A 54,758-nucleotide genomic window follows, 5' to 3' on the forward strand; every position below is an offset into this window, starting at 1 on the left:
CCACCACAGGAGTATCCGTGAAGAGAACCATCGGGCTCGTCGCCCTGTCCGTCGCCGCCGCCGCCCCTCGCCGGCTGCCCGGTGGTGGTGGCAGCGCGGCGACGGGCGACGACGCGACCATCGCCGTCGCTCGCTCTACGAGCCGCAGAACCTCAGCAACACCGGCGGCGGAGGCCAGGGCGTCACGGAGGCCTTCACCGGCAACGTGTACGAAGGCCTGTACCGTCTCACGGACGACGGCGAGGTCGAGCCGGTGCTCGCCGCCGACAGCACGGTGAGCGACGACGGCCTGACGTACACCTTCACCCTCAAGGACGGCGTCACCTTCCACTCCGGCGACCCGCTCACCTCGGCGGACGTGAAGTCGAGCATCGAAGCCGTGACCGCCGAGGACTCGCAGTCGCGCGGAAGAGCAGCTTCGCGGTGATCTCCGACATCGCGACCCCGACGACAAGACGGTCGTCATCACCCTCTCGAGCGCTCCATCTCCTTCATCTACAACCTGAGCTACGTCTGGATCGTCAACGACGCGGAAGGACCTCAAGACCACCGAGACGGCACAGGTCCGTACACGCTCGGCGACTGGAAGCGCGGCAGCACCCTGAGCCTCGAGCGCTGGGACGACTACTGGGTGAGCCCGCCAAGAACGCGGAGGTGGTCTTCACCTACTTCACCGACGCGACCGCGCTCAGCAATGCGCTCGTCACGAAGCAGATCGACATCATCACGAGCGTGCAGAGCCCCGACCAGCTGAGCCAGTTCACCGACAACGCGGACTACGTCGTCTCCGACGGCGACTCCACGACGAAGGAGCTGCTCGCCCAACGACCGGGTCGCCCGTTCGACCAGGCGCTCGTCCGCAAGGCCGTGTACTCCGCGATCGACACCAAGAAGCTGCTCTCGTCCATCTGGGGCGACTACGGCACTCATCGGGTCGATGGTCCCGCCGACGGACCCCTGGTACGAGGACCTCACGCAGGTGAACCCGTACGACCCCGAGCTCGCCAAGCAGCAGCTCGCCGAAGCGGGCTTCGCCGACGGCTTCACCTTCACCCTCGACACCCCGAGCTACGACCGCACGCCGTCGCCGAGTTCCTCCAGAGTGAACTCGCGAAGGTCGGCATCACGGTCGAGATCAACACGATCAGCGCGGACGAGTGGTACTCGAAGGTGTTCAAGGAACGCGACTTCCAGGCGACCCTCCAGGAGCACGTGAACGACCGCGACGTCGTCTGGTACGGCAACCCGGACTTCTACTGGGGCTACGACAACCCCGAGGGACCCAGTGGTGTCGGAGGCCGAGCAGGCGACGACCACGAGGAGCAGACGGCGAAGCTGAAGCTCGTCAACGAGCAGATCGCCGAGGATGCGGCGAGCGTGTGGCTCTACCTCTACCCACAGATCGTCGTCGCCGCGAGCGACGTCTCGGGTACGGCGTCAACGGCCTGAACTCGCAGTTCTTCGTGGGGACATCGTCCGCAAGTAGTCGTCGCCCGGGCCGACCTGCACCGACCGGTCGGCCCGGGCCTCGCTACGCTGAGGTCCACCATGCTCGCTTACCTGCTGCGCCGATCCGCGTTCCTCGTGGTGTCGTTCCTCGTCGCCATGACCGTGCTGTTCGTGCTGCTCCGGCTGCTGGCGACCCGAACGCCCTGCTCTCGGTGAACGCCACGCAGGAGCAGATCGACGCGGCGCGCGAGCAGGTGGGAGCCGACCGGCCGCTCGGCGAGCAGTTCGCCGCCTGGTTCGGCGGCGTCCTCACCCTCGACCTCGGTTCCTCGTTCGTGAGCTCGCTCCCGGTCGGACCCGAGATCGCGTCGCGCCTCCAGGTCACCGTGCCGCTGACGCTCCTCGCGTTCCTCCTCGCCGTCGTGCTCGCCCGTGGCCGGTGTCGTGTCCGCACTCCGGGCCGACCGCTGGTACGGCATCGCGTTGTCCGGCCTCTCGCAGCTCGGGATCGCCGTGCCGGTGTTCTGGGTCGGCATCCTGCTCGTCAGCGTGTTCGCGGTGACGCTCCGACTGTTCCCGTCCGGCGGCTTCCCGCGCGACGACTGGGCAGATCCTGCCGCGGCACTCACGAGCCTCGCCCTCCCGGTCATCACCATCGCCATCGTCATGAGTGCGTCCATCACCCGATACGTCCGCTCCCACGCTCGACGTGGTCGGGAGCGACTATCTGCGCTCCGCACGGGCGCAGGGAGCCGGGTTCGGCGAGGCCCTGCTCCGACACGGCGCCCGGAACGCCGCGGTACCCGTCGTGGCGATCCTCGGCATCGAGCTCGCCACCACCTTCCTCGGCGCCGTCGTGGTCGAGAGCGTCTTCAGCCTGCCCGGCCTCGGGTCGATGCTCCTGACGGCGATCCAGCAGCACGACTACCCGAACATCCAGGGCATCCTCCTCGTCTCGACCCTCGTCGTCCTCCTGACGGGCTCGTCGCCGACATCGCGCAGCGGCTCATCGATCCGCGTCTGCGCACCTCGATCTCGGGGAACGGGCTCCGATGAGCGCCGTCGACGCCCAGACCGCGCTCGGCGACCGACGCCCGGTGCGGCGCCGCGCCCGGTCCGCGACGCTGACCGTCGGACTCGTCCTCGTCGGCGTCATCGCCGTCCTGGCGGCCGTCTCGCTCGTGGTTGCCCTTCGCCCCACGGACACCTCCGGCGGTCGTCTCGAAGGCCCGACCGGCACCCACTGGCTCGGTACGGACAAGCTCGGTCGCGACCTGATGACCCAGCTCATGATCGGCGCGCGCATCGCGCTCGCGACCGGCGCCGGGCCGTCGGTCGGGGCGGTCATCGGGATCGCCGTGGGACTCGCCGCGGCCTTCGCGTCGGCCTGGCTGGACGACACGATCTCCGCCGCGCTCGACGTCGTGATCGCTTCCCGGTGCCTGCTCGCCATGCTCATCGTGGCCGCCCAGGGCGCGTCACTCGCACCGCGATCATCGCGATCGGACTCGCCATGTCGGCATCGTGGCCCGCCTGACCCGCATCCTCACGAAGCGGGTCCTCAGGAGCAGTAGTGGTGGCGGCAGGACCGGGGACGAGCTGGGCCGGTGTCATCGGCAGCAGTGCTCCCGAAATCTGGCCCACCCTGAGCGTCAACCTCGCGCTGCAGTTCGGCATCGCCGTCCTCGCAAGCGAGCCTGTCGTACTCGGCTCGGCGCGCCGCGCGAACGCCTCCTGGGGGCGCCTGCTGCAGGAGGCCCAGGCCACCGTCACGACGGCACCGGTCGGCGGCGATCGCTCGGGTGTCGCCGTGGTGATGCTCGGGTGGGCGTGAACTTCATCGCGGACGGCTTCGGGACCTCGGTGATCCGACGAGGAGGCGCGGCGCATGAGCGATCTCCTCGACATCTCCGGCCTGACATCACCGGGCATCCGGCCGGTGCTCCGACGGCGCAGACCGGCCGCTCCTCGACGGGCTGGACCTGACCATCGCCGCCGGGGGTCGCCTCGGCCTCATCGGCGGTTCGGTCCGGGAAGTCCTTGACCTCCCTCGCGGTGATCGGGCTGCTCGCGAACAGCTGAGCGCGAGCGGCAGCGTCGAACTGGACGGCACCCAGGTGATCGGTGCCCCGGACCGCGCGCTGCGGCACTCCGCGGTCGGGTTGCCGGACCGTCTTCCAGGAGCCGCTGACCGCACTCGACCCGCTCATGCGGTCGGCGCCCAGTCGCCGAGCCCCTGCGTCGTCATCTGGGACTCCGGGGCGAACGGCTCAAGGCGGCCGTCGAAGCAGCCTCGTCGAGGTGTCCCTCACCGACACCGCGCGCATCGCCGCCTCCTACCCCCATGAGCTGTCGGGCGGCAGCGGCAGCGCATCGCGATCGCCATCGCGCTCGCCGGTCGCCCGCAGCTCCTCATCGCGGACGAGCCGACGACGGCCCTCGACGTGACCGTCCAGCGGAGGTGCTCGCGTCATCGACCGCCTCGTCCGGGAACGCGGCATGGCGCTCCTGTTCATCAGTCACGACCTCGCCGTCGTGTCGACCATGGTCGACGAGGTGGTCGTGCTGAGCGAGGGTCGCGCCGTGGAGCGCGGCCCGGTGGCGCAGGTGCTGACGGCGCCGCGGCACGAGGACACCCGTCGCCTGGTCGCCAGCGCACGCGCGCTCGACGACGCGCTGGAGGACCCACGATGACCACGATGCACCGATCACGACGCCGCCGATCCTCGAGCTGGATGCGGTCGGTTTCCGGTACCGCGGTGGTCAGGAGGCCCTGGACGACGTCTCGCTGGCCGTCGGCGCAGGCGAGGCCGTCGGGATCGGTCGGTCAGTCCGGCGCCGGCAAGAGCACCCTCCTCCGGCTACTGCCGGCCTCGACCGGCCGACCACGGGCTCGGTCCGGTTCGACGGTGGCGCACTGGACCCCCGGACCGGACGCGGGTCCGTCGGTTCCGCGCATCGGTGCAGGCCGTCTCCAGGATCCGTACTCCTCGCTCGACCCGCGGCAGCGCATCGGACGCATCGTGGCCGAACCATTGCGATCCCTCCGGCTGGCGACGACCGAGCAGGCGGCCGTCCGCGCGTCCGAGGCGCCGAGGCGGTGGGACTGCCCGCCGACGCGGCGTCGCGGTTCCCGCACGAGTTCTCGGGCGGCCAGCGGCAGCGGATCGCCATCGCCCGCGCGATCGTCCCCAATCCCGACTCCTCCTCGCCGACGAGCCCGTCAGTGCTCTCGACATGAGCACCCGGATCCAGATCATCGAGCTCCTCGCCGAGCTGCGGGCCTCGAACGGTCTGGCGCTCGTCATGGTCTCGCACGATCTCGGCACGGTCGCAGCGCTGTGTGAACGCACGATGGTCCTCCGACACGGGCAGGTCGTCGAGGCTGGCGCCACCGCGCAGATCCTCCACGATCCCGCCGAGGCGTACACGAAGCAGCTCATCGCGGCGATCCCCCGCCTCCCGCGCTGAGTCGACGACGAGGCCGGACGACATCGCCCGGCGAGCTGGGAATACCGCACCGACGGACGGTGTTCGACTCCGAGTGGCCTCGGCCGCATCGACTCTCCACAGGAACAGGACCCGTGACGCAGGATCAGCGCAGCCCGACGACCACGACGAGGACCAGGCCGGGCCGAGCAGTCCTGGCTCAGCGACGAGGAGCGGGCGGCACTCAGCAAGCCACTTCCGGAGCGGGCGGTCGTCACGAGCCTCGCCTTCACCGGTCTCGTCGCGGCGTTCATGATGACGCTCGTCAGCCCACTCGTGCCGTCGCTCCCCACGATCCTCGGCGTGCACGCCTCCGACAGCATGTGGGTCGTGACGGCGACGCTCCTGTCGGCCGCGGTCGCGACCCCGATCGCCGGTCGGCTCGGCGACCTCTACGGCAAACGACGGATGGTGCTCGTCCTGCTCGGGATCATGATGGCGGTTCGGTGCTCGCCGCCTTCTCGTCCACGATCGTCCCGCTCATCGTCGCCCGGCCCTCCAGGGGATGGCGATGGGCGTGATCCCGCTCGGCATCAGCATCCTGCGCGACGTGCTCCACGCGAAGCGGCTCGGCCCCGCGGTCGCGCTCGTGAGTGCCACGCTCGGCATCGGTGGTGCCGTCGGTCTCCCGATCTCCGCCGTGATCTCGCAGTACCTGGACTGGCACGTGCTGTTCTGGGTCGCGGGTGCCCTCGGGCTCATCGGCTTCGTCCTCGTCGCACGCTTCGTCCCGGTGAGCACCCTCCGGAGCGAAGGCGGTTTCGACTGGATCGGCGCGATCGGTCTCGCGCGGGACTCGTCCCATCCTCCTCGCCGTCTCGAAAGGCAACGAGTGGGGTTGGACGAGCGTCGGGACCCTCAGCTGCTTGATCGGCGGCGTCGTCGTGCTCCTGCTCTGGGGATGGTTCGAGGTACGGTCCGCCAGTCCGCTCGTCGACCTGCGGATCGCCGCCAGACGGACGGTGCTCTTCACGAACCTCGCATCCATCACGGTCGGTTTCGCGTTCTTCGGGAGCACGGTCGTCCTCCCGGGCATCCTTGAGGCACCGGTCGGCACCGGGGTCGGTCTCGGGCAGAACATGCTCATCGCGAGCCTCTGCCTCATGCCCAGCGGTCTCATCATGTGGGCGATGTCGCCGGTCGCCGCGCGGCTGACCGCGGCGAAGGGCGCCCGGTTGAGCCTGCTCATCGGCATCGCGATCATCGCGGTCGGCTACGCGATCGCGATCGGACTCATGACCGAGGTCTGGCACACCGTGCTCACGGCCACCGCGGTCGGCTTCGGGGTGGGGTTCGCCTACGCCGCCATGCCGACGCTCATCATGGGTGCCGTCCCGCCAGCGAGACGGCGGCCTCCAACGGACTCAACTCCGTCATGCGGACGCTCGGTTCCACGATCGCGAGTGCGGTGATCGGCGCCATCCTGGCCTCCCAGGTCGTCACCGACGGAGCTGTCACGACACCCAGTGCGGACGCCTTCCGCCTGAGCTTCGCGATCTGCGCTGCAGCCGCCGTCGTCGGGCTCGTCTGCACGATCCTGCTGCCGCGGCACCTGGCCAAGGACACCCGCTCCAGCTCCACGAGGGCTGACGGGCGATCAGCCGACGATCCCGAGCGCGAACGGGAGGACCGGTCCGGATCCGGCGCGGCGGAGCGCGCGACCGGCGACGGTGAGCGTCCACCGACTGTCGGCGCGGTCGTCGACGAGCAGGACCGGTGCACCCTCCAACGCTGCGAGCTGCGCCCGGAGCTCGGATCCGATGCTGAAGGCGTCCCAGACGCCGGCCAGGCGGTAGGCGCTGTTGCCGCCGGGACCACCGCGCGGACCGTCGCCGACGAGGTCGAGCTCCCCGAGGTACGGCAGTCGCCCGAGCGACGCGATGCCCCTCGCCACGGAGTCGACCAGTTGCGGACGCGACCGTGACGGCACACTGACCACGGCTGCCGGGCGCTGCGTCCACGGCCAATCCGCCAGGACACGGACACTCGCGTCGATGACCGCGCGGGAGGCGGGAGCGTCCGGTGCGCCCGCGGCGAAGAGCTCTCGCAGCACACCGCCCCAGCCGAGGTCAGTGAGCCGAGCGAGGGCGCGCCCGGGTTCGAGGCGGTCCTCGAGCGCGATGCGTCCCTTCACCGCTGAGCCGTCGGCGGTGACGCCGAGGCGGTCGGCTCCTGTGGCCACTGCGCCCGCGGTTCGAGCTCGACGCCGACCCGTCCGAGCGCCTCCGACGCGGAGGCGGCCGCCGCACTGTCGAGTTCGGTGGGGAACCAGGGCCCGGCGCACCGGTCGCACCGGCACAGGGCACCGCGCTCGCGTCGTCGAGCTCACGTTGCAGCACGAGCATCCGGCACTCGTCACCCGCTCGTAGGCCAGCATCGCCTGTTGCTCCGCCACCCTGGCCTCGGCGATCCGCCGGTACCGCTCCCGGTCGTAGACCCACGGCTGGCCGGTCGACACCCATCCCCGGCCACCCGCTGGACCGCGCCGTCGACGTCGAGCACCTTGAGGAGGAGTTCGAGGGGTGTGCGGCGCAGGTTGACGAGCGCCTCGAGCGCGGGCGTGGACCGCGGCTGGCTGTCGAGTGCGTCGAGGACCGCGGTGGCCCGCGCTTCGTCCGGCATCGACGCGGTCGCGAAGTACTGCCAGATCTCCTCGTCCTCCGCTCCGGGCAGGAGCAGGACGTCGGCGTGCTCGGTGGCGCGGCCCGCACGGCCGACCTGCTGGTAGTACGCGACCGGCGAGGACGGAGCGCCGAGATGCACGACGAACCCGAGGTCCGGTTTGTCGAACCCCATGCCGAGCGCGCTCGTCGCGACCAGCGCCTTCAGGCGGTTCTCCTTGAGGAGCCGCTCGGACTCCTCGCGTTCGTCGGGATCGGTCCGGCCCGTGTAGGCCCGGACCTCGTGACCGGCCTCGCGCAGCAGCCGCGCGGTGTCCTCCGCGGCGGACACCGTGAGCGTGTAGATGATGCCGGACCCGGTGAGCCCGCCGAGGTGGCTGAGCAGCCAGGTGAGGCGGTCCCGTGACTCCGGCAGCCGGAGCACGCCGAGCCGGAGGGACGCCCTCGCGAGCGAGCCGCGGATGGTGAGCACTTCGGCTCCGTGGGAGCCTGCGGCGCCGGGTGCGGTGAGCTGCTCGGCGATGTCGCGGACGACGCGTGCGTTGGCCGTCGCGGTAGTCGCCAGGACCGGGACCTCGGCCGGGAGGCGCCCGATCAGTTCGGCGAGCCGCCGGTAGTCGGGTCGGAAGTCGTGTCCCCAGTCGGAGATGCAGTGCGCCTCGTCCACCACCAGCATGCCGCGCGGGCCACGAGGGTCGGGAGCTGTTCATCGCGGAAGCGTGGATTGTTGAGCCGCTCGGGTGACACGAGCAGGACGTCGACCTCGTCGGCCTCCAGCCGCGCCCGGACGTCGTCCCACTCGTGTGCGTTCGCCGAGTTGATCGCCACCGCGCGCACGCCGGCACGCTCGGCTGCAGCCACCTGGTCGCGCATGAGCGCGAGCAACGGCGAGACCAACAGCGTCGGCCCGGCGCCCCGTCGGCGCAGGAGGGCTGTCGCGATGAAGTAGACGGCGGACTTGCCCCAACCGGTGCGCTGGACGACGAGCGCACGACGATGTTCGTCGACGAGCGCGAGGATCGCCTCGAGCTGACCGTCGTGGAACGTGGCCCCCGGAACGCCCGTGAGTGCGGCGAGCGCCGCCGTCGCCTCGGCGACCGTTCCGGTGGGGGCTGGTTCGAGGTGGGCGGGGGTGGGAGCACTGGGGTGGGACATGCGGCAAGTCTGTCAGGAGCTGCTGACGGTGGACTGCGCCGGCGTCTCGGAGGGGCGGTGTCCCGTCGGTTGGTCGGCTGTGGAGGAGCCGCTACCGACCGTCCGCAGCGGCGACGAGTTCGGCGATGACGAGCTTGGTCTGCCCCATCATGCATTGCATGGCTCGTGCCGCGCGTTCCCGGTCGGGGTCGTTCTGCAGTTCAGCGAGGATGCCGGGCACGATCTGCCAGGACAGTCCCCAGCGGTCCTTGAGCCAGCCGCATTGGCTCGGGGCACCGCCGTCGGCGATGAGGGCGTCCCAGAGCCGGTCGATCTCGTCCTGGGTGTCGGCTCTGACGGAGAAGGAGAACGCCTCGGTGAACGAGAAGATGGGCCCGGCGTTCATCGCGCTGACGGGGAGTCCTTCGAGCTCGAACTCGACGACCATCGCCTGGCCCGCCGGCATGGGGCCGCCCTCCGGGTAGCGGCTCACCGAGGTGATCCGGGAGCCGGGGAACAGTGACACGTAGAAGGTCGCCGCCTCCTCGGCCTGCGAGTCGTACCAGAGGAACGGGGTGACGCGGTGCTCCATCATGTCGTGCTCCCTCTCAGCCCGGGCGTCGTCGCTCAGGCGCTCTTCTTGCGTTTCGTCGCGGTCGACGGTTTCGACGCCGCGGTCTTGTCGGTACCGGTCTTCGCGCCGCTCGTCTTGGCGGTACCCGTCTTCGCGGTACCGGCCTTCGCCGAGCCACTCCTCGCTGCGGGCTTGGCGGCGCCGGATCGCTTCGCTCCACTCGCCGTCTTCGCGCCGGTCGTGCCGCGCTGCCGTTCGATGCTGCGTTGCAGCACCTCCATGAGGTCGATCGGCTCGGCGCCCGTGTCGTCGTCGGGTTCGGGCTGCTCGCCGAAGGTGGCGGCGGTGTCGAGTGCGTCGCCCTGCTCGAGTTTCGCGTCGATGAGCTTCCGGAGCTGTGCCTGGTATTCGTCGACGAACGCGTCCGGGCGGAAGCGGGAGGAGAAGGACTCGACGAGCGCCTCCGACATCTCGAGTTCCTTGGCGGAGATGCGGACGCGTTCCTCGAGGGCCGGGAATCGCACCTCGCGGACCTCGTCCTCCCACAGCAGGGTCTGCAGGAGGATGACGTCCTCGCGCACCCGGAGGGCGCCGAGACGTGTCTTCTGGCGGAGGGCGAACCGCACGATGGCCGTGCGGTCGGTCTCCTCGAGCGTCCGCCGGAGGAGGACATAGGCCTTCGACGAGGAGGAGTCCGGTTCGAGGAAGTAACTGCGGTCGAACATGATCGGGTCGAGGTCGTCGCTCGGCACGAACTCGACGACCTCGATCTCGCGGCTGCGTTCCTCGGGAAGTGACGCCAGGTCGTCGGCGGTGAGGACGACCGTCTGCTCGCCGTCCTGGTAGGCCTTGTCGATGTGGTCGTAGGTGACGACCTTGCCGCAGACCTCGCATTTGCGCTGGTACCGGATGCGCCCGCCGTCGGCGTCGTGGACCTGGTGCAACGAGACGTCGTGGTCCTCCGTGGCGCTGTACACCTTCACCGGGACGTTCACCAGGCCGAAGGTGACCGCACCCTTCCAGATCGCGCGCATGACCGCTCCCGTCCGCCGGCGGATCCGCCCGCGCTGTCGTGGTGACCAGTAGACACCCGGAACGTCGTCAAGGGCTAGCCCTTGACGCCCGTGGGCGGCAGGCTGATCGCCATGGCGAGGACGAACGGTGGCGGCGCGCAGACGCAGTGGGTCGACGTCGACGGACGCCGGATCCAACTCACCCATCTCGACAAGGTGCTGTACCCCGAGACCGGCACGACGAAGGCCGAGGTCCTCGCCTACTACGCCGCGGTCGCCGAACACCTCCTCCCACACGTCGCCGATCGGCCGGTGACCCGGAAGCGCTGGGTGCACGGCGTCGGGACGGCTGCGTCGCCGGAGTCGGGGTTCTTCCAGAAGGACCTGGGTGCTTCGGCTCCCGACTGGGTCCAGCGGCTCCCCCTCGAGCACAGCGATCACACGAACGAGTACCCGATCGTCGACGATCTCGCGACACTCACGTGGCTGGCGCAGCTGGGTGCGCTCGAGCTGCACGTGCCGCAGTGGCGGTTCGGCCGATCCGGCGAGCGCCGTCCGCCCGACCGTCTCGTCCTCGACCTCGATCCGGGCGAGGGGGTGTCCCTCGCCGAGTGCGCGGGGGTCGCGGGCCTGGCTCGGGCGGTGTTGGTGGACATGGGGTTGGATCCGGTTCCACTCACGAGTGGGAGCAAGGGGATCCACCTGTACGCGGCGTTGGACGGTCGGCAGAGTTCCGAGGAGGTGTCGCTCGTGGCGCACGAGCTCGCGCGGGCCTTGTCCGCGGACGAGCCGGGTCTCGTGGTGAGCGAGATGTCGAAGCAGCGACGCACGGGGAAGGTCTTCGTCGACTGGAGCCAGAACAACGGGTCGAAGACGACGATCGCGCCGTTCTCGTTGCGGGGTCGGTCGCGGCCGACGGTGTCGGCTCCCCGCCGGTGGGAGGAGCTCGACGATCCGGGGCTGGCGCAGCTGGAGTTCTCTGCGGTGCTCGAGCGTCTGGCGGACGGTGAGGACCCGTTGCGGGTGCTCGGCGATCCGCGTCCGTCGATCACGATCCGCCCGTCGGAGCACGAGGACCGGCTGGTGGAGTACCGGCGGAAGCGGGATGCGGAGCGGACGCCCGAGCCCGTCCCGGACGGACCGCCGTCGCCTGCCGCTGCCGGGGCGCCGCCCTCGTTCGTGATCCAGCGGCACGACGCCAGGAAGCTCCACCATGACTTCCGACTCGAGCACGACGGCGTGCTGGTGTCGTGGGCCCTGCCGAAGGGGGTGCCGACGGATCCGAGCAGCAATCATCTTGCGGTGCGCACGGAGGACCACCCCATCGAGTACGGCAGCTTCGAGGGGACGATCCCCGCCGGGGAGTACGGGGCCGGCGAGGTGACCATCTGGGACGCGGGCACCTACGAGCTGGAGAAGTGGCGCGACGACGAGGTCATCGGGACCCTGCACGGCAGGGCGGGAGGTGCGCTCGGCGGGCCGATGCGGTTCGCACTCATCCGGACCGCGGGCGGGACGGGACGGGAGGCGCCGTCGTGGCTCATCCATCGGATGCGCGCCCCGGGTGACCCGCCGGCTCCCCCGGTCGCACGGCCCCGTGGGATCCCCACCCCATGCTCGCGAGTGTCGCGGCACCCGGCGAGCTGGTCGACGACGGTTCCTGGGCGTTCGAGATGAAGTGGGACGGCATCCGTGCGATCGCGAGCGTCGACGGCTCGACGGGGCGGGTGCGGTTGTCGAGCCGGAACGGCAAGGACCTCACGGCGGCGTACCCGGAGGTGGTCGAGGAACTCGCGGCGTCGCTCGCCGGCCGTGCGGTCGTCCTCGACGGCGAGATCGTGGCGTCGGGGTCTGACGGCCGTCCCGACTTCTCGCTGCTGCAGCGTCGGATGCAGCTCACCGCGGAGCGGGACATCGAACGGGAGCGCCGTCGGACGCCGGTCCGGCTACTGCTGTTCGACCTGCTCGCGCTGGACGACACGGATCGGACGGAACTGCCCTACCGTGAGCGTCGCGAGCTGCTCGAGCGGACGATCCGATCCGGGACCGTCGTCCAGGTGCCGCCGACGATCGACGGCTCGCTCGACGATGCGCTCGAGGTGAGTCGCGGGTTGCGGTTGGAGGGGGTGATGGCGAAGGAGCTCGACGGCCGCTACCGGCCGGGCCGGCGCAGCAGCACCTGGGTCAAGTTCAAGCACGAACGCATGGAGGAGGTCGTCGTGGCCGGCTGGCGTCCCGGTCGGGGCGGGCGCTCAGGTGGGATCGGGTCGCTCCTGCTCGGGGTGCCGGGCTCGGATGGGCTGCTGCACTACGCGGGGCGGGTCGGAAGCGGTTTCAGCGACCGGGAGTTGGCGGCGACCGCGCTCCGCTTCGAACGGCTGGGTCGGGCATCGACGACACTCGTGGGTGTCCCGCCGGCCGATGCGGCCGACGCCAACTGGGTGGAACCGGTCCTCATCGGGGAGGTCCGCTTCAGCGAGTGGACACCGGACGGGCGGTTCAGGCATCCGGTCTGGCGCGGATGGCGCCCCGATCGGACCGTGGACGACCTCGAAGCGCCGGACCGCGGACGCTGAGCCCGAGCATCGACCACGGACGTCCCGTCAGGACAAGCGGCCGGACTCGGCGAGGAGGGCGAGGACGGCCGAGACCCGTGGGTTGCTCGAGGTGTCGTGCTCGATCCCGAGCGCCGCGTAGATCGCCGTGAGGTGGTTCTGGACGGACTTCTCCGCGATCCCGAGCCTCGTCGCGATCCCCGTGTTCGAACGACCGGTCGCGAGCAGCTGCAGCACGGCGTACTGCCGGTCGGTCAGCGACTCGAGACTCGACCCCGCTCTGGGCCTGGTCCGGTCGATGAGCTCGGGATCGAGCATCGTCTCGCCACGCGCGGAGACCCGGATGGCCTCGAGGAGGATCTCGCGCGTGAGTGACGAGGTCTTCGACAGGTAGCTCCACCCGTCGCGGACGTCCGCCGGCATCTCGAGCAGCATGTCCATGAGGTCGTAGGCGGACAGCAGGACGACACCGAGGCCGGGTTGCGCCCGGCGGAGGGAGACGCCGAGGCTCACCCCGTTGCCGTCGGGCAGCTCGATGTCCATGGTCAGCACGTCCACCGTTCCCGGGAGGAACAGCCTGCGGGCCTCGGCGACCGTACCGGCACGCCCGACGAACTCCACGCCTGGCGCCCCTTCGAGCAGCTCGGCGAGCATGCCGCCGAGCAGCGGCTGATCCTCGATCACGCCGACACGCAGCGGCCTGGTGGTCGCGGCGGCCGTCGTCGCATCACCGACTGTGGACAGCGCGGCGGGCGACGGGTCGGAGTGCGACTGGTGGTGCATGTTCCGAGTATCCCGGATCGACCAGGGAACGACCGAGGGGGAAGCTCCCGAGCAACCGCACGTCGATGTCGGCGGTGGCGCGCACGGCAGGTCAGAATGGAGCCATGACCCAGGAGGCCCGGACCGCTCGCGCTGAGCGCTGGAGCGACAGCCGGGCGTTCATCACGGCCAGTGGCGCCATGGCCGCGGTCTTCGGACTCGCGGTGTCCTTCCAGAGCGTCTACATCTACACCTGGGTCGCCCCGGGTGGGACACGTGGCATGCTCGCCGAACGGGTCACCGCCAACCTCGTCTCGTTGAGCGCGGCGATCCTCGTGCTCGCACTCCTGCTGTGGTCGAGGTGGGGGCCGTCGCTCCACGAATGGTGGCGCCCGAAGGTGCTCGCGGGCGTCCTCCTCGTGGCGATGCTGACGGGGCTGCTGCGCAGCGGACTCCAGCTCCTGCTGGGCGTGTACCGCGACCCGAGCCTGCAGACGGTCATCGTCGAAGCCGGGACGACGACGCTCGCCCTGGCGGTCTGCGCGACGTTCGGGTTCAGCCTCAGCGCCGCCCGGCGACGCGCCCGCGAGGAGGAGCGCGCACACGCCGATCAGCGACACCGGGCCGACCTCGCCCTCCAATCCCTGCAGGGTGAGGAGCTGCGGGTGAAGCGGGAGGTCGCGGAAGGCCTGCACGGCACCTTGCAGCAGCACCTCGTCCTCATCAGCGCCCAGCTCGCGTCCGTCACGACAGCACTCGAACAGGGCGGCCCGGACGTCGGGTCGGATGCGGCCAGGACCCTGCGGTCGCTCGGCGAGGAACTCCGCACCGTGCGCGAGCGCGACGTGCGGGAACTCAGCCGGCTCCTGTCGCCGCCGCTGCTCGAGGTCGGGATCGCCCCGAGCATCCGGGCGATCCTGCAACGGCTCCCCCCGTCGATCACCACCAGTCTCGACGTCTCGCCGGACTTCCGGCTCCTCGACGACCCGATCGACAACGTCTTCACGACCGCGGAGCGCGCGGTCGTCGTCCGCACGCTCGAGGAGGGCGTGACGAACGCGCTGACCCACGGGGCAGCCGACCGACTCGTCGTGGACCTCCGGGTCTCGTCACCCGCCACCGAGCGGCGAGGGACGATGGCGGGCGCCGTCGAGCTGCGCGTCGTCGACAACGGCTCCGGTCTCCGCGACGACGCCGAACCCTCCGGCGGCCTGCTGCAGCTGGATCGACGGGCCGGCGCGTTCGGCGGGTCCCTCAGGGTCGGCCCTGCCCCCGACGACGAGACCGGCGGCACCGTCCTGACGCTGACGATGCCCTACCGCTCGCCGGCGATCCGCTGAACCGGATCAGGCGGTCGAGGTCTCGGTCAGCAGTTCGCGGACGCGCGGGACGACCGCGGAGCCGTACAGACCGATGCTGTCCATGAGGTGCCCGTGCGACAGCGAACCGTTGCTGATCTTCAGATCCACGCGGGACAGCCCCAAGCCGTCGACCGCGGTCGCGACCTTCCGTGCGACCGTCTCGGGCGAACCGACGAACAGCGCACCCTCCGGGCCTGCCTCCTGCTCGAAGTGCCCGCGCGTCATCGGGCTCCAGCCCCGCTCGCGGCCGATCCGGTCCATCATCGCCCGGTAGTGCGGCCAGAGCTGCTCCTGCGCGAGCTCATCGGTCTCGGCGATGTGGGCGGGCGAGTGCATGCCGACGGGCTGGGTCGGCAGCTGGAACTGCGCGAGTGCGCGGTGGTAGAGGTCGACGAAGGGGGCGAACCGCAGCGGTCCACCGCCGATCACGGCCAGCATCATCGGCAGGCCGTACCGAGCGGTCCGCACGACCGATTCGGGGCTTCCGCCGACACCGACCCACGTCTTCAGCTTCCCATGCTCCACCCGCGGGTAGACCGACTGCTCCCGGAGCGGCGCGCGCGTCTTGCCCGACCAGGTGACCGGTTCCTGCTCGAGGAGGGCGACGAACAGCTCGAGCTTCTCCTCGAAGAGCTCCTCGTACTGCGACAACTCGTACCCGAAGAGCGGGAACGACTCGGTGAAGGATCCGCGGCCCAGGATGGCCTCGGCCCTCCCTCCGGAGATGCCGTCGAGCGTCGCGAACCGCTGGTAGACGCGCACCGGGTCGTCGGAGCTCAGCACCGTGACGGCGGATCCGAGATGGATGCGCTCGGTGCGGGCCGCGATCGCCGCCAGCACGACCTCGGGTGACGAGACCGCGAAGTCCTCACGGTGGTGCTCCCCCACCCGATGAAGTCGAGGCCGACCGCCTCGGCGTGGACGCCCTGCTCCACGACGTTGCGCAGGACCTGCGCCTGGGACAGTGGTGCGCCGTCGGCGTCGACCGTGACGTCACCGAAGGTGTCGATGCCGAACTCGAGGGGTGTGGTCATGGGGTTCTCCAACGTCGTGTGGCTCGCCGCGGGCTCTCACGGCGATTGTATGTGTTTGCATACATATCGGTGAACCTCGTCGCTCCGACGGGTATTCCCGATCCACCCAGGGTGGCAGAACCGGACGCCCGCTGGGAGCACCCTCTCAGCCGTCCCTGGCAAGCTGGAACACCTGCACCCCGAGCCTTGGAGCCCCTGTGTCGCCGCGCCGCCTCTTCCGCCTGATCGCGATCGCCGAGGCGATCACCTGGACCCTCCTCATCATCGGGATGATCCTCAAGTACGTCACGAAGACGACCGACGTCGGCGTGAGCATCGGTGGCGCGCTGCACGGCTTCGTGTTCCTCGTCTACGGCGCGACGGTCCTGCTCATCGGGATCAACCAGCGCTGGCCCATCGGCACGATCCTCGTGGGCCTCGTGAGCGCCGTCGTCCCGTACGCGACCATCCCCTTCGACCTCTGGGCAGACCGCACCGGCCGACTCGACGGGGCGTGGCGCCGTGAGGCGGGCGCCGACCCGCGCGACCAGCGGGTCCTCGACCGCCTGACGCGCTGGCTCGTCCGACACCCGATCCTGCTCGTGGTCGTCGGCGGCCTCGTGGTCGTCGCCGTCTTCACGGCCCTGCTCGTCGTCGGGCCGCCGGTCCCGAAGGGCTGATCATCAGGATCCCTGCTGCACACGGGGGCCCACCCCCTCCGCTCAGCCGAGCAGCTCGACCAGATCCCGCGTGATCTCGGAGCGGGCCTCATCGCTGGAGATCGTCGCCGAGCCGTCACCGGGCTGCACTCCGTAGTCACCGAAGCTCGCGTGGTTCGCCCCGTCGATCTCGATCATCGTCGCGTCAGCGGGCAGCCGGACGCGCGCGTCGGCGACCTTATCCGGGGTACTCAGTCCGTCGTCGCTCCCCGCGAGGCTCAGCACCTCGAGGGCCGAGCCGGAGAGGTCGTTCGCGCAGTAGCTCCCGAACAGGACGAGACCCGTCACTGCGGGATCCTCCGCGAGCTGGCAGGCGCGCACCCCACCGAGTGAGTGGCCACCGACGAACCAGGTGTCGACGTCCGCGGCGGCGGCGGTGAACGTCTCCAGCGGCCGTTGGTCGAAGAACGCCAGGTTCAGCGTCGGCTTCGTGATGACCACGGTCACGCCGGCCTCCTCGACGACGCCGGACAGCTTGTACAGATAGGCGTAGGGGTCGACCTTCGCCCCGGGGATGAAGACGAGACCGGTACCGGAGGCCGGACGCTCGGCGTCCGCGGTCGGGGCGAGGACCACCGCGTCGCCGACGTCGGTGACGGAGACCGCCGGGTTCTCCCACACCGTGAGTGCTGCGGGACGAGTGCCCTGCATGACGATCTGGGTCCAGACGACGAACCCGAGGACGACGACGAGCACCGCGCAGAGGATTCCGATGAGGATCGGCTTCAACCGCCCCGCCCGCCGTGGTCGGCCAGGGTGCTCGGTCACATCGCTCATGTCGTTCCTCCACGCTCCGAGCCCCGCGAGGATCACGGCGGACCGGCTCCCTCCAGTATCCCAAACCCGGCCCAGCGCGCGGCGGTCCTGAGCCACGCTGCCGCCCCCTGGATGCCCGGGTCCCGGTCGCGCTGTCAGGCGATCGGCCTATGCTCGACGGGTGACCACCACTCGCACGAAGCACCCCACCGGGCCGTCGATGACGATCGGCCTCATCACGCACCCGACGAAGAACATCGACGACTCCGTCCGCATCCTCCGCTCATGGCAGCTCGAACATGGCGCGCGCCTCGTCGGACTCCGCGCGGAGGCCAACCGGCTCGGCGACGACGTCGAACTGCTCGACGAGGACGCCTTCGCGTCGTCGGTCGACGTCGCCGTGGCGATGGGCGGCGACGGCACGATGCTCGGGGCGATGCGGCTGCTCGCCGGCCGGTCCGCACCGGTGCTCGGCGTCAACTACGGCAACGTCGGCTTCCTCGTCGAGGTCGAGCCGGCCGCACTCGCGGAGGCGCTCCAACGGGTCAGCGACAACGAGTTCTCCCTCGAACCGCACCACGGCCTCGAGGTGACGATCACCACCGGTGAGCAGGTCGCCCATCTCCTCGCCTTCAACGACGTCTCCATCGCCCGGCGCCCGGGAACCGGCGTGGTCATGGCAGACCTCGCCGTGGACGGCACCGCCTACGGGTACTTCAAAGCCGATGCGATCGTGATCGCCACCCCGACCGGATCGACGGCCTACAACTACGCGGCAGGCGGGCCGGTGCTCTCCCCCGCCGTCGCCGCCACCGTCGTGACGCCGGTCGCCCCGATGTCGGGCATCGACCGCTCGTTCATCCTCGGGCCGGCGGAGCGCCTGCAGTTCTCGATCGGGACGGCGACCAAGCAGGCCGCCGTCGAGATCGACGGCCAGGTCCTCGCCGATGTCGCGAGCGGCGCGGTCGTGACCGTCCGGCTCGTGCGCGACGCAGCCAACGTCGTGCGACTCGACCCGAGCCGGCACTCGCGCAAGGGCCGGATGAAACTCAGCCTGCTCGACCTCCCGTTGCGTCGCGATCAGCTGCTCGACCTCGTTCCCCCGGACATCCGCGCGCGCGTCGAGCGTCCGTCGCGGGTCCGCCGTACGCGCAGCAAGCCGGCCGACCCCTCGCACTGAGTCCCGCACCCACCCGCAGCGCGATGCCGGGGCGGGGCGGGGCGGCGTCACGAGGTCGGTAGGACGACCCCGATCGGTTCGCGCTTCTCCGCCTGGAAGCGGTCTTCGGTGCGTCCGTAGGCCCAGTACCCGGAGAGTGAGAGCTGGGAGCGGTCGAGCCCGCGCTGGGTGAGGAACACCTCGCGCAGTGCTTTCATCGACTCCCGCTCGCCATGGGCGAAGACCTGCACGCGTCCGTCGGGCCACGGGTGTCCGCTGATGGCGGTCGCGAGGAGCGCGGCCGTCGATTCGTCGCGGGCCGCACGTCCGACCCAGATGAGCTGCACCCCGGCCGGGTGGTCGAGGTCGACGAGGTCGTCCCTGCCACCGATCTCGAGGAACGCGAGCCCCTTCGCATCCGCCGGGAGTGCCTCGAGGGCGGCAGCGATCGCGGGGATCGCCGACTCGTCGCCCGCGAAGAGGTGCCAGTCGGCGGTCGGTTCGGGCCGGTAGGCGCCTCCGGGGCCGGCGAGCACGACGCGGTCTCCCGGCTGCGCGGCAGCAGCCCACGGGCCGGCGATCCCCTCGTCGCCGTGCACCACGAAGTCGATGTCGATGGTGCCCGCCGCCTGGTCCACGCGTCGCACCGTGTAGGTGCGGGTGACCGGGAGGTCGGCGGGTGCCAGCGTCTCACGGAGCGCCGCGAGGTCGTACGGCGGCTCGAGGCCGAGTTCGGGCTTGGCGAAGGAGATCTTCACGTAGCTGTCGGTGGCGTCCTTGGGCTGGAAGTCGGCGAAGCCGGGACCGCCGAGGGTGAGGCGCACGAGGTGCGGTGTGACCCAGGAACTGCGGACCACCTCGAGGATGATCTGCGGACGTGGGGCTCGAGGTCGCGGTGTCGTCGTCATGATTATCTCCATTCTGCCGCCCATCGGACGGTCTCGGCATCCCCGACCCCGCTGTCATACTTGAGGGATGGCTACGACCGCAGGCTGGTACCCGCACCCCGACGACCCGACGAAGGAACTCCACTTCGACGGCGAGGCCTGGGGCGACTCGAGGGTGCTGCGGTTCCAGCGGGACAAGCCGTCGCAGGCCGACGCCGCGGGCTGGTACCCGCACCCGACGGACGAGGAACGCCAGGTCCACTTCGACGGACGAGCGTGGACGGACATGCGGGTGTTGCAGCTCAGCGGCGGCGCGTCCGGCGACGGCGGGCAGGCTCCGGTCTACGTGTCGCCCGCCGAACTGCCGGCACCGGAACGCGAGAGTCGTGCCTGGACGATCACCAAGGCCGCCCTGTCGTTCGGGCCCATCATCGCCATCGCGGTCGTCGGCGTGCTGGCGATCGTGAGTGGCAACACCGGCGGCTGAGGCTCCCTCCACGACGACGAAGAGCGCCCCGCCGAACCGGCGGGGCGCTCTTCGTGTACATGGGTCCTACTTGGCTGCGACGGCCTCGGGGGTCGCGATCGACGAGGCGAGCACCTCGTCGAGGCCCGCGGACGCCTCTTCGTCGGTCATCGACTGCGCGAGCGCGAGTTCGGAGACGAGCACCTGGCGCGCCTTCTGGAGCATGCGCTTCTCGCCGGCCGACACGCCGCTGTCCTGGTCGCGACGCCACAGGTCGCGGACGACCTCGCCGACGCGGTGGACGTTACCACTGGCCATCTTCTCCTGGTTGGCCTTGTATCGACGCGACCAGTTGCCGGGCTCCTCGACGAACGGCTCGCGGAGCACGCCGTAGACGGCCTGGACGCCGTCGTGGTCGATGACGTCGCGCACACCGACGAGGTCGGCGTTCGCGATCGGCAGCTTGATGGTGAGCTCGGACGTGTGCACGCGAAGCGTCATGACGTCCTGCTCGACACCCTTGATCGTCACCTTCGACAACTCGGTGATGGTGACCGCTCCGTGGTGCGGGTAGACCAGGGTCTCTCCAACGATGAACTGCATGGTTCCTCTTCTCTTCTCAGGTCGTCACCGGTACTCGCGCACCGGCGTCGTCGTGCTCCGGCGGTTCAGCGGCCGGATGGTTCGGGGGTCGGTGGTGGCGGTGACGCGCCGACGGGACGTTCGTCGAGCAGCCAGGCGGGCAGCAGGGCGACCAAGGCTTCGACCAGTTCGTCGTCCGAGACGTCGATGCGTCCGCGGCGCCAGCCGTCGACGAGGGAGAGCGTGCCACCGGCGACATAGGCGGAGACCAGGCCCGCCGGGATGCCGACCGGGACCTCGGTGCGCTCGAGCAGCGAGCCGATGAGGTGGTCGGCATGCTCGCCGACGAGGTCGTCGAACGCGCTGCGGGCGACGGGGAGCTCGAGCACGCTCGAATAGAGCGGTGCGTCTTCGAGGAGCTGGGCGACGAGGCGTCGGTAGGCTTCGCGGGCGCGCTCGGCGCTGCCCAGCGACTCGCCGGCGGGACGCACCGAAACGCCAGAGGCGGCAAGGCCGGCGAACTGCACCCGCAGGTAGGCTGCGGTGAGGTCGTCGAGGCTGGAGAAGTGAGCGTAGAACGAGCTTCGGCTGATGCCGGCGACGCGGACGATGTCGCCGACGGACACGCGTTCCGGCCGGCCGACGAGGATGGTGGCGACCGCGTCGAAGATCGTCTGCCTGGTGCGCTCGGCACGGGGGTCGCCCGTCACTCTGAGGACGGGAGCGAACCCCTCGACGCGCGACGGCGGAGCGGGACGTTCAGTGGTGGACTGCTCGACACCGAGGGCGGGAACTCCTGATGTGCGAGGCATTCCCACCAGTGTACCACGACTTCTCGGACAGCTGTCCGAGACAGCAGCTGTCGGCTCGGGGCGCGAGCGCGTCCAGCTACCTCTCCCGGTGACCGAGGCGGCGCGACCCGAGTGCCCTTCGACAGGCTCAGGGACCGAAACGTTCCCAGTGAACCTCGCCCGGTCACTGAGCCTGTCGAAGTGCCCACGAGGAACCCTTCGACACGTCGAGGGGCGCAGCGCAGGGACCGAAGCGTTCCAGGCACACCTCTCCCGGTCACTGAGCTTGTCGAAGTGCGGCACAGCTCGGGGACCGAAGCGGTGCGGACAGACTTCTCACGGTCGCTGAGCTTGTCGAAGTGCCCACGAGGGCCCACCCCCTTCGACAGGCTCAGGGACCAAAACGGGTCAGAAGGGCGCGGGATCGGGTTCGGTCCGGTGGTGCTTCCCGTCGGGTGTCGTCCACTCAAGCACCCCACCGGGACCGTGGTCGAGATTCCACCCGGGAAGATGCTTCATCCGATGGTGATGTCGACACAGGCAGGCGAGGTTCCCGACATCCGTGGTGCCACCGTCCTCCCACGCGACCGAATGATCGAGATCACAGGCCCTGGCGCGTCGACCGCACCCCGGTGCCCGACAGGTGCCGTCCCGGAGGCGCACCGCCCGTTGGAGGTCTGCCGGAACGCGGTACTGGTTGCGTCCGACGGAGAGCACCGCGCTGGTTTCCGGCTGGACGAGGATCCGGGTGAAGCTCGGCGCGTTCACCGCGATACGCGCGGCGGTCTCCGGGTCGATGGGGCCGTAGCCATAGAGGGTGGCCGGGGCGTCGCTCACGCCGGCCATGGTCAACGCCGGCACCGTGATCTGCACGGTCGGCTTGATGTGCTCCTGGACCTCGATCGGGTGCGGGAGCACCGGGCTCGACATGACGTCTTCCGGGGTTACTCCGGTGAGGGCGAGTGCCGTGAGGGCGTCGGCCTGCAGCTGCGCGCAGGTGCGGGTGTCACCTGCGTTGCGCGATTCCGCGGCGGCCGTTTCGACCCGCTCGACGATGCCCTGCGCGATGGGCGCTGTCGTGAAGAGGTGCACCCACGCCATGCCGTCAGCCGCGGGTTCGAACTCGACCCGGCGGTCTGCCTCTGAGCGTGTTGCTCGTGCGGTGATGGATTCCGGGTGGAGGCGCTCGCGCAGGACGCGGGCGCTCATGCGGAGGCCAGCGGCCGTGGAGCGCTCGGCGACGACGAGAACCTGTTCGAGGAACACCGCCCGCCCAGCGGTCGGGACGTCGCAGAGCTGATCGGTGATCACCTGCGCATGCCGCGCCGAGATACGGCCGGCCTCGAGCGACGCGAGCACGGCTGGTGCGTCATTGACGAGGCGTTCGGCGTCGTTCGTCGCACGCTGGACCGTCCGCTCCGGCATCCGGGTCGCCATCGCGAGGGCCGCACACGTCGACCGGCGGGACAGCGCCCGACGCTCAGCCGGCGGAAAGCTTGCCGGGACCGCGACGTCCGCGAAGGCGTCCGCGTAGGCGGCAGAGCGGGCCAGGAGGCGCGCCTTGCGTGCATCCAAGAGGGCCTGCTGTCGGTGGATCTCAGTCCACTCGTCCGAGAACTCCGCGAGCTGCGCGGCGTGTTCGTCGCCGACGCGGATCGCGGTGAGGGTGGTCTCGGTCATGGAACAAGTCCATCACGGACCACTGACATTCCAGATGCTGAGTCGGAGCGGCTGTGGAAGTTCCTCGTGTGCCCTTCGACAAGCTCAGGGACCGGAGGAGAGATACCGGCTTCGCGGGGTCTGTATTGTGCCCTTCGACAAGCTCAGGGACCGGAGGAGAGATACCGGCTTCGCGGGGTCTCTATTGTGCCCTTCGACAAGCTCAGGGACCGGAGGAGAGATACCGGCTTCGCGGGGTCTCTGCTGTGCCCTTCGACAAGCTCAGGGACCGGAGGAGAGATACCGGCTTCGCGGGGTCTCTCTTGTGCCCTTCGACAAGCTCAGGGACCGGAGGAGAGATACCGGCTTCGCGGGGTCTCTCTTGTGCCCTTCGACAAGCTCAGGGACCGGAGGAGAGATACCGGCTTCGCGGGGTCTCTGCTGTGCCCTTCGACAAGCTCAGGGACCGGAGGAGAGATACCGGATTCGCGGGGTCTCTGCTGTGCCCTTCGACAGGCTCAGGGACCGGAGGAGGTATGCCGGGATCGTTAGGTTCGCTGTGGGCCCTTCGACAAGCTCAGGGACCGGGAGAAGATCACCGGAACGGGAGGTCCCTCGCCGGGCGTGTCCAGGTGGAAGTGTTCCCCGGCTACGCGGCTGCCGGGGCGGCGATGTTCACCATCCAAGCGACCCCGAAGCGGTCCTGCAGCATGCCGAAGGAGTCACCCCAGGGCGCCACCGTGAGTGGCTGCTGAACCGTCCCGCCGGCTGCAAGGCTGTCGAAGTAGCCGGTCAGTTGCGCTTCGTCCTCGTTCGGCCCGCTCAGCGACATCGAGAAGTCGCTGCCCCTGCTGTAGTCCATGTGCTTCGGGGTGTCCGATGCCATGAAGACCACACCCGCATCACCCGTGAGCTGGGCATGCATGACCAGATCCAGCTCGTCCGGTTCGACCTCGGCACCGAAGTCGCGGAAGGTCGAGAGCAGCAGCTCACCACCGAAGACCCCCTGATAGAACTCCATCGCCTCGCGGGCTGTCCCGCGGAAGCCGAGGTACGGGTTGAGCGTCGTCATGATCGTCCCTTTCGCCTGGGCGGGCGCATCGTCGCGCTCGTCTCGCGATCATTCTCACGCTCCGGCGTCGGATGCGCGAGCACGTTTCGTCGTCTCCGTCACGAGGGGCCGGGACGCCCACGGCTACTAGGCTCGTCTGGTGCCCTCGCAACCCCAGCCCCTCCGCATCGCGATGATCTCGCTCCACACCAGTCCCGGTGACGAGCCGGGTTCCGGTGACGCCGGCGGGATGAACGTCGTGGTCCGTCATCAGGCCGTCGCGATGGGCGCAGCGGGCCACGAGGTCGACGTCATCACCCGGCGGTCTTCGGCCGACCAGCCGTCCGCAGCCTCCCTCGCCCCAGGCGTGACCCTGCGCTTCCTCGACGCCGGTCCCGCCGAGCCGGTCGCGAAGGGTCGGCACGAGGAGTTCGTCGAGGACTTCCGCTCGGAACTCGCCCGACTGCCGCGATACGACGTCCTGCACGCCCACCACTGGTTCTCCGGCATGGCCGCACTCCCCCTCGCGCGGGAACTGGGGATCCCGCACGTGCAGAGCTTCCACAGCATCGCCGCCGAGTCCACCACGCCGCTCTCGCACGGCGAGCGCGCCGAGTCCCCCGGGCGCCTGGCCGGCGAGGCACGGCTCGCCGCGGAGTCGGACGCGGTCGTCGCGATCAGCGCGGCCGAGGCCGACACCGCGATCACCCGGCTCGGAGCGAGCCCCGATCGGGTGTCGATCGTGCCACCCGGTGTCGACGGGACGCTGTTCCACCCGCTCGACGGGCCTCGTGCAGGTCGTCCGACCGCGGTGGTCGCCGGTCGCCTGCACCCGCTGAAGGGCTTCGACCTCGCCATCGAGACCATCGCAGCGGTCGCGCCCGAGCTCCGCCCCGAACTCGTCATCGCCGGGGACGTCTCGGTCGACTACGACCGCTACGCCGAGGAACTGGCCGCGCTCGCCCGCGACCTCGGTGTCGCCGACGATGTCCGCTTCGTCGGGCCGCAGTCGCGCATCGGGCTCGCCACGCTGTTCCGCGAGAGCATGCTCGTGCTCGTCCCCTCACACTCGGAGACATACGGTCTCGTCGCGCTGGAAGCCGCGGCGAGCGGTGTTCCGACCGTCGTGGCCGCCTCGGGCGGCTTGCGGGAGGCCGTCGTCGACGGTGGGACGGGCATCGTCATCGACTCCCGCGACCCGCAGGTCTGGGGTGCTGCGGTCTCGTCCATCCTCGGCGACCCGGGGCGGCTCGCGCAGCTCGGTTCGGCAGCGCGACGTCGGGCAGAGCGGTTCGACTGGCAGCGCTCGGGAGACGCCCTCGTCGACGTCTACCGGACCCTGCTCGACACCACTCCGGCCGTCGTCACCGCTCCGGCGACCTCCGCCTCGTGAACCGCGGACTCCTCCCACTCGTCGACAGCGGGCACACCGTCCTCTTCACCCACGCGCACCCCGACGACGAGACCCTCGCCTCGGGTGCGCTCATCGCCGAACTAGCGGACCGCGGAGCTCGCGTCGTCCTCGTGACGGCCACGCGAGGCGAGCGCGGCGAGGTCGTCGACGGCCCGCTCCGGTCCCTCGCCGGCACCGCCGCACTCGCATCCCACCGCGAGTCGGAGCTCGCCGCCGCCTGCCGGACGCTCGGCGTGGCCGAGCAGTTCTGGTTGGGCACGACTCCGGCGGCCCGGCCGGGGACGTCGACGCGGTACGTGGACTCGGGCATGCGATGGGTGCGCGAGGGACTCGCGGGCCCCGCTGACGACGTCTCCCCCGGCGCGTTCTCACTCGCTCCCCTCGATGACGTCGCCGACGACCTCGTCGCCCTCATCGGACACGTCTCGCCGGACCTGGTCATCAGCTACGACCACGGTGGCGGGTACGGGCACCCGGACCATCTCCGGATGCACGAGGCCGCGATCGTCGCGGCGCGGAGGAGCGGGGTGCCGTTCGCTGAACTCGTGCACCACCGCACCGACCTCGAGCCGTCGGGCGACGACGCCGTATGGTTCCCACTCGAGCACCGCCTCCCGATCGTCGCCGCAGCGCTGGCGGAACACGCCAGCCAACTGACGGTCGACGGCGAGCAGCTCGTCCACTCCGGCGGTCAGCGCGAGGACATCACCACCTCGGTGGGCCTGCGACTCCGGTCCCGCTAAGCGGTCGCCGACTGGTTCCGGTGCTCCCGTGGCATGCGGGCCGCGAGCACGGGGACGAGCAGCATGAGCACGACCGCGGAACCGAAGGCCGCGGGGAACGAGAAGGCGTCGAGCAGTGCGCCGGCGACCAGCGGGCCGACGATGGCACCGAGGTCGGACGTCGCCTGGAAGACCGCGACGGCCCTACCACCCCGGCCACCCGCGGCGTCTCCGACGGCCGCCGCCGGAGCGGTCCCGAGGAAGGCCGCCGCGACGCCGTAGACGCACAGGGCGACGACCAGCAGCCAGAGCTCGCCGACGAACGGCATGGCGAGCAGCGCCGCCGCCGCGACCGGGAACGCGACGAGCATCGCGGGGCGCCGTCCGACGGTGTCGACGAAGCGGCCGGCGGGACCGAGCGCGAGCGTCTGGGCGACAGCGGCGATCGCGAAGGCGATCCCGGTCCAGGCGGCCTCCTCGTGGAGCGCCTCCACGACGAGGACCGGCACGAGCGCGCCTCGGACACCCATCGACGCCCACCCGTTGGCGAAGTTCGCGAGGAGCGCCGCCTGGTACCGGCGATCGGCGAGGACCGTGCGGAACGGCTCGGCCTGCGTGGCGGTCTCGACCGGCGCGGCGATCCGACTGCCGCGCAGCATCACGAGCCCGAGGACGCCGGCGACCGCGAGGGTCCCGGCGTAGAAGAAGAAGGGTGCCGTGAGCGAGATGGTCGAGAGCAGGCCACCGACGGCCGGTCCGGCCATGCCGCCGACGAGGAACCCGCCCTGGTAGAACCCGACCGCCCGCCCACGCCGATGCGGTGGGCTGGTGCGCAGCAGCAGCGTCATCGCGGCGACGGAGAACATCGCCGACCCGATCCCTCCGACCCCGCGGAGCAGGAGCAGCTGCGGATAATCCGCCGCGAGCCCGACGAGCGCGCTCGACACCGCGACGATCCCGATGCCGGTGGCCAACACCACCCGCTCGCCGATCCGGTCGACGAGCGCACCCACGAACGGGTTCGCGATGAGCCGCATGAGCGCGAAGACCGAAACGACCGCCCCGACCTCGAGGTAGCCGACGCCGAAACTGCGCACGTACACGGGCAGGACCGGGATCACGACACCGAACCCGAGCATCACGAAGAACGCGACGCCGCCGAGGACGAGGACCTCGCGACCGAGGGGCTCACGAGGAACGGCCCCCGCTCCGCCTGGACGACGGAACGGGAGCCGGATCATGCTCTCAGGGTATCGGTGCGATCAGCCGATCGTCGCCGTGTCGATGACGAAGCGGTAGCGGACGTCGCTGCGGACCACGCGGTCGTAGGCGCCCTCGACCTCGTCGGCACCGATCAGCTCGATCTGCGAGCCGATGCCGTGCTCGGCGCAGTAGTCGAGCATCTCCTGCGTCTCGCGGATGCCGCCGATGTTCGAGCCGGCGAGCGAGCGGCGGCCACCGACGAGCGAGAACACGCGGAACTGCTGCGTGTTCTCGGGCAGTCCGACGAAGACCATCGAGCCGTTGAGCTTGAGGGTCGACAGGTAGGCGTCGATGTCGAGGTCGGCGGAGACCGTGTTGATGATGAGGTCGAAGCGTCCGCGGAGCGACTTCAGGGTGCCCTCTTCGCCGGTCGCGTAGTAGTGGTCGGCCCCGAAGCGCTTGCCGTCCTCCTCCTTTGAGGTCGTCTGGCTGAGCACGGTCACCTCTGCGCCGAGGGCGTGGGCGATCTTGACGCCCATGTGGCCGAGGCCACCCATCCCGACGATGGCGACCTGCTTGCCGGGACCGGCGCCCCAGTGCTTCAACGGCGAGTAGGTGGTGATGCCGGCGCACAGCAGGGGTGCCGCGACGTCGAGCTCGATGCCCTCGGGGATGCTCAGCACGTAGTTCTCGTCGGCGACGATCTGCTTGCTGTACCCGCCGTACGTGGGCTCGCCGTCGTACTCACGGCCGTTGTAGGTGGCGACGTTGCCCTTCAGGCAGAACTGCTCCTCGCCGGCGAGGCAGTTCTCGCACTCGCGGCAGGAGTCGACGAAGCAGCCGATACCGACGCGGTCGCCGACCTGGTGCTTGGTGACCGCGTCGCCGACCTCGGTGACGATGCCGGCGATCTCGTGACCGGGGACCATCGGGAAGATGGCCTTGCCCCATTCCTCGCGGGCCTGGTGGATGTCGCTGTGGCAGATGCCGGCGTAGTGGACGTCGATGACGACGTCGTTGGCGCGCGGCGCACGGCGCACGATGGTGCCGACCTCGAAAGGCGCGTCGGCGGTGGGCTTGATGATGGCGGCGACGGTGGTCATAGGACTCCTCGGGCTGGGGGTGTTGGGGGTGCCGTGGGGCGGGATGCACGCGCCGGACAGCACGTTCGACGCTAGCAGCCCACTCCACCGGACGAACCCCCAAGGGACGATCACCCGAGCTGTGCTACGAGCGACGCCGAGGTGTGAATCCCTGCAGAGTTGCTTGGCAGTTCCCGCAGAGGATCGGCCTCGGGGTGGCATCCTGCCGCGAACCCGAGCAAGGTGGGGAACTCGTATTCGCGAACGGAACGGAGAACACACATGCTCACCCTGACCGAGAACGCCGGCCGAGTCGTCAAGACCCTCGCCGAGAACGCACCACTCACCCCGGGACTGGTCGTCCCGGACGACGCGTCGTCGCTCACGCACGGCGCCGGACTGCGCATCAGCAGCAGCTCCGACGACAACAACTTCGAAGTCACCATGACGGCGACGCCGCACGAGGCCGACCAGGTCATCGAGAGCGCCGGAGCGACCGTCTTCCTCGAGGAGTCCGCAGCCGTCGCCCTGAGCGACGCGGTCCTCGACGCGCAGATCGACGAGCAGGGCGGCGTCCGCTTCGCCCTCGGCAAGGCCGAGTAGCGCCCTGAGTCCGCAGAACGCCCGGTGATCCACGATCACCGGGCGTTCGTGTGTCCGGGTGGGGTCAGTCCTCGGAGTGTCTGGCGCGACTCGGCTGCACCCGCGGCGGCTCGCCCGGCATCTTCGGGAAGTCGGGAGGGAACGGGAGCTCCCCCAGTCCTTGCTCGAGGTCCCGCTCCCACCACTGCAGGAGGACGTCGATGCGCCCAGCGGTGTCGTGCATGCCGGCCCACGGGTCTCCGGTCGTCCGGAGTCGCTCCGGGACGGTCCGCACCGTGAAGGCGCCCGGGTCGATCTCGGGGAGTTCGTCCCAGGTCACCGGACACGAGACGGTCGCCGAGGCCAGCGCACGCGGGCTGTAGGCGCCGGCCATCGTCCGGTCGCGGTTCGCCTGGTTGTAGTCGACGAAGATGCGTTCACCGCGCTCCTCCTTCCACCACGAGGTCGTGACCCGGTCGGGATCCCGACGCTCCAGTTCCCGCGCTGCCGCGATCACGGCGTGCCGGACGTCGAGGAACTCGTGCTCCGGCTCGATGGGAGCGAACACGTGGACGCCTCGGTTGCCGGAGGTCTTCACGAACCCCGTCAGACCGACCTCCGTCAACAGCTCCCGAAGCGAGCCCGCCACGCGTACGGCGTCGGCGAAGTCGGTTCCCGGCTGCGGGTCGAGGTCGATCCGCAGTTCGTCGGGATGGTCGGTGTCCGATGCCCGTGACGGCCACGGGTGGAACACGACGGTGTTCATCTGTGCGGCCCAGACGACCGCAGCGGCCTCGTCGAGGACGAGTTGCGGATGCCGCCGGCCACTCGGGTACACGACGTCGACCGCCCGGACGTACTCCGGCGCTCCCTTCGGCGGGTTCTTCGAGAAGAACCACTCACCGTCCACACCGCCCGGGAACCGCTGGAGGGACACCGGGCGGTCGCCGTTGGCGGCGAGGAAGGCCGGCGCGACCTCGATGAGGTACTCCGCGAGCTCCCGCTTCGTGACACCGGACTCCTCCCAGAGCACGCGGTCGGGACTGGAGAGACGCACTTCGCGGTCGCCGTGCGGTCCGGGGACGGTGAGGACGATCGCGGTGCTGGCCATGTCGGACACCGTACGCGCCCTGCCCGGCCCGGTCACGAGGGTGGTGCTCGTCGCCGCAGCGGAGTAGAACGGGACCTGTCCATCGAACCCGCCGTCACCACCCTGCCGAGGAGCCACCATGCGCGAGGTCCACGCCTCCCTCTTCCAATCCGTCGACGGCGTCGTCGAGTCGCCCGATCAGTGGCAGTTCGACCACTTCGACGCCGACATGGGCGCCATGATGACCGAGGCGATCGCTCCGATCGACGACGTCCTGCTCGGCCGCGTGAGCTACGAGCAGTGGAGCGGGTTCTGGCCGACGGTCGGCGACGACGACCCGTTCGGCTCCTTCATCAACCCCGTCCGGAAGCACGTCGCATCACGCACCCTGGCGGGCCCGTTGTCCTGGGAGAACGCGACGCTCATCCCCGGCACGCTCGAGTCCTTCGTCGAGGAGCTCAAGCAGCAGGACGGCGGGCGCATCGCGGTGCAGGCGAGCATCTCCGTCGTGCGGCAGCTCCTCTTCGCCGGTCTGCTCGACCGGCTCACCCTCATGATCCACCCGGTCGTCGCCGGCGCCGGGCGTCATCTGTTCGAACCGAGCGACCCCGTGACACGCTTGGAGCTCGTCCACTCGGTGCGGACGAGCTCCGGCAACGTGCTTTCGACGTACGCTCCCCGCGCCTAGGCGGGTCGCCGCACGGCCGACTCAGCCCAGGTGGACGGCCTGCTGGTCGCCCGAGGGCAGAAGGTCCTCCTTGCGACCGCGGATGCAGACGACCGCGATGACGCTCGCGATCACGAGGCCGACCGCCGCCGCGATGAACGCCGCCGAGTAGCCCTGGGTGAACGCCACGAGCTGCGACGTCTGATCCGTGACCGTCGCCTGGTCGATGACACTCGCGTAGACCGTGGTGAAGACCGACAGACCGATCGACCCACCGATCTGCATGGAGGCGTTCGCCGTGGCGGAGGCCGCACCGGCGTCGTGCGGTGCGACTCCCGTCAGCGCGAGGTTCTGCATCGGGACGAAGATCATCGCCATGCCGATCCCGAGCACGAGGAGCGCCGGCAGCACCTGGACGAAGTAGTCGCCGTCAGCCGTGATGCGGCTGAGGTACACGAGGGCGGCCGCCGCGATGAGCGGACCGACGATGAGCAGCGGGCGCGGGCCGATGGCCGGCAGGAGCTTCGTGGCGATCGGGGCGACGATCATGATCGCGACGGTCATCGGGAGGGTCGCGATGCCCGCCTCGAGCGGCGGGAAGCCGAGCACGATCTGCAGGTGGAACGTCAGGTAGAGCAGCGCCCCGATCATGACGCTGCCGACGATCATCTGCATGAGGAAGGCACCACCGCGGACCCGGTCCGCCACGATGCGCAGCGGGAGCAGGGGCTGCGCGACGCGCATCTCGATGAAGACGAAGAGGGAGAGGAGTCCCGCACCGAGCGCGAGGAAGCCGATGGTGTCGGCGCTCCCCCAGCCGCCCTCGGCCAGCGTGAAGCCGTAGACGAGGGAGCCGAGGCCCAGGATGACGGTGATCGCGCCGAGCCAGTCGTAGCGGTTGTCGCCCTCGGCCTTACTCTCGGTCACGAGGATGAGGCCGGCGATGAGTCCGACGATCACGAACGGCACGTTGACGAGGAGGCACCAGCGCCAGTCGACGAACTCCGTGAGCACGCCGCCGAGGATCAGGCCGACGGCCGCTCCCGCACCGGCGACGGTGCCGAAGACGGCGAAGGCCGTGTTGCGGTCGCGTCCGTGGGAGAAGGTGACGGTGAGGAGCGCGAGTGCGGCAGGTGCCATGAGCGCTGCGAACACGCCCTGCAGACCGCGAGCGACAATGAGCTCGGTCCCGCTCTGGGCGAACCCACCGAAGGCCGATGCGGCGCCGAAGCCGACCATGCCGACCAGGTAGGTGCGCTTCCGGCCCCAGTAGTCGGCGATGCGGCCACCGAGCAGCAGCAGGGCGCCGAACGCGAGGGCGTAGGCCGTGACGACCCACTGACGCTGCGTGTCGGACAGCTCGAGCTCCTGCTGGGCTGCCGGAAGGGCGATGTTCACGATCGTGCCGTCGAGGACGACGATGAGCTGCGTCATCGCGAGGACGACGAGGACCCACCAGCGGCGGGCCGGGGAACCGGACGGTGCGTTGGTGGGATGCGATGCGGTGGCTGCGGATGCAGACAAGGAGGACCTCCGTGCGAGGGGTGGGGGCGCTGGGGGTTTCCAGCCCCAGATCGATGCTCGGCACACGGCGCGAGTGCAGCACGGTGCGGACGATCAACCACCCCAACCACGAAGTCGGGCAGAGGACCAGGATAGCGGATGTCGACCTCGCTGCACCCGTCAGGCCATGCGGATCACGCCGAGGTGACGAGCTCCAGGACGGCCTCCGGGTGTTCCACCGCCGCGAAGTGCCCGGTCGCCGGCAGGGTGTGCAGTCGGAGGTCCGGGACCAGGGCGGCGAGGACGGCTGTGTCGTCGGGCCCGATGAAGACGTCGCGGTCGCCCATCATGCAGCGGACGGGACACCGCACGCCGCGCCAGACGTGCAGGTCGTAGGCGGCGGCCGCTCGGGCGGCCAGGAGGAACGATGCGGGCCGGACGTCGGCTGCGAGCGCGTCGACGACCGACCGGTCGAGGTCCCGGCGTCGTCCGAACAGGGGCGACATGAGCGGTGCGAGCAGGCCGATCCGGTTCAGCGCGCGGACGAGCCCGGGCCCGCGTTCACCGAGCGTCTGCAGGACACGCATCCCGAGGAGCATGCCCGCGAACCACGGGAGCCGGACGCCGCCACCGACCGGCTGGCGGATCGCCTCGACGACGCCGATCCCCGTCGGTGAGACGAGGTCGATCCGGATCGTCGCCTCGGGTTCGCGGACAGCGAGGTCGAGCGCGACGAAGCCGCCGAGCGAATGCCCGACCACGCGCCAGGACCGGTAGCCGAGGGAGCGGGCGACCGTCGCGACGGCTGCGGAGAGGTCTCCGACCGTCACCGGGTCGGCGGTGGGAAGCGCCGATTCACCCCACCCCGGGAGGTCCACGGCGATGACGTCGTCGACGACCGCGCCCCGCTCGTCGTCGGCACGGAGGAGTGGTGACCAGGTGGTCCAGGAACCGGCGGCGCCGTGCAGCAGGATCGTGGCCGGTCCGCCCGCTTCGCGACCCGCCCGGACGGTGACCGGTCCGATGTCGGTGTCCACCGTGACGCGTCCCAGGCCGAGCGCGGTCGCATCGGTGGTGATCACGGAGGGTTCGTCCGGCGGGGCGGGACGCGAGGAGTTCACGGGCATGCGTGTCATTCGGAAACGAGGTGCCGCTCGGATCGGTGCTCGATCGACGACGCCGGTCCCCCGGCACGGCGCGCAACCCCCCTTCAGGTCGCGAACCCGGCCGCTACCGTGGTCTGATGCCTGAGAACGCACGCGCCGCCGCAGACCAAGCCGCTGGAACCGCACAGAACAGCACGGCCCTCCGTACCCTCGCCCGCACGGGCCACGCCGTCAACGGCTTGCTCCACGTCCTCATCGGCGGGATCGCGATCTCCATCGCACTGTCCGGCGCGAGCGGTGGATCCGGCGGCGGCGGTGACGCGGACCAGTCGGGTGCGCTCAAGACGCTTGCAGGCACGCCCGGCGGGATCGCGATCATCTGGGTCGTCTCCGTCGGACTGTTCGCCCTCGGTCTCTGGACGGCGATCTCCGCCTTCCTCGTGCGCGAGTCCGACACCCGCAAGCGGTGGAGCAAGCGGATCTCGACCGCCGGTCGCGCGATCGCCTACTTCGCCGTCGGATCGACCGCGCTGACCTTCGCCCTCGGCGGCAGCCAGGACTCCTCGCAGTCCAGTCAGGGCCTCACGGCGACCCTCCTGTCCTCCCCCGGTGGGGTGTTCGTCGTCATCGTCGTCGGCCTCGTGGTCATCGGCATCGGCGGCTTCTTCGTCTTCAAGGGCGTCACGCGGAAGTTCCTCGAGGACGTGCACCCGCCCACCGGCACGACGAAGCGCGCCGTCGTCGTCCTCGGCGTCGTCGGATGGGTCGCCAAGGGGATCGCGCTGATCACCGTCGGCATCCTGTTCCTCGTCGCGGCCGCCACCCAGGACCCCGAGAAGGCCTCCGGCATGGACGGCGCCATCTCGGCATTGGCCGCGCTCCCGTTCGGCGTCGTCATCCTGCTCGTGGTCGGCGTCGGGCTCATCGCCTACGGACTCTTCTGCGGTGCCCGGGCGCGCTGGGGCAGCCTCTAGGACGGTGAGGCGGGCGCCTCGGGCGGCGACGCGGACGGGTCGGCTCCAGACCATGTCCTGCAAACGCTTGCGTTGCGACTACCGTTAGGAGTATGACGTCTTCTGATTCCACGACGCAGCCCGAGGCGGAACCCGCCGGCGCTACGCAGACCTTCTCCGACCTCGGCCTCGACGACGCGGTGCTCAAGGTACTCAAGGACGTCGGCTACGAGACCCCGTCCGCCATCCAGGCGGCCACCATCCCGCTGCTGCTCGAGGGACGCGACGTCGTCGGCCTCGCACAGACGGGCACCGGCAAGACCGCGGCGTTCGCCCTGCCGATCCTGTCCCGCCTCGACATCACGCAGAAGACGCCGCAGGCGCTCGTCCTCGCGCCGACCCGCGAGCTCGCCCTCCAGGTCTGCGAAGCGTTCGAGAAGTACGCCACCCACCTGCGCGGCGTCCACGTCCTGCCCGTCTACGGCGGCCAGGGCTACGGCGTCCAGCTGTCGGCCCTCCGTCGCGGCGTCCACATCGTCGTCGGCACGCCGGGTCGCATCATGGACCACCTGGAGAAGGGCACCCTCGACCTCACGGAGCTCAAGTACCTCGTGCTCGACGAGGCCGACGAGATGCTGAAGATGGGCTTCGCCGAGGACGTCGAGACGATCCTGGCCGACACCCCGAAGGACAAGCAGGTCGCCCTGTTCTCCGCGACGATGCCGTCGTCCATCCGTCGCATCTCCGCGAAGTACCTGAACAACCCGGAAGAGATCACGGTCAAGACGAAGACCACGACCTCGGCCAGCATCACGCAGCGCTACCTGACGGTCTCGTACCCGCAGAAGGTCGACGCCCTGACCCGCATCCTCGAGACCGAGAACTTCAGCGCGATGATCATCTTCACGCGCACGAAGAACGAGACCGAGACGCTCGCGGAGAAGCTCCGGGCGCGCGGTTACTCGGCGGCCGCCATCAACGGCGACGTCGCCCAGGTGCAGCGCGAACGGACCGTCAACCAGCTGAAGGCCGGCAAGCTCGACATCCTCGTCGCGACCGACGTCGCCGCGCGCGGTCTCGACGTCGAGCGCATCAGCCACGTCGTCAACTACGACATCCCCGTCGACACCGAGTCCTACGTGCACCGCATCGGCCGCACCGGCCGCGCCGGGCGCACGGGCGACGCGATCAGCTTCGTCACGCCGCGCGAACGCCACCTCCTGAAGGCCATCGAGCGGGCCACCCGCCAGCCCCTCACGCAGATGCAGCTGCCGAGCGTCGACGACGTCAACGCCACGCGCCTCACCCGCTTCGACGACGCGATCACCGAAGCGCTCGGCCAGACCGACCGGATCGAGCGTTTCCGCGAGATCATCGGCCACTACGTCTCCCACCACGACGTCCCCGAGGCCGATGTCGCGGCGGCCCTGGCCGTCGTCTCCCAGGGCGAGACGCCGCTGCTCCTCTCCGCGGAGGACGAGCGCCGCCGTCGTGAGGAATTCGACAACACCAACCGTAGCAATGACCGCGCCGGTCGCGACCGTCGCGACTCCGGCGACCGCGGCTCACGCTTCGACCGTAGCGACCGCGGCGATCAGGGCGACCGTCCCGAGCGTCGCAGCCGTCCGTCCAGCGGACCGATGGCCCCGTACCGTATCGCCGTGGGTCGTCGCCAGAAGGTCGACCCGCGTCAGATCGTGGGCGCGCTCGCGAACGAGGGCGGTCTGAAGCGCGAGGACTTCGGCGCGATCCAGATCAAGCCGGACTTCTCGATCGTCGAACTGCCGGCGAGCCTCGGCAACGACGTCTTCGACCGCCTCGAGAACACCCGCATCAGCGGCAAGCTCATCGAGCTCCGTCCCGACCGCGGCGGCCCGGCCCGCCGACGCGACGACGAGGGCGGCACGGGCGGCGGTTCGTACGACCGCAAGCCGCGCTCCTAGCTCGCACACACACGACGAGGGCCGGACGGAATCCTGGGATTCCGTCCGGCCCTCGTCGTTCCGCACCCGGCGGGGTGCGTCCGTCAGTCGCGCGGGTCGAGCACGCTGGTGACCACGGCGTAGTCCGCGTCGAGCGCGATCTCGAGCTCGTCGCCGTTCTCGAGGAGGACGTCGACCTCGAACGCCTCGCCCGGGTCGTCGCTGCGGTCGACGTCGGTCACGGCACCGCCCTTCGCCTCGGCGAGCGCTGCCTTCGAGGCCGCGTCGAACTCGGTGTCGGTCAGCGGCACGTCGTCGGCGTCATGGGCGTCGCGATCATCGGTGGCCGCCGTGGTGTCACCGTCGTCGATGGCGGTGCCGCCGTCGCGGTCGGTGTTCGACGCCGCCGTGACGCGGTCGTCGTCGGCGTCCCCGAACTCGTCCACGGCGTAGGCGGCACCGGCTCCACCGAGGGCGAGGGCCCCCACGACGATCGCGGTGATCCACACGGGCTTCCGGCGCCAGAAGGCCGGCTTCCCGGTGGTCGCCGGGGTCGCGGGGATGGCGGTGTGATCGGTCGCCTCGACGCGCTCGACGGGTTCGATGCGCTCGGTGGCTGCGGTGGGCTGCGTGGGATCGGTGGGCTGGGAGGCGGTGTTCTCGTTCATGTGCCCCAGACTGTCCGAGGAGCGCTGAAGCGGACCTGAAGCGAGCTGAAGCCGCGTTCAGGAAGCGGACGACGCCGGGAGCGTGACGATGAACGCCGCCCCGCCGAGCGCGCTGTCGACGAGTTCGATCGAGCCGCCGTGCAACCGCACGACGTCGGCCACGATCGCCAGGCCCAGGCCCGATCCGCCGGCGTCGCGCGAACGGCTCTCGTCGAGGCGGACGAACCGTTCGAACACGTGTGCGCGGGACTCGACCGGCACACCGGGGCCGTCGTCCTCCACGGAGATCCTGATGAACCGGCCGTCGGTGGCGGATCCGAGTCGGACGACGGAGCGCGCGTGCCGGACGGCGTTGTCGACGAGGTTCCGCACCACCCGGGCGAGGAGCACGTCGTCGCCGTCGACCCTCGCCGCCGCGACGGCCTCGGACTCGACGCGCAGTCCACCGGCGGATCGGAGGCGAGCAGCCTCCGCCAGCAGGAGGTCGTCGACGTCGACCGTGCGCCGCGCGGTGCCCGTCGCCCCTTCATCGAGCTTCGCGAGCAGCAGGAGCGACTCGACGAGCCCTTGCATCCTGGCGCCCTCCTCGAGGACCGTCGAGGACAGCTCGGCCGGGTCGACCCGGTCCGGGTGGAGCGCCGCCACCTCGGCGTACTGCCTGATCACCGCGAGCGGTGAGCGGAGTTCGTGCGAGGCATCCGACACGAACCGCCGCTGCGCCGTCTGGGCGTCCTCGAGCCGCTCGAGCATCCCGTTCATCGTCCCGGCGAGGCGACCGATCTCGTCGCCCGTGGCGGGGACCTCGATCCGTCGGTGCAGCTCGCCCGCCCCCAGCTCCGAGACCTCACGGCGGATGCGCTCCACCGGCGCCAACGCACGTCCGACGAGCAGCCACGTCAGTCCGCCGACGAGGGCGACGAGCACGGGCACCGCGATGAACAGGAGCATCGACACGAGTCCGACGGCATCGTCGGTCTCCTCGAGGGAGCGGCCCGCGAGGACAACCAGGTCACGGCCGTCGACGTCGACGTCCTCGCTGGCGAACAACACCGGCTCGTCATCGACGACCGAGACGAAAACATCACTGTCCGGGATCGGCGTCGGGAGCTCGATCTCGTCGTCCGTCCGGTCCACGACACGGCCGTCCTCGACGAGGACCAGGAGTCGACCGTCGTCCTCGGGCAGCGTCGTCGCGTCCGCCGCGACCAGTTGCGCCGAGACGCCCTCCGCCTCGGCCGAGGCGCTCTGTTCGACGCCGGAACGGAGCGCCGCGGAGAACAGCCCGACGAACGCGACGGAGCCGACCCCGAGGAACAGTCCGACCGCGAGCACCGATCCCAGTGCCGCGCGGCCTCGGACCGACCGCCACAGCCGCCGTCGGGGCGCGACCGCTCCGTGCGGCCCGGCGTCAGCCACGCCCGCCCGCCAACCGGTATCCGAACCCGCGCACCGTCTCGATCGAGGCGCGCTCGAAGGGGCGGTCCACCTTGTTGCGGAGATGCCCGACGTAGACCTCGACGATGTTGGGGTCGCCCTCGAAATCGTCGTCCCAGACGTTCTGCAGGACCTCGCGCTTCGACACCACCTCGCCCCCGCGTCGCATGAGGAACTCGAGGACCGCGAACTCGCGCGAGGTGAGGTCGATCGGGACGTCGCCTCGGTGGACCTGCTTCGAGGCCGGGTCGAGCCGCAGTTCGCCGACCTCGAGCACCGCTGGCCGCTCCCGCGATCCACGTCGGACGAGTGAGCGGATCCGCGCGACGAGCACCGCGAAGGAGAAGGGTTTGCTCAGGAAGTCGTCGGCACCGGTGTCGAGGGCTTCGACCTGGTCCCAGTCGCCGTCCTTCGCGGTGAGCATGAGGATCGGGGTCCAGTCGCCCGCGTCGCGGAGCTGCTGACAGACGCGGTAGCCGCTGAGGCCCGGCATCATGATGTCGAGGATGACGGCGTCGTAGCGATGCTCGCCGGCCATCCACAGGCCGTCGACCCCGTTCGCAGCGACGTCGACCGCGAAGCCCTCCGCTTCGAGCCCCCTCCGAACACCGTCGGCGAGTCGCACCTCATCGTCCACGACGAGTATCCGCATCCGGTGCGACCTCCAGGCTCCGTGCCGGTCGACGGTCGAGCGGCGCGTCCCAGTCTGGCGCGGACAAGCTGAAGCAGCGCTGAAGCCGGACGGTCCGGCGTGGACCCGCGTCTAGGCTGGGCGCATGGGTGATGAGGACCGCCGGAAGCGAGCCGCCGAGCAGGAGGCCCGGGCGCTGCGTGCGCTCGAGTCGATCAGGAACGGCGGCGATCTCGGCAAGGAGACGCTCGACCTCTCGAACGAGTACTCCGACGGACTGGGCACCCGCGTCGCAGCGTGGTTCCGCGGCGCGAGGCGCCGGAAGGACTGACCGCCGTCAGCCCGCCTGCCCCGGGTGCACCGGGTAGTGGCTCGTGATCGAGACGCGGTTGAAGGCGTTGATGACGATCGCCAGCCAGCGGACCGCGGCGATCTGACCGTTCGTGAGCGTCGACAGGTCGTCGTCCGGCAGGCGCCGTCGGTGCTGCACGTCCGCGATCAGGGTGACGTCCTCGGTGATCGCGAGTGCGGCCTGCTCCACCGGGCTGAAGTACTCACTGTCGCGCCAGGCGGACAGGATGGCGAGGCGTTCCGTGGTCTCGCCGAGCGCGATCGCGTCAGCGACATGGAGACGCAGGCAGTACGCACAACCGTTCATCTGCGAGGCCCGGATCCGGATCAGCTCCATGAGCCGCTTGTCGATGCCGGCGTCGAGAGCCGCACGACCCGCGGCGCGTCCGGTCTCGACGAGCGCCTGATAGACCTCGGGTGATTCCTTGTCGAGCCAGACGTCGGCGCTCATGGGGTTCCTCTCGTCACTGGGCGGGCGCGATCCCGCACACCACTCGTCCACGCTAACGCGCGTGACTCGAGGACGTCACCGTGCGGTGTCACCGCGGCGGGATGTCCTGGCGCGTGACCGGGACCGCCGGCGCTTCGTCGTGGGGTCGCAGTTCCATCCGCCGACTGCCGCAGGCCGTACACCGGAGGTAACGCAGCGACCCCTCCGAGGTGGTGTGCGCCGACTCCGTCGCCCACGTGTGGCGGCAGGCGTCGACGGCGTTCGGCGAGGGTTCGGAGGACTGCGGGGGTGCGTCGAGGATGGTCATGACTCCACCGTGATGTAATGGCGTTATGCATCTCAACCCTTACGGTTCGTACGCCGTCCTCCTGGCCGCGTCGCTGGCGAACGACTGGCCCGACGACCGGGACGCCATCGTCGCCCGCACCCGCGAGCACGGGATGACGATGCCCTTCACCGAGGTCCCCCGTGACCACGCCCGCGTCCGCCGGGTCGTCGACGAGTGGCTGACCGTCGTCGATGCAGCCGACGATCAGGCCAGGGCGGCCGCGCTCAACCGCCAGATGGCCTCCGCGGCCGCGTTCCCACGGCTGACGGACCACGACGGCGAGGGGTGGCACCTGCACTATCGCGACGAGCACCAGGCGCTCCCGGACGTCCTCGCCGCGGTGATCAGCGTCGGGACCGCCCTCCACCTGACGACGAGGGGGATGCAGCGTCTCGGTCGGTGTGCGGCGGGGACCGAACCCGGCGACACCTGCCGGCGGGTCGTCGTCGACGTCACCCGCAACGGCCGTCAGCGCTACTGCTCGGTGCGGTGCGCCAACCGGTCGGGCGTCCGCAGGCACCGCGCACGCGCGGGCGGCTCAGCCCGCTGATCGGGCGTCGGGCAACAGGAACCAGACGCTCGCTCCCCCGAGCCCAGACTCGTCGATCTCGATCCGGCCACCGTGCGCCTCGACGATGCGCCGACAGGTCGAGAGGCCGATGCCGAGGCCGGCGACCTCGCTCCCCGCCGCGCGTTCCATGAGGTCGAAGACGCGCTCCCGCTGCTCCGGAGCGACACCGGGACCGTTGTCCTCGACCGCGACCAGCACCCCGGCGGAGACCCGTTCTGCCTGCACCAGCACGTGCGGCACGACTCCGGAGGCTGCACTGAACTTCACCGCGTTCGCGATCAGGTTCTGCAGCAGCGCGCCCAGCAGCGTCTCGTCGCCGTGCACTTGGAAGGGCGTGTCGACGTCGACGGTCGCGCCGGTCGAGGTGATGGTCGCATCGAGGTCCTCGACCACCGAGGACACGAGGGGCTCGAGGTCGATCGGGACGCGTCGCGGACGGGCGCCGCCGATCCGGGCGAAGTCGAGCAGGTCGGTGATCATCGCCGCCATCCGGTCGGCGGCGGACTCGGCTCGCGCGAGCGCCTTCGCCGCGTGCGGCGCGTTCACCATGTCCGGGCTGTCGGTCGCGAGCTCGAGGAACCCGGAGACCGCCATGAGCGGGTTGCGCAGGTCGTGGCTCACCTGGCCGGCGAACTGGGCGAGCTGCTCGTTGGACTGGCCGAGCTCGTGCGTGAGGCGGAGCAACTCGAGGACGTCGACGACCTGCCTCGCGAGGAGGTCGAGGGCCTTGCCATGTTCTGGGGAGAGCTCGCGGACACGGTCGTCGAAGATGCACAGGGTGCCGATCGGGACGCCGTCGGGGGTGACGAGCGGGCTCGACGCGTAGAAGCGGACGCTGGCGAGCTCACCGGTCACGAAGGGGTTCGCCGCGAAACGAGGGTCCTCCCGAGCGTCTGAGACGATCGTCCGCACCTGCTGTTGGAACACGACCGCGCACATCGAGTCCTCGCGCGAGCAGCTCGCCGGTTCCATCCCGACCGCAGCGATCTGGTGTTGGAACCGGTCGTCGATGATGTTGATGACGGCGGTCGGCACGTCGCACATGGTCGCGGCGAGGTGGACGAGGCTCTCGAGGTCCGTCTCGGGCGGACGACCGACGACCTGGTACTCGGCGATCGCGGCGCGCCTCGTGATGTCCTCTGCGGTGATCACGCGCGCCCTTTCGTCGTCGGAATCCGGAACGTGTCCATGCTACCCATCCAGGGCACATGCACTGCCCCGGCTGTCGGATACGTCCGGGATGTGCCACTCGCCACCCGGAGGGTCGACTGTCGCTCACGCGAGCTGGAGGCGCCTCCAGGCGAGTTGGGCGAGCACCGCGGCCTGCAGATCCAGGACACCGTCGTCGAAGACCGCGCGCTCGGAGTGCAGGGCGACGGATCCCTCGTCGGGGGCGGCGCCGACGAAGACGAGCGTGCCGGGGACCTCGTCGAGGATGTAGGCGAAGTCCTCCGACGCCATCGACGGCACCTCCTGGCGGATGACCCGGTCGGGCCCGACGAGTGAGTCGAGCGTGCTGAGGACGAACCGCGTCTCCACCGGATCGTTGACGGTGACGGGGTAGGACGCGATGAACGTCGACTCGAGGGTGCAGCCGTGCGCCTCGGCGATCGCGGTCAGCAGCTGCGGCAGCTGCTCACGGACCGTCTCGAGCGTCGCCTTCGACAGCGTGCGGATGTTCGCCTCCAGGCTGACGGCCGAGGCGAGCACGTTGCTGGCCTCGGAGTCGCTGCTCAGCCGGGTGATGGAGATGACGGCCTGGTCGGTGGCCGGGAGCCGACGGGCCGCGAAGGTCTGCACGGCGAGGATGAGGTGTGCGGCGACCGGCACCGGGTCGACGGCGAGGTGCGGGAACGCCGCGTGACCGCCCGTCCCGCGGACGGTGAGCTGCAACGCGTTGGCACTCGCCATCATCGCGCCCTCCCGCGTGACGAGCTGACCGCGTGGGGTGCTGCAGTCGACGTGCAGCGCGTACGCCGCCACGGGTCGCTCTCCGGCGAGGTCGAGCAGACCTTCCTCGAGCATGATCCGCGCGCCGGCCTGGCCCTCCTCCCCGGGCTGGAACATGAACACGACCGTGCCGGCGAGGTCGTCGCGACGGGCGACGAGCAGCCTGACGGCACCGAGGAGACCCGCCATGTGGAGGTCGTGGCCGCAGGCGTGCATGGCCCCGGAGGTCGACGCGAACGGCAACCCGGTCGCCTCGGTGACCGGCAGACCGTCCATGTCGGCACGGAGCAGCACGGTGGGGCCCGGGGCACCGCCCCGGAGGACGGCGACGACCGAGGAGAGTCCGGTGCCCGTCGTGACCTCCAGGCCGAGGCCCTCGAGTTCGCGCAGGATGATCCGCTGGGTTCCGGGCAGGTCGAGGCCGACCTCGACGGCCTGGTGCAGCTCACGTCGGACGGCGATCAGCTCGTCGCGCATCGCGGTCGCATGCTCCTGGAAGCCGGTCATGAGCGGATCCCCTCGTCCCGCGGCGAGCGCCGGTACACCTGCTCGCCGCGGATCCAGGTCTCGGCGACCCGGACGGTGGCGATCTCGTCCGCGGGACGGAGAAGACGTCGCGGTCGAGGACGGCGAAGCTGCCGTCGTATCCCGTGGCGATCCGACCGACGCTCTCGAGCGGCGAGAGCAGGCCGGCTCGTCCCGTGTACAGCAGAAGCGCCTGGGCGACGCTGATGGCTTCCTCGGGGACGAAGTCGGCGCCGTTGTAGGCCTGCCGTCGGACGGCGGCCTCGACGGAGAGCATGACGTCGTCGGCGCCGCTCCAGGCGGTGGCCGGGCGGTCGGAGGAGAGCGCGAGCGGCCCGATGGTGCGGAACAACCGGGCGATCGGGTAGGTGTCGGGGACCTGTTCGGCGCGGAGGGCGAGCTCGTAGCCGTCGTACTCGGCGAAGAAGAACACGGTGTGGGTGGCGATCCCGAACGTCATGCGCGCGGAGCGGAGCCGTTCGGCGTACTCCTCGCTGATGATGGTCGCGTGCTCGATGCGGACGGAGGGGATGCCGTCGAGCCAGGGCTCCTGGTCTTCGAAGAGGCTCGCGACGCGGTCGAGGGCGCTGTCGCCCATGGCGTGCACCGCGAGCTGGACGCCGTTGCGGCGAGCCCAGGCGCCGGCTGCGAGGACGTCGTCGTCTTCGACGAGTCGGAGTCCGTGGTCGCAGGATTCGGGATACGGTTCGGCGACCCAGGCGGTGCGGTTCGAGTAGGCCCCGTCGAGGACGACCTTCACCCCGCCGATGCGGATCCGCCCCTCGCGATCGTCCGGAGTCAGCTCGGCGAGTGGCGCGGCGGGGTCCCAGCCCGGGTAGAGGGCGACGCGGGTGCTGAGCCCCTCGGCGGCAGCGGCGCGGAAGGCGTCGAGGGGGTCGTGCAGTCGGTTGGACAGCAGGTCGCACACGGCGACGATCCCTCGCGAGGCCAGTTCCTCGCCGATCGCGACGAGCGAAGCGACCTGCTCGTCGCGTTCGGGCACCGGGATGAACCTGGCGACCGCCTCGACCGCGGCGATCTCGGTGAGGACGCCGTTCGGCTCGCCGTCCGGTCCGCGTTCGAAACGCGCACCGGACGGGTCGGGCGTGGCGGCCGTGATGCCCGCGAGGCGGAGCGCCGCGGTGTTGCAGACGGCGGAGTGGGCGTCGCAGCGCCAGACGAGGACGGGGCGTTCTGCGGACACCGCGTCGAGGTCGGCCGTGGTCGGCATCCGTCCCTCGGGGAACTTCGTGTCGTCGAACCCTCGGCCGAGCACCCAGGCGCTCGGCGCGGTCAGCGTCGCCTGGTGCTCTCGCAGCCGCTCCACGAGTCCGTCGATGGAGACCACTGAAGGCGGGAAGCACTCGGCGGCCACGGCGGTGGCGGCCATGAGCGCCGGGTGGGTGTGGCTGTCGATGAGGCCGGGGAGCACGGTGCGTCCGCCGAGGTCGACCGAGGGTTCCCCCGCGACCGCGGACGCCTCCCCCACCCAGTCGAAGCGGCCGTCGACGATGCGGAACGCGGAGGCGATGTCCGTCTCGTCGGTCCCGGTGAACACGCGGGCGTTCGTGAAGAGCTGCGAGCGGGTCGGCGTCGCGGTGGGTTGCGGTGTCACGGTGGGGGTCTCCGTCTCGGTCTCAGCTGCCATCAGATCGCGCGCCAGGTGAAGCGACCGCCGAGCAGGGTCGCGGCGACCGGCATCGACCGCAGCCGCTCGGCGTCGGCGTCGAGCGGGTCGAGGTCCGTGATGACGAGGTCGGCGGGTTGACCGACCGCGATCGAGGTGCGGACGCTCGCGGCCAGGGCCACGTCCAGCGGGAGCCGTTGCTCGGGGTGCCAGGCGTCGCGGCCGTCGCGACTCCGGCTCGTCGCGGAGGCGATCGCCTGCCACGGGTCGAGGGGCGAGACCGGAGCGTCCGAGCCGAGTCGGAGGCCGACGCCTGCGCGGTGCAGGGATCCGAACGCGAAGGCGCGATCCGTGCGGCCGCTCCAGTGGCGGTCGGCGACGTCCCGGTCGTCCATCGCGTGCTCGGGCTGCACGCTCGCGATGAGCCCGAGGCTCGCGAACCGGGCGAAGTCCTGCTCGCGCACGAGCTGGGCGTGCTCGATGACGCCGCGCATCCCGAGCGCTTCGAAGGTGTCGAGGACCTCGGTGTTGGCTCGGTCGCCGATCGCGTGGACGGCAGCCTCGATCCCGGCGCCCCTCGCTCGTTCCAGCAGTCGGCGGAGCTCGTCGACCGAGACGCTCTCGACCCCGCAGGCGTGCGCACTCGACGGGTCGACGCCCGGATACGGGTCCCAGCACCAGGCGGTCCTCGTGTTGAGGGAACCGTCGACGACGACCTTGAGTCGCCCCATGGTGAGGAGTCCGGCCGGGTCGATCGCGTCGCCGGTGCGGAGTCCCGCCGCGATGACGGACTCCAGGCGGTCGGGCCACGCGGCGGCCTCGATCCGCAGGCTCGTCGCGCCGTTCGCGATGCGCTCGGACCATTCGCCGAGATTGTCGGTGTTCTCGAACTCGACGACCCCGACGACACCGCGTCGGGCTGCCGCGTCGGCGGCGTCCCGGTAGGCGTGGGCGGCGAGCCCCGAGTGCTGGTCGATCCGCTGCAGCGCCTCGATCCACGGCGCTTCGGCGACCACACCGCTCGCGTCGAGGTCCAAGCCGAGTCGTCGCGCGGCGCGCGTGTTCATCCAGGCGCAGTGCAGGTCGCCGCTGACGAGGACGACGGGTACGTCCGATTCGGTGGCCTCCAGCGCGGCGAGCGTCGCCGGCTGCGTCCACAGGCCGTCGCGGAACCCGTACCCCATGAGGAGCCCGTCGGTGAGCGGCGCACCGGTGTCGACCGCGCGACGGACGGCCGCGAGGACGTCGGCCGCGCTGGCGGTGTCGGTCAGGTCGATCCGTCGCCGCTGGATCACCCACTGGGTCATGTGGACGTGGGCGTCCCAGAGCCCCGGTCCGATCGTGCGTCCGGCGACGTCGACGACCTCGCCGGACACCGGGGCCGTCCCGGCCGGTCCGATCTCGGCGATCCGGCCGTCGCGGACGAGGATGTCGACGGGCTCGCCGCCGGAGGGGCGCGCGTTCCGCAGCATGAGGTCGGTCACGGTGCGAGTGTCCCGTCCTCGGTGGTCGGCGCAGCCGTCCCCGTGTCGAGCCCGTGGAGGGCAGCCATGCGGGCGGCGAGGCTCGGGTTCCGGTACGGACCCGGCTCCCCGAGCGCCGTGACGACCCGTTCGACCACCTCGGCCGGTTTGTCCTGGCTCATCTTCTCCTTGGCCTCGAACCGGGTCACGCGTAGGCGGAATCCGACCGTCCCATGGACGATGCGTGCCGCGTACTCGCTGTTCGCGATCGTCCCGTTCATCAGGTACGGCTCGGGCAGCACACGCTCGAAGTGGGCGACGAGGCGGTCGAGCACCTGCAGGTTCTCCTCGTCCGAGAGCAGTTCAGGCACCCCGTACAGGTGCGCGACCGCGAAGTTCCAGGTGGGGACGGCCGGCGACGTGTCGTACCAGCTCGGCGACACGTACCCCTGGGGGCCGTAGACGATCACCATGGCCTCGTGCTGGCCGAGCTCGTGCAGTCGCTCATCCGGCCGCCCGACGTGGCTGAGGAGCACGATCCCGTCCTCGTCCTCCTCGAGCAGGACCGGATAGTGCGAGGACACGAGACCGCGACCCGGGACGTGACTGACGACCGTCGCCCAGGGGTGCTCGCGCACGAGTGCGCGGACCGCTTCGACGTCGCCCTGGACGTACTCGGTGGTGTGCCTCATCTGCCGCCTCCTGCGGTGCTCGGGGTGTCGACCGCGGACGCTGCGGCCGCCAGGGCCGTCGCCACGTTCGAGGGGGCTGCGACGCCCCGGACGCGCGCCAACCAGGCGGTCGTCGCGGCAAGGGCCCCGAGGTCGAGCCCGGTCTCGATCCCGAGCCCGTGGAGCATCCACACGAGGTCCTCGGTTGCGAGGTTACCGGTGGCGCCCTTCGCGTACGGGCAGCGACCCAGGCCACCCACGGAGGAGTCGAACTCGGCGACGCCCAGCGAGAGCGCCGCGTACACGTTGGCGAGTCCCTGCCCGTAGGTGTCGTGCAGATGCAGCGCGACCGCCTCGACCGGGATCCCGGCGGCGAGCACGTCCCGGACGACCCGGGTCGTGAGCCCGGGCGTCCCGACCCCGATCGTGTCGCTGACGGCAACCGTCGAACACCCGGCGCGGTGCAGCCGCACGGCGGCCTCGACGACCGTCGCCGGGTCGACCGCACCCTCCCAAGGGTCCCCGAACGCCATCGACACGTAGCCGCGCACCGGGACGCCATCCGCGGTCGCGGCGGCGACGACCTCCTCGGCCCGTTCGACGGCCCCCTCGCGCGAGGTGTTGAGATTGGCCCTGGCGAACGACTCCGACGCGCTCACGACGACGGAGACCTCCCGGACACCCGCGTCGATCGCCCGATGCAGGCCGCGGAGGTTCGGCACGAGGCCGACCGCCCGCGCACCCGTCGGCACGTCGAGGCCCGCGACGAGCCGTTCCGCATCCGCGAACTGCGGGATCCAGGTGGCCGGCACGAAACTCGTCACCTCGAGGTCCCGCGACCCCGCCTCGTACAGACGCCGACAGAGCTCCGCCTTCACCGCCGTCGGCAGGATGTCCGTCTCGGCCTGCAGCCCGTCGCGTGGCGCCACCTCGTAGACGCGCACCCGCGTCGGGAGACCGTCCACCGGTTCCATCCGGGGCTGCGGAAGGCCGCTCATGCCGACGTCGCCCGGAGCTCGTCGAGCACCTCGCGCGCGTACTCGACCCGGATCCGACGGTCGGCGACGATCCTCGCCGCGACCGCCCCGATCTCGTCCACGGTCGCGCCGGCGCTCGCCGCGATCGTACGGGCATGCAGGGTCATGTGGCCGCGCTGGATGCCCTCGGCGGCGAGCGCCCGACACGCGGCCAGGTTCTGTGCAAGGCCCACCGAGGCGATGACGGCCGCGAGTTCCCGGGCCGTCTCGACGCCGAGGAGGGTCACGCCCGCCTGCGCCGTCGGGTGTGCCTTCGTCGCTCCACCGACGAGTCCGACGGCCAGTGGGACCTCGATCGTGCCGACGAGGTTCCCGTCGGCGTCCTGCTCGAACTGCGACAGCGCCGAATAGCGACCGGACCGCGCCGCGTGGGAGTGGCAGCCGGCTTCGACCGCCCGGGTGTCGTTGCCCGTGGCGAGGACGACGGCCGTGATGCCGTTCATGATGCCCTTGTTGTGCGTGGCCGCCCGGTACGGATCGGCCTCGGCGAACGCGCTCGCGGCGACGATGTCGGCGACGACCTGCGCGCCACCGAGGAGGTCGGCGTCGAACACCGCCCTGGCACGGGTGATGCGCTGATCGGCCTTGTTCGTGAGGATCCGCAGGAGGGTCCGCGATCCGGCGATCTCGGCGATGCGCGGTGCGATCGCCTCGGCCATCGTGTTCACGGCGTTCGCACCCATGGCGTCGCGGACGTCGACGTGGAGGTGGACGATGACCTGCGTCCCCACGCGCGTCGGCAGGATCCGGACGTCGATGTCCCGGGCGCCACCGCCGAAGGAGACGAGGATCGGGTCGAGCTCGTTCGCGAGGGCGAGCAGTTCGTCGCGGGCCTCGAGGACACGGAGCCGCGCGGCGTGCGGGTCGACCGCGTCGAGGATCTGGATCTGCGCGATCATGACGTCGCCCGACGACGACGTCCGGAAACCGCCGTGCACGCGCGCGATGCGGGCGGCGTTGGAAGCCGCGGCGACGACGCTCGGCTCCTCGGTCGCCATGGGGACGAGTCGGTCCTCGCCGTTGATGGTGAAGTTCGTCGCGACGCCCACCGGGACGGCGATGACGCCGACGACGTTCTCCACGAGGTGGTCCGCCTGGGCGATCGACAGGCCGGCGTCCGGTCGCAGTGCGGCGAGCGCCTCCGCCGCGATCCCGGCCCCCTCGGCGACGAGGTCGAGCCGCTCGTCCGGCGTGTGGTCGCGCAGCCCCTGGATTCGGCTGTTTCTCGGCATGGGTCGCCCTTCGGTACAGGCAGACACCGGATCCTCGGTGCTGCGGTCAAGACGACCCTAGGAGCGGTGATCGTCGACGACGATGGGCGGATGACTCAGCGGATCGGCGATCGTGTGGGTGGATCCCACACCCCGCTGGACCGGCCGTCGCTTTAGACTCCTGAGGGACCAGTCAGGAGACCCGATGCGAGAGCCTGCCGACGTGCGAACGGCCACCGACCTCGTCGACGCCGAACCCGTCCACGACACCGAGCGGGAGCTGATCCGGCTGCGACGCCGCGAGCACGAGCTCTCCGCCCTGTTCTCCAGCGCCCGCGAACTGGCCGAGCTCCGCGACAGCGACGCCGTGCTCGCCAGGCTCGTCCAGCGCGCCCACCAGATGATGGGCGTCGATCTGGCCTACCTGTCCGAGTTCGACCCGGTCACCCACGAGCTGCGGGTCCGCGAGACGAGCGGCTCCGTCAGTCCGTCGTTCCAGACGCTCCGGGTGCCTCCCGGGCGCGGGCTCGCGAGCGTCGTCGTCGAATCGCGCACGGCCCAGTGGGTCGCGGACTACTCCGACTACTCGACCGACCGACACGAGCGCGGCATCGACGACGCGGTCGCAGCGGAGGGGCTCGTCTCCCTGCTCGGCGTGCCGATGCTCACGAGCGATGACGTCCTCGGCGTCCTCTTCGTCGGCAACCGCGACCGGAAGGACTTCTCCCCCGACGAGGTCGCGCTCCTGGCGGCGCTCGCGGACCACGCCTCGGTCATCCTCCAGACCACGCAGACCCTCCGCGACCTGCAGGACTCCGAGGACGCCAGCCGACGGAACCTCGCGGACCTCACCGCCCACCTCGTCGAACGCGATCGGGCGAACACCGTCCACCAGGAACTCGTCCAGGCGGTCCTCGCCGGGGGCGGTTTCGCACCCGTCGCGGAGACGCTCGCCACCGCGCTCGGCCGTGCGGTCGCCGTGACCGACGCGCAGGACCGGGTGATCGCGGCAGCCGGTCTCCCGCTCTCCCCCGGCATGCTCGACCTCGACGACGTCACCCGCGCGGCCATCACCGACAGCCGTCGCTCGGGCCACTGCGTCCTGGTCGCGAGCGGCGGTGTCGGAGCGGTCGCCGCCCTGTCCGCCGGCAGCCGGCACTTCGGCGCCCTCATCCTCGGTGACGGCGACTTCGAGCTCGGCGCCGTGGACCTCCGCACCGTCGAACGCGCAGCGCAGGTCGCGGCGCTCCTCGAACTGCAGCAGGAGGCGGCTTCAGGCGCGGACCACCGGGTCCGCAGCGAACTCATCGCCGACCTCCTCGACGACGTGCCCGAACGCCGATCCGACGTCGAACGACGCGCCAGGCGCCTCGGCATCGACCTGCACGAACTCGACTCCCTGCTCCTCCTCGCCGTCCCCGGAGACCAGCAGACCACCGCCGCCCGAGCGCTCGGCCGCCGACTCGACGACCATGCGCTCGTCGGCGAGTACCGCGGGTACGTCGTCGCCGCACACTCCTCCGGCCGTCGGCCGCTCGACGCCGACGCCGTCCGCCGACACGTCGCCGGCAGCATCCAGCAGCCCGTCGTCGCCGTCGTGCCCCGCACCGCCCCCGATGCCCTCACCTCCGCGTTCACCAGCGCGATGCGCACCGCCAGACTCATCGCCGCACTGGAACTCTCGGACCTCACCGCATCGACCGACGACTTCCTGCCCTACTCGGCGATCTTCGACACCGATGCGCGGGCGCTCGCCGACTTCCTGCGCGACACCATCGGACTCGTCCGGCGCTACGACGCCGAGCGGAACGCCGATCTGCTCGGGACGCTGCGCGCGTTCGTGCGGAACAACGCGAGCCCCACCCGCACGGCGCGCGCCTTGAACTTCCACACGAACACGATCCTGCAGCGCCTCGACCGGCTCGACCAGGTCCTCGGAGCCTCCTGGCGCGAGGACGAGCGCATGTTCCGGCTCGGCATCGCCGTCCGCCTCGACGAGCTCCGCGAGCAGTTGCAGGCCGGACGGTAGCCGAGGTCGCCGGTTCAGCGGTCCGTGTCCATGGAGAAGGCCTCCTCGCCCGATTGCGGGAACGGGTTCCCCGTCGGCGTGCCGAAGACGAGGATCATCTCGGCCACGGCGTCGGACTCGTTGCGGACACCGTGCACGAGCCCGGCCGGCGCGTAGAACGCGTCGCCGGATCGCAACAGCCTCCGGTGCTCCCCCGAGGTCACGACGAGTTCACCCGCGGTGACGACGTACAGTTCGTCGGAGCTGTTCGGCGAACAACTCGCGTCGGCACCCTCCAGGTGGAGGTGCTCGCCCTCGGCCGCTCCGGGTTCGAGGCGATACAGCATGACCGATGACGGCAGGGCCGTGGTCTGCTGGAAGTACCACTCCAGCTCGATCCGGCCCGGGCCCTCGTACAGCGCCACCTCGTGAGCGTTGTCGCCGAGTCGTTGCACGCGCATCCGGTTCCTCCTGGTGGTCGTCAATCGGTGGTGGGATCAGGTCCGGTAGAGGACGGGCATCGACTCGAGGAGTTCGCGCGTGTAGGCGTCCTGAGGCCGGGTCATGACCTGCTCCCCGTCCCCTCCTCCACGACGCGGCCGTTGCGCATCACCGCCACCCGATGCGCGACGTGATGGACGACCGCCAGGTTGTGGGTGATGAAGAGGTAGGTCACGCCCGTCTCCTCCTGGAGGCGGACAAGCAGATTGAGCACCTGCGCCTGCACGGAGACGTCGAGGGCCGAGGTCGGCTCGTCCAGGACGACGAACTCCGGCTTCGCCGCCATGGCCCGGGCGATCGCGATGCGCTGCCGTTGCCCGCCGGAGAACTCGTGTGGGAAGCGCCCCGCGGCGTCCCCTGGCAATCCCACCTGGTGGAGCGACTCGACGACCCGGGCTCGACGCGCGGCCGCGCCCATCCCCGCGGCGACGAGCGGTTCGGCGATCGAACGTGCCACCGTGAAGCGCGGGTCGAGGGAGTCGTTCGGGTCCTGGAACACCATCTGCACCCGCCGCCGGTGCGTCCGCAGCGCCGACCCGCGGAGCCGCGAGACGTCGCCACCGTCGAACTCGATGCGGCCCGAGCTCGGTCGCCGCATCAGCAGGATCGCCCGGGCGAGGGTGCTCTTCCCGGAGCCGGATTCTCCGACGAGTCCGAGCGTCTCGCCCCGGCGCACCTCGAGCGACACGTCGTCGAGCGCGAGCGTCGCATGCTCACCGTGGCCGAACCGTTGCGTGACGCCGTCGACGCGGAGCAGGGTGTCGCTCATCGGACCTCCTCCAAGACCGCCGGCGCCTCGGCGAAGTCGTTGTCGACGGGGATGACCGCCAACGGCGACCGCACCGGCACCGACGGTCGCGGAATGCTCTCGAGGAGCGCCCGAGTGTACGGATGCTGCGGATCCGCGAGGACCCGCTCGGCGCGACCGGTCTCGACGATGCGCCCGCGGTACATCACGGCGACCCGCTCGCAGAGCTGCCCGATGACGCCGAGGTCGTGGCTGATGAACAGCACGCCCATCCCCGTCTCGTCGCGCAGGGTCCGCAACAGCTCCAGGATCTGTGCCTGCACCGTCACGTCGAGCGCGGTCGTGGGCTCGTCCGCGACGAGCAGGGTCGGTCCGGCGGCCACCGCGATGGCGATCACGACTCGCTGGCGTTGACCGCCGGACAGCTGGTGGGGGTAGTAACCGAGCCGTCGTTCCGCGTCGGGCATCCGCACGAGGTGGAGGATCTCCAACGCCCGCGCCCGGGCCTGCCGTTTGTCGGCGACCCCGTGGATGCGGAGGACCTCGGCGATCTGCGCCCCGATCCGCATGCACGGGTTGAGGGCGGACATCGGCTCCTGGAACACCATCGAGGCGCGTGCACCGCGGAGCCCCGACCAGTCCCGTTCCGTGGCGCCCTGCATGTCGGTCCCCGCGACGTCGAGGCGGGACGCCGTGACCGTCGCCGAGTCCGGCAGCAGCCCCATCATCGCGAGGGCGATGCTCGACTTGCCGCTCCCGGACTCGCCGATCACCCCGACGATCTCCCCCGGACCGACACGCAGGGACACGTCCTGCACCGATGGCGCAGCGCCACCGTAGGCGATGCTCAGCCCCTCCACGTGGAGGGCGTCGACGTCTCGATCCATGGGTCAGACCAGCTTTCGCTCGAGTGGTGCGGGAGGGACGGTGGGGTGGACGACAGGACTACTGGCTCAGCCAGGCCTCGTCGAGCCGGTACCGCGAGTAGTACGCGTCGCTCTGGTAGTCGTGCAGCTTGGCGCTGTCCCAGACCTCGAAGTAGACCGGGACCGCGACCGGCACGATCTCGAGCACCTGCTCGGCTGCTTCCTCCGCCAGCTGGTCGACGAGCTTCGCGTACTCGGCCGGGTCCGATTCGCTCTTCGCCTGCTGGAACAGCTCGCGAGCGGCGTCCGCCTCCGGGTTGCCCTCCCAGTGGTTGTACACGCCGCCGTCGACGAGCACGGGGTCGTAGTAGAACAGGGACGCCGCACGGGGGCTGCCCGGAATGGCGACGAGGTCGGTCCAGCTCTCACCGGTCGTGAAGACCGGGGCGATCTCCGACAGCGGCTTCGCGTCGAGCTGCAGGGTGATCCCCGCTTCGGCGAGCTGCTGCTGCATCATCTCGTAGACGGGGTGGTGCGACTGCGCGACGTCGCCCATGTAGCTGAGCGTGATGGTCGGGTTCGGCTGGCCGGCATCCTTGAGGAGCTCCTTCGCGCGGCTGACGTCGCGCTCGTAGTACGGCAGACCCGCCGGGTCGAGCGCGCCGGGGTCACCGGCCGGTGGCACGAACGACAGCGCGGCGTAGCCGAGCATCGCCGTGTCGACGAGGGCCTGGCGGTCGAGGGACAACGCGACGGCCCGACGGACGTCGATGTCGGCGAGCGGCCCGGTCTCCGGGTTGATGTAGATCGCGAGGTTCTGGCGGTAGGACGCCTCCCCGAGGGTGAATCCGGCCTGGACCGCCTGGTCGGCGAGGCTCCCGTCCGTGAAGTACGCGGCCTGGATGCTGCCCTGCTGCAGCGCGGCGAGGCGTGCGGACTCGTCAGGGATGAAGTCGAAGACGATCTCGTCGAGATACGGCTTCGTGTCCTGCCAGGCGTTCTCGTTCTTCGCCATCGTGACGCTGACGCCATCGCTCCAGTCGGTCACCTGGAACGCGCCGGTCCCGAAGGTGGTCCGCTGCCGCTCGTCCGGTGTCGCCGCGCCATAGCCCTCCTCACTCACGATGAAGAACGTCTGGCGGGCGGAGACCGCGTCCACGAAGGTACCGTCCGGCGCGCTGAACCGGAACGTGACCTCGGTCTCACCGGTCTTCTCGATGCTCGAGACGTTCGCGAGGTAGGTGCTCGCCGAGGTGGTCGCCTCCTTCATCAGGTTGAAGGAGTAGACGACGTCGTCGGCGCTGAACGCGCTGCCGTCGGCGAAGGTGACGTCGTCCCGCAGCTGGAAGACCCAGGTGAGCTCGTCCGGTTGTGACCACTCGGTGGCGAGCGCCGGGATGACCTCGCCGTCGTCGTCTTTCGCGAGCAGCGT

At 70.5% G+C, this 54,758-nt stretch carries 55 protein-coding genes and 5 pseudogenes (1 of these 60 running past the window's edge); 26 read left to right on the plus strand and 34 right to left on the minus strand.

All coding sequences use genetic code 11. The features are described 5' to 3' along the window. The first annotated feature begins 205 nt into the window (after positions 1-205). Entirely contained in the window at positions 206-427 is a 222-nt protein-coding gene (locus tag FGL15_RS20620) for an ABC transporter substrate-binding protein (protein WP_305037121.1), read from the plus strand. Positions 428-654: 227 nt separating this feature from the next. Further along, positions 655-1,449, plus strand: a complete 795-nt coding sequence (locus FGL15_RS20625; RefSeq protein ID WP_240773662.1) for an ABC transporter substrate-binding protein — start codon at positions 655-657, stop codon at positions 1,447-1,449. 107 nt (positions 1,450-1,556) lie between these two features. On the opposite strand, the gene FGL15_RS21360 is transcribed toward FGL15_RS20625, so the two are convergent. After that, a complete protein-coding gene (locus tag FGL15_RS21360; protein WP_370282240.1) occupies positions 1,557-1,985 on the minus strand; it encodes a hypothetical protein in 429 nt (142 codons plus the stop codon). Here FGL15_RS21360 and FGL15_RS21365 point away from each other — a divergent pair. The 3 genes and pseudogenes from FGL15_RS21365 to FGL15_RS20635 all read left to right on the plus strand — a co-directional run. Beyond that, positions 1,894-2,368 (plus strand): annotated as a pseudogene (locus FGL15_RS21365) (ABC transporter permease); the annotation flags it as partial. The gene FGL15_RS21360 and the pseudogene FGL15_RS21365 sit on opposite strands and share 92 nt — an antisense overlap. Before the next feature lie 133 nt (positions 2,369-2,501). After that, the gene (locus tag FGL15_RS20630) at positions 2,502-3,023 is read left to right on the plus strand and encodes a hypothetical protein (RefSeq protein WP_240773664.1); all 522 of its coding nucleotides are present in this window, start codon (positions 2,502-2,504) and stop codon (positions 3,021-3,023) included. Between the two features lie 2 nt (positions 3,024-3,025). Then, a complete protein-coding gene (locus FGL15_RS20635; RefSeq protein WP_240773666.1) occupies positions 3,026-3,283 on the plus strand; it encodes a hypothetical protein in 258 nt (85 codons plus the stop codon). 502 nt (positions 3,284-3,785) lie between these two features. Here FGL15_RS20635 and FGL15_RS20640 read toward each other — a convergent pair. Continuing rightward, positions 3,786-3,923 (minus strand): hypothetical protein, encoded by a 138-nt coding sequence (locus tag FGL15_RS20640; protein ID WP_240773668.1) that lies wholly within the window; start codon positions 3,921-3,923, stop codon positions 3,786-3,788. A 25-nt stretch (positions 3,924-3,948) separates the two neighbouring features. On the opposite strand from FGL15_RS20640, the gene FGL15_RS20455 reads away from it, so the two are divergent. The 6 genes and pseudogenes from FGL15_RS20455 to FGL15_RS20660 all read left to right on the plus strand — a co-directional run bounded on the left by FGL15_RS20455 (position 3,949) and on the right by FGL15_RS20660 (position 6,350). After that, positions 3,949-4,143: a hypothetical protein gene (locus FGL15_RS20455; RefSeq protein WP_205858661.1), complete on the plus strand. Its 195-nt coding sequence runs from the start codon at positions 3,949-3,951 to the stop codon at positions 4,141-4,143. 406 nt (positions 4,144-4,549) lie between these two features. Further along, positions 4,550-4,690 carry an ATP-binding cassette domain-containing protein gene (locus FGL15_RS20645; RefSeq protein ID WP_240773669.1) on the plus strand — a complete coding sequence of 47 codons (141 nt, stop codon included), beginning with the start codon at positions 4,550-4,552 and terminating at the stop codon, positions 4,688-4,690. Continuing rightward, the gene (locus FGL15_RS20650) at positions 4,687-4,920 is read left to right on the plus strand and encodes a hypothetical protein (RefSeq protein WP_240773671.1); all 234 of its coding nucleotides are present in this window, start codon (positions 4,687-4,689) and stop codon (positions 4,918-4,920) included. The genes FGL15_RS20645 and FGL15_RS20650 overlap by 4 nt, the downstream gene beginning before the upstream one ends. A gap of 273 nt (positions 4,921-5,193) precedes the next feature. Beyond that, positions 5,194-5,322 (plus strand): annotated as a pseudogene (locus FGL15_RS21170) (hypothetical protein); the annotation flags it as partial. Between the two features lie 127 nt (positions 5,323-5,449). Then, positions 5,450-5,620, plus strand: a pseudogene (locus tag FGL15_RS21175) (MFS transporter); the annotation flags it as partial. 184 nt (positions 5,621-5,804) lie between these two features. Further along, positions 5,805-6,350: a hypothetical protein gene (locus FGL15_RS20660; RefSeq protein WP_240773675.1), complete on the plus strand. Its 546-nt coding sequence runs from the start codon at positions 5,805-5,807 to the stop codon at positions 6,348-6,350. 185 nt (positions 6,351-6,535) lie between these two features. Here the strand turns inward: FGL15_RS20660 and FGL15_RS00035 are convergent. The 3 genes and pseudogenes from FGL15_RS00035 to FGL15_RS00045 all read right to left on the minus strand — a co-directional run bounded on the left by FGL15_RS00035 (position 6,536) and on the right by FGL15_RS00045 (position 10,301). Then, a pseudogene (locus FGL15_RS00035) lies at positions 6,536-8,714 on the minus strand (ATP-dependent DNA helicase RecQ). 91 nt (positions 8,715-8,805) lie between these two features. Beyond that, positions 8,806-9,288 carry a VOC family protein gene (locus tag FGL15_RS00040; RefSeq protein WP_370281942.1) on the minus strand — a complete coding sequence of 161 codons (483 nt, stop codon included), beginning with the start codon at positions 9,286-9,288 and terminating at the stop codon, positions 8,806-8,808. 32 nt (positions 9,289-9,320) lie between these two features. Then, positions 9,321-10,301 carry a Ku protein gene (locus tag FGL15_RS00045; protein ID WP_138944504.1) on the minus strand — a complete coding sequence of 327 codons (981 nt, stop codon included), beginning with the start codon at positions 10,299-10,301 and terminating at the stop codon, positions 9,321-9,323. Between the two features lie 111 nt (positions 10,302-10,412). Here FGL15_RS00045 and ligD (FGL15_RS21370) point away from each other — a divergent pair, with 111 nt between their 5' ends. Both ligD (FGL15_RS21370) and ligD (FGL15_RS21375) read left to right on the plus strand, forming a co-directional pair. Beyond that, positions 10,413-11,957, plus strand: a complete 1,545-nt coding sequence (gene ligD, locus FGL15_RS21370; protein ID WP_370281949.1) for a non-homologous end-joining DNA ligase — start codon at positions 10,413-10,415, stop codon at positions 11,955-11,957. Continuing rightward, complete coding sequence (gene ligD / locus FGL15_RS21375; RefSeq protein WP_370281950.1) at positions 11,894-12,856, plus strand: non-homologous end-joining DNA ligase; 963 nt, start codon at positions 11,894-11,896, stop codon at positions 12,854-12,856. The genes ligD (FGL15_RS21370) and ligD (FGL15_RS21375) overlap by 64 nt, the downstream gene beginning before the upstream one ends. Before the next feature lie 27 nt (positions 12,857-12,883). Here ligD (FGL15_RS21375) and FGL15_RS00055 read toward each other — a convergent pair whose 3' ends face one another. Beyond that, positions 12,884-13,618, minus strand: coding sequence for a response regulator transcription factor (locus FGL15_RS00055; RefSeq protein ID WP_138944505.1), 735 nt, complete (start codon positions 13,616-13,618; stop codon positions 12,884-12,886). A 104-nt stretch (positions 13,619-13,722) separates the two neighbouring features. Here FGL15_RS00055 and FGL15_RS00060 point away from each other — a divergent pair, with 104 nt between their 5' ends. Beyond that, positions 13,723-14,937 carry a sensor histidine kinase gene (locus FGL15_RS00060; protein ID WP_138944506.1) on the plus strand — a complete coding sequence of 405 codons (1,215 nt, stop codon included), beginning with the start codon at positions 13,723-13,725 and terminating at the stop codon, positions 14,935-14,937. A 6-nt stretch (positions 14,938-14,943) separates the two neighbouring features. Here FGL15_RS00060 and FGL15_RS00065 read toward each other — a convergent pair. Next, positions 14,944-15,992: pseudogene (locus FGL15_RS00065) on the minus strand (LLM class flavin-dependent oxidoreductase). Positions 15,993-16,189: 197 nt separating this feature from the next. Here FGL15_RS00065 and FGL15_RS00070 point away from each other — a divergent pair. Continuing rightward, positions 16,190-16,651 (plus strand): DUF3817 domain-containing protein, encoded by a 462-nt coding sequence (locus tag FGL15_RS00070; protein ID WP_138944507.1) that lies wholly within the window; start codon positions 16,190-16,192, stop codon positions 16,649-16,651. Between the two features lie 42 nt (positions 16,652-16,693). Here the strand turns inward: FGL15_RS00070 and FGL15_RS00075 are convergent, their stop codons facing one another. Beyond that, complete coding sequence (locus FGL15_RS00075; protein ID WP_138944508.1) at positions 16,694-17,467, minus strand: alpha/beta hydrolase; 774 nt, start codon at positions 17,465-17,467, stop codon at positions 16,694-16,696. Between the two features lie 160 nt (positions 17,468-17,627). Here FGL15_RS00075 and FGL15_RS00080 point away from each other — a divergent pair, with 160 nt between their 5' ends. Next, on the plus strand, positions 17,628-18,626 hold the full coding sequence (locus FGL15_RS00080; RefSeq protein WP_236555474.1) for an NAD(+)/NADH kinase: 999 nt from the start codon (positions 17,628-17,630) through the stop codon (positions 18,624-18,626). Between the two features lie 47 nt (positions 18,627-18,673). Here FGL15_RS00080 and FGL15_RS00085 read toward each other — a convergent pair whose 3' ends face one another. Next, on the minus strand, positions 18,674-19,513 hold the full coding sequence (locus FGL15_RS00085; protein WP_138944509.1) for a siderophore-interacting protein: 840 nt from the start codon (positions 19,511-19,513) through the stop codon (positions 18,674-18,676). 67 nt (positions 19,514-19,580) lie between these two features. Between FGL15_RS00085 and FGL15_RS00090 the strand changes: the two genes are divergently transcribed. After that, the gene (locus FGL15_RS00090) at positions 19,581-19,979 is read left to right on the plus strand and encodes a hypothetical protein (RefSeq protein ID WP_138944510.1); all 399 of its coding nucleotides are present in this window, start codon (positions 19,581-19,583) and stop codon (positions 19,977-19,979) included. Positions 19,980-20,045: 66 nt separating this feature from the next. On the opposite strand, the gene FGL15_RS00095 is transcribed toward FGL15_RS00090, so the two are convergent. The 4 genes from FGL15_RS00095 to FGL15_RS00110 form a co-directional block, all read right to left on the minus strand. Further along, positions 20,046-20,561: a CarD family transcriptional regulator gene (locus tag FGL15_RS00095; protein WP_064296128.1), complete on the minus strand. Its 516-nt coding sequence runs from the start codon at positions 20,559-20,561 to the stop codon at positions 20,046-20,048. A 65-nt stretch (positions 20,562-20,626) separates the two neighbouring features. Then, positions 20,627-21,352: a TetR/AcrR family transcriptional regulator gene (locus tag FGL15_RS00100; RefSeq protein WP_138944511.1), complete on the minus strand. Its 726-nt coding sequence runs from the start codon at positions 21,350-21,352 to the stop codon at positions 20,627-20,629. A 387-nt stretch (positions 21,353-21,739) separates the two neighbouring features. Beyond that, entirely contained in the window at positions 21,740-23,011 is a 1,272-nt protein-coding gene (locus FGL15_RS00105; protein ID WP_138944512.1) for an HNH endonuclease signature motif containing protein, read from the minus strand. A gap of 628 nt (positions 23,012-23,639) precedes the next feature. Next, positions 23,640-24,062 carry a VOC family protein gene (locus FGL15_RS00110; RefSeq protein ID WP_370281952.1) on the minus strand — a complete coding sequence of 141 codons (423 nt, stop codon included), beginning with the start codon at positions 24,060-24,062 and terminating at the stop codon, positions 23,640-23,642. A gap of 139 nt (positions 24,063-24,201) precedes the next feature. Between FGL15_RS00110 and FGL15_RS00115 the strand changes: the two genes are divergently transcribed. Beyond that, positions 24,202-25,434 carry a glycosyltransferase gene (locus FGL15_RS00115; protein ID WP_138944513.1) on the plus strand — a complete coding sequence of 411 codons (1,233 nt, stop codon included), beginning with the start codon at positions 24,202-24,204 and terminating at the stop codon, positions 25,432-25,434. After that, positions 25,431-26,198 carry a PIG-L deacetylase family protein gene (locus FGL15_RS00120; RefSeq protein ID WP_138944514.1) on the plus strand — a complete coding sequence of 256 codons (768 nt, stop codon included), beginning with the start codon at positions 25,431-25,433 and terminating at the stop codon, positions 26,196-26,198. Before FGL15_RS00115 ends, FGL15_RS00120 begins: the two co-directional genes overlap by 4 nt. On the opposite strand, the gene FGL15_RS00125 is transcribed toward FGL15_RS00120, so the two are convergent. Both FGL15_RS00125 and FGL15_RS00130 read right to left on the minus strand, forming a co-directional pair. Continuing rightward, positions 26,195-27,418: an MFS transporter gene (locus FGL15_RS00125; protein WP_138944515.1), complete on the minus strand. Its 1,224-nt coding sequence runs from the start codon at positions 27,416-27,418 to the stop codon at positions 26,195-26,197. The genes FGL15_RS00120 and FGL15_RS00125 overlap by 4 nt on opposite strands. Before the next feature lie 21 nt (positions 27,419-27,439). Continuing rightward, a complete protein-coding gene (locus FGL15_RS00130) occupies positions 27,440-28,483 on the minus strand; it encodes an NAD(P)-dependent alcohol dehydrogenase (RefSeq protein ID WP_138944516.1) in 1,044 nt (347 codons plus the stop codon). Positions 28,484-28,744: 261 nt separating this feature from the next. Here FGL15_RS00130 and FGL15_RS00135 point away from each other — a divergent pair, with 261 nt between their 5' ends. Further along, positions 28,745-29,065 (plus strand): hypothetical protein, encoded by a 321-nt coding sequence (locus FGL15_RS00135; RefSeq protein WP_064295440.1) that lies wholly within the window; start codon positions 28,745-28,747, stop codon positions 29,063-29,065. 64 nt (positions 29,066-29,129) lie between these two features. Here the strand turns inward: FGL15_RS00135 and ligD (FGL15_RS00140) are convergent, their stop codons facing one another. After that, positions 29,130-30,155, minus strand: a complete 1,026-nt coding sequence (gene ligD, locus FGL15_RS00140; protein ID WP_086475369.1) for a non-homologous end-joining DNA ligase — start codon at positions 30,153-30,155, stop codon at positions 29,130-29,132. Between the two features lie 118 nt (positions 30,156-30,273). Here ligD (FGL15_RS00140) and FGL15_RS00145 point away from each other — a divergent pair, with 118 nt between their 5' ends. After that, complete coding sequence (locus tag FGL15_RS00145) at positions 30,274-30,822, plus strand: dihydrofolate reductase family protein (protein WP_138944517.1); 549 nt, start codon at positions 30,274-30,276, stop codon at positions 30,820-30,822. A gap of 21 nt (positions 30,823-30,843) precedes the next feature. Here FGL15_RS00145 and FGL15_RS00150 read toward each other — a convergent pair whose 3' ends face one another. Both FGL15_RS00150 and FGL15_RS00155 read right to left on the minus strand, forming a co-directional pair. After that, the gene (locus FGL15_RS00150; protein ID WP_240773677.1) at positions 30,844-32,325 is read right to left on the minus strand and encodes an MFS transporter; all 1,482 of its coding nucleotides are present in this window, start codon (positions 32,323-32,325) and stop codon (positions 30,844-30,846) included. 173 nt (positions 32,326-32,498) lie between these two features. Then, positions 32,499-33,431 carry an alpha/beta fold hydrolase gene (locus FGL15_RS00155; RefSeq protein WP_138944518.1) on the minus strand — a complete coding sequence of 311 codons (933 nt, stop codon included), beginning with the start codon at positions 33,429-33,431 and terminating at the stop codon, positions 32,499-32,501. A gap of 116 nt (positions 33,432-33,547) precedes the next feature. Here FGL15_RS00155 and FGL15_RS00160 point away from each other — a divergent pair, with 116 nt between their 5' ends. After that, positions 33,548-34,384, plus strand: a complete 837-nt coding sequence (locus tag FGL15_RS00160; RefSeq protein WP_138944519.1) for a DUF1206 domain-containing protein — start codon at positions 33,548-33,550, stop codon at positions 34,382-34,384. 92 nt (positions 34,385-34,476) lie between these two features. Beyond that, positions 34,477-36,306 carry a DEAD/DEAH box helicase gene (locus FGL15_RS00165; protein WP_138944520.1) on the plus strand — a complete coding sequence of 610 codons (1,830 nt, stop codon included), beginning with the start codon at positions 34,477-34,479 and terminating at the stop codon, positions 36,304-36,306. 83 nt (positions 36,307-36,389) lie between these two features. Here FGL15_RS00165 and FGL15_RS00170 read toward each other — a convergent pair whose 3' ends face one another. Genes FGL15_RS00170 through FGL15_RS00180 form a run of 3 tightly spaced genes read right to left on the minus strand, consistent with a single transcriptional unit; the run spans position 36,390 to position 39,039 of the window. Further along, complete coding sequence (locus FGL15_RS00170) at positions 36,390-36,953, minus strand: hypothetical protein (RefSeq protein ID WP_138944521.1); 564 nt, start codon at positions 36,951-36,953, stop codon at positions 36,390-36,392. Between the two features lie 57 nt (positions 36,954-37,010). Continuing rightward, positions 37,011-38,369 (minus strand): cell wall metabolism sensor histidine kinase WalK, encoded by a 1,359-nt coding sequence (locus FGL15_RS00175; RefSeq protein WP_138944522.1) that lies wholly within the window; start codon positions 38,367-38,369, stop codon positions 37,011-37,013. Beyond that, positions 38,362-39,039, minus strand: coding sequence for a response regulator transcription factor (locus tag FGL15_RS00180; protein WP_138944523.1), 678 nt, complete (start codon positions 39,037-39,039; stop codon positions 38,362-38,364). The genes FGL15_RS00175 and FGL15_RS00180 overlap by 8 nt, the downstream gene beginning before the upstream one ends. Positions 39,040-39,163: 124 nt before the next feature. On the opposite strand from FGL15_RS00180, the gene FGL15_RS00185 reads away from it, so the two are divergent. Beyond that, on the plus strand, positions 39,164-39,349 hold the full coding sequence (locus FGL15_RS00185) for a hypothetical protein (RefSeq protein ID WP_086475374.1): 186 nt from the start codon (positions 39,164-39,166) through the stop codon (positions 39,347-39,349). 6 nt (positions 39,350-39,355) lie between these two features. Here the strand turns inward: FGL15_RS00185 and FGL15_RS00190 are convergent, their stop codons facing one another. Together FGL15_RS00190 and FGL15_RS00195 are read right to left on the minus strand one after the other, a co-directional pair. Further along, positions 39,356-39,820: a carboxymuconolactone decarboxylase family protein gene (locus FGL15_RS00190; RefSeq protein WP_138944524.1), complete on the minus strand. Its 465-nt coding sequence runs from the start codon at positions 39,818-39,820 to the stop codon at positions 39,356-39,358. A gap of 88 nt (positions 39,821-39,908) precedes the next feature. Continuing rightward, positions 39,909-40,127, minus strand: coding sequence for a hypothetical protein (locus tag FGL15_RS00195; protein WP_138944525.1), 219 nt, complete (start codon positions 40,125-40,127; stop codon positions 39,909-39,911). Between the two features lie 25 nt (positions 40,128-40,152). Between FGL15_RS00195 and FGL15_RS00200 the strand changes: the two genes are divergently transcribed. Continuing rightward, a complete protein-coding gene (locus tag FGL15_RS00200; RefSeq protein WP_138944526.1) occupies positions 40,153-40,698 on the plus strand; it encodes a CGNR zinc finger domain-containing protein in 546 nt (181 codons plus the stop codon). Here FGL15_RS00200 and FGL15_RS00205 read toward each other — a convergent pair. From FGL15_RS00205 to FGL15_RS00235, 7 genes are all read right to left on the minus strand, one after another. After that, the gene (locus FGL15_RS00205; protein ID WP_138944527.1) at positions 40,687-41,871 is read right to left on the minus strand and encodes an ATP-binding protein; all 1,185 of its coding nucleotides are present in this window, start codon (positions 41,869-41,871) and stop codon (positions 40,687-40,689) included. The genes FGL15_RS00200 and FGL15_RS00205 overlap by 12 nt on opposite strands. Positions 41,872-41,994: 123 nt before the next feature. Beyond that, positions 41,995-43,176 carry a M20 family metallopeptidase gene (locus FGL15_RS00210; RefSeq protein ID WP_138944528.1) on the minus strand — a complete coding sequence of 394 codons (1,182 nt, stop codon included), beginning with the start codon at positions 43,174-43,176 and terminating at the stop codon, positions 41,995-41,997. Continuing rightward, a complete protein-coding gene (locus tag FGL15_RS00215) occupies positions 43,115-44,842 on the minus strand; it encodes an amidohydrolase (protein WP_138944529.1) in 1,728 nt (575 codons plus the stop codon). Before FGL15_RS00215 ends, FGL15_RS00210 begins: the two co-directional genes overlap by 62 nt. Then, the gene (locus FGL15_RS00220; RefSeq protein WP_240773679.1) at positions 44,842-46,305 is read right to left on the minus strand and encodes an amidohydrolase; all 1,464 of its coding nucleotides are present in this window, start codon (positions 46,303-46,305) and stop codon (positions 44,842-44,844) included. Before FGL15_RS00220 ends, FGL15_RS00215 begins: the two co-directional genes overlap by 1 nt. Next, on the minus strand, positions 46,302-46,976 hold the full coding sequence (locus tag FGL15_RS00225; protein ID WP_138944530.1) for an FMN-binding negative transcriptional regulator: 675 nt from the start codon (positions 46,974-46,976) through the stop codon (positions 46,302-46,304). The genes FGL15_RS00220 and FGL15_RS00225 overlap by 4 nt, the downstream gene beginning before the upstream one ends. Continuing rightward, the gene (locus tag FGL15_RS00230) at positions 46,973-47,929 is read right to left on the minus strand and encodes a hydroxymethylglutaryl-CoA lyase (RefSeq protein WP_240773681.1); all 957 of its coding nucleotides are present in this window, start codon (positions 47,927-47,929) and stop codon (positions 46,973-46,975) included. The genes FGL15_RS00225 and FGL15_RS00230 overlap by 4 nt, the downstream gene beginning before the upstream one ends. 20 nt (positions 47,930-47,949) lie before the next feature. Further along, positions 47,950-49,224 carry a hydroxymethylglutaryl-CoA reductase, degradative gene (locus FGL15_RS00235; protein WP_138944532.1) on the minus strand — a complete coding sequence of 425 codons (1,275 nt, stop codon included), beginning with the start codon at positions 49,222-49,224 and terminating at the stop codon, positions 47,950-47,952. A 202-nt stretch (positions 49,225-49,426) separates the two neighbouring features. Between FGL15_RS00235 and FGL15_RS00240 the strand changes: the two genes are divergently transcribed. Further along, positions 49,427-51,232, plus strand: a complete 1,806-nt coding sequence (locus FGL15_RS00240) for a GAF domain-containing protein (RefSeq protein WP_205858662.1) — start codon at positions 49,427-49,429, stop codon at positions 51,230-51,232. 14 nt (positions 51,233-51,246) lie between these two features. On the opposite strand, the gene FGL15_RS00245 is transcribed toward FGL15_RS00240, so the two are convergent. From FGL15_RS00245 to FGL15_RS00260, 4 genes are all read right to left on the minus strand, one after another. After that, positions 51,247-51,672 carry a cupin domain-containing protein gene (locus FGL15_RS00245; RefSeq protein WP_138944534.1) on the minus strand — a complete coding sequence of 142 codons (426 nt, stop codon included), beginning with the start codon at positions 51,670-51,672 and terminating at the stop codon, positions 51,247-51,249. 101 nt (positions 51,673-51,773) lie between these two features. Beyond that, positions 51,774-52,481 (minus strand): dipeptide/oligopeptide/nickel ABC transporter ATP-binding protein, encoded by a 708-nt coding sequence (locus tag FGL15_RS00250; protein ID WP_138944535.1) that lies wholly within the window; start codon positions 52,479-52,481, stop codon positions 51,774-51,776. Continuing rightward, positions 52,478-53,347, minus strand: coding sequence for an ABC transporter ATP-binding protein (locus FGL15_RS00255; RefSeq protein ID WP_085514392.1), 870 nt, complete (start codon positions 53,345-53,347; stop codon positions 52,478-52,480). The genes FGL15_RS00250 and FGL15_RS00255 overlap by 4 nt, the downstream gene beginning before the upstream one ends. A 58-nt stretch (positions 53,348-53,405) precedes the next feature. Next, positions 53,406-54,758, minus strand: partial view of an ABC transporter substrate-binding protein gene (locus FGL15_RS00260; protein ID WP_138944536.1) — the 3' portion only. It continues 219 nt past the right edge of the window; the window shows 1,353 of its 1,572 coding nt (coding positions 220-1,572); the start codon falls outside the window, past its right edge; it ends in the stop codon at positions 53,406-53,408.

The sequence above is a fragment of the Plantibacter sp. M259 genome (genome assembly GCF_006065115.1).
Taxonomy (GTDB): domain Bacteria; phylum Actinomycetota; class Actinomycetes; order Actinomycetales; family Microbacteriaceae; genus Plantibacter; species Plantibacter auratus.

Excerpts from the sequence above, each read along its gene's own strand:
- FGL15_RS00165 (WP_138944520.1), top strand. The coding sequence starts at position 34,477 with ATGACGTCTTCTGATTCCACGACGCAGCCCGAGGCGGAACCCGCCGGC.
- FGL15_RS00225 (WP_138944530.1), bottom strand. The coding sequence starts at position 46,976 with ATGAGGCACACCACCGAGTACGTCCAGGGCGACGTCGAAGCGGTCCGC.
- FGL15_RS00125 (WP_138944515.1), bottom strand. The coding sequence starts at position 27,418 with ATGATCCGGCTCCCGTTCCGTCGTCCAGGCGGAGCGGGGGCCGTTCCT.
- FGL15_RS00145 (WP_138944517.1), top strand. The coding sequence starts at position 30,274 with ATGCGCGAGGTCCACGCCTCCCTCTTCCAATCCGTCGACGGCGTCGTC.
- FGL15_RS00040 (WP_370281942.1), bottom strand. The coding sequence starts at position 9,288 with ATGATGGAGCACCGCGTCACCCCGTTCCTCTGGTACGACTCGCAGGCC.
- FGL15_RS00060 (WP_138944506.1), top strand. The coding sequence starts at position 13,723 with ATGACCCAGGAGGCCCGGACCGCTCGCGCTGAGCGCTGGAGCGACAGC.
- FGL15_RS21360 (WP_370282240.1), bottom strand. The coding sequence starts at position 1,985 with ATGCCGACCCAGAACACCGGCACGGCGATCCCGAGCTGCGAGAGGCCG.
- FGL15_RS00230 (WP_240773681.1), bottom strand. The coding sequence starts at position 47,929 with ATGGAACCGGTGGACGGTCTCCCGACGCGGGTGCGCGTCTACGAGGTG.
- ligD (WP_370281950.1), top strand. The coding sequence starts at position 11,894 with ATGCTCGCGAGTGTCGCGGCACCCGGCGAGCTGGTCGACGACGGTTCC.
- FGL15_RS00100 (WP_138944511.1), bottom strand. The coding sequence starts at position 21,352 with ATGCCTCGCACATCAGGAGTTCCCGCCCTCGGTGTCGAGCAGTCCACC.
- FGL15_RS00085 (WP_138944509.1), bottom strand. The coding sequence starts at position 19,513 with ATGACGACGACACCGCGACCTCGAGCCCCACGTCCGCAGATCATCCTC.
- FGL15_RS00180 (WP_138944523.1), bottom strand. The coding sequence starts at position 39,039 with ATGCGGATACTCGTCGTGGACGATGAGGTGCGACTCGCCGACGGTGTT.
- FGL15_RS00250 (WP_138944535.1), bottom strand. The coding sequence starts at position 52,481 with ATGAGCGACACCCTGCTCCGCGTCGACGGCGTCACGCAACGGTTCGGC.
- FGL15_RS00055 (WP_138944505.1), bottom strand. The coding sequence starts at position 13,618 with ATGCACCACCAGTCGCACTCCGACCCGTCGCCCGCCGCGCTGTCCACA.
- FGL15_RS00245 (WP_138944534.1), bottom strand. The coding sequence starts at position 51,672 with ATGCGCGTGCAACGACTCGGCGACAACGCTCACGAGGTGGCGCTGTAC.
- FGL15_RS00110 (WP_370281952.1), bottom strand. The coding sequence starts at position 24,062 with ATGACGACGCTCAACCCGTACCTCGGCTTCCGCGGGACAGCCCGCGAG.
- FGL15_RS00195 (WP_138944525.1), bottom strand. The coding sequence starts at position 40,127 with ATGACCATCCTCGACGCACCCCCGCAGTCCTCCGAACCCTCGCCGAAC.
- FGL15_RS00135 (WP_064295440.1), top strand. The coding sequence starts at position 28,745 with ATGCTCACCCTGACCGAGAACGCCGGCCGAGTCGTCAAGACCCTCGCC.
- FGL15_RS00185 (WP_086475374.1), top strand. The coding sequence starts at position 39,164 with ATGGGTGATGAGGACCGCCGGAAGCGAGCCGCCGAGCAGGAGGCCCGG.
- FGL15_RS00130 (WP_138944516.1), bottom strand. The coding sequence starts at position 28,483 with ATGACCACCGTCGCCGCCATCATCAAGCCCACCGCCGACGCGCCTTTC.
- FGL15_RS00160 (WP_138944519.1), top strand. The coding sequence starts at position 33,548 with ATGCCTGAGAACGCACGCGCCGCCGCAGACCAAGCCGCTGGAACCGCA.
- FGL15_RS20455 (WP_205858661.1), top strand. The coding sequence starts at position 3,949 with ATGGCGCTCCTGTTCATCAGTCACGACCTCGCCGTCGTGTCGACCATG.
- FGL15_RS00095 (WP_064296128.1), bottom strand. The coding sequence starts at position 20,561 with ATGCAGTTCATCGTTGGAGAGACCCTGGTCTACCCGCACCACGGAGCG.
- FGL15_RS00170 (WP_138944521.1), bottom strand. The coding sequence starts at position 36,953 with ATGAACGAGAACACCGCCTCCCAGCCCACCGATCCCACGCAGCCCACC.
- FGL15_RS00105 (WP_138944512.1), bottom strand. The coding sequence starts at position 23,011 with ATGACCGAGACCACCCTCACCGCGATCCGCGTCGGCGACGAACACGCC.
- FGL15_RS20630 (WP_240773664.1), top strand. The coding sequence starts at position 2,502 with ATGAGCGCCGTCGACGCCCAGACCGCGCTCGGCGACCGACGCCCGGTG.
- FGL15_RS00190 (WP_138944524.1), bottom strand. The coding sequence starts at position 39,820 with ATGAGCGCCGACGTCTGGCTCGACAAGGAATCACCCGAGGTCTATCAG.
- FGL15_RS00210 (WP_138944528.1), bottom strand. The coding sequence starts at position 43,176 with ATGACCGGCTTCCAGGAGCATGCGACCGCGATGCGCGACGAGCTGATC.
- FGL15_RS00075 (WP_138944508.1), bottom strand. The coding sequence starts at position 17,467 with ATGAGCGATGTGACCGAGCACCCTGGCCGACCACGGCGGGCGGGGCGG.
- ligD (WP_086475369.1), bottom strand. The coding sequence starts at position 30,155 with ATGGCCAGCACCGCGATCGTCCTCACCGTCCCCGGACCGCACGGCGAC.
- FGL15_RS20640 (WP_240773668.1), bottom strand. The coding sequence starts at position 3,923 with ATGACGCGAGCACCTCCGCTGGACGGTCACGTCGAGGGCCGTCGTCGG.
- FGL15_RS00235 (WP_138944532.1), bottom strand. The coding sequence starts at position 49,224 with ATGCCGAGAAACAGCCGAATCCAGGGGCTGCGCGACCACACGCCGGAC.
- FGL15_RS00200 (WP_138944526.1), top strand. The coding sequence starts at position 40,153 with ATGCATCTCAACCCTTACGGTTCGTACGCCGTCCTCCTGGCCGCGTCG.
- FGL15_RS00255 (WP_085514392.1), bottom strand. The coding sequence starts at position 53,347 with ATGGATCGAGACGTCGACGCCCTCCACGTGGAGGGGCTGAGCATCGCC.
- FGL15_RS00155 (WP_138944518.1), bottom strand. The coding sequence starts at position 33,431 with ATGCCCGTGAACTCCTCGCGTCCCGCCCCGCCGGACGAACCCTCCGTG.
- FGL15_RS00090 (WP_138944510.1), top strand. The coding sequence starts at position 19,581 with ATGGCTACGACCGCAGGCTGGTACCCGCACCCCGACGACCCGACGAAG.
- ligD (WP_370281949.1), top strand. The coding sequence starts at position 10,413 with ATGGCGAGGACGAACGGTGGCGGCGCGCAGACGCAGTGGGTCGACGTC.
- FGL15_RS00045 (WP_138944504.1), bottom strand. The coding sequence starts at position 10,301 with ATGCGCGCGATCTGGAAGGGTGCGGTCACCTTCGGCCTGGTGAACGTC.
- FGL15_RS20650 (WP_240773671.1), top strand. The coding sequence starts at position 4,687 with ATGAGCACCCGGATCCAGATCATCGAGCTCCTCGCCGAGCTGCGGGCC.
- FGL15_RS00215 (WP_138944529.1), bottom strand. The coding sequence starts at position 44,842 with ATGGCAGCTGAGACCGAGACGGAGACCCCCACCGTGACACCGCAACCC.